Raw genomic sequence first — 57,197 nt, forward strand, 5'->3', positions numbered from 1 at the left:
ACTGGACAAGGTCGAACACCACGACCGCGCCCTGGCGCAGGACCTGGCCTTCGGCGCCGCACGCTGGCAGCCGCGCCTGCAACTGCTGGCGGACAAGCTGCTGGAAAAGCCCTTCAAGGCCGCCGACAAGGATGTCGAGGCGCTGCTGCTGATCGGTCTCTACCAGTTGCTGCACAGCCGCATCCCCGAGCATGCCGCCATCGGCGAAACGGTCGGCTGCGCCGGCGCGCTGAAAAAGCCCTGGGCCAAGGGCCTGCTCAACGCCGTGTTGCGCCGCGCCCAACGCGAGCACGAAGCCCTTTTCGCAGCGCTGGATCGCGACCCGGTGCTGCACACCGCGCATCCACGCTGGCTACAGAAGACGCTCAAGGCGCACTGGCCCGAACACTGGCAGGCCATCTGCGCCGCCAATAACGCGCACCCGCCGCTGATCCTGCGGGTCAATCGCCGCCATGGCAGCCGCGACGCCTACCTCGAGGAGCTGCGCGGCGCCGGCTTTGCTGCCGAGCCCTGCACCTTCAGCCGCGACGGCGTGCGCCTGCTGCAGCCCTGCGACGTGACCGCATTGCCCGGCTTCAAGGAAGGCCGCGTCAGCGTGCAGGACGAGGCCGCGCAACTGGCCGCTGATCTGCTCGAGCTGGCACCCGGTCAACGGGTGCTGGACGCCTGCGCGGCGCCCGGTGGCAAAACCTGCCACCTGCTGGAAGCCGAACCGGCGCTGGCCGAAGTGGTGGCGGTGGATCTGGAAGAAAAGCGCCTGGCCCGTGTACGCGAGAATCTCCAGCGCCTCGGCCTGGAGGCGCGCCTGATCGCCGCCGACGGCCGTGCGACCAAGGTCTGGTGGGACGGCCAGCCGTTCCAGCGCATCCTGCTCGATGCGCCCTGTTCGGCCACCGGCGTGATCCGCCGCCACCCGGATATCAAACTGACGCGCAAGCCCGAGGACATTCCCGCCCTGGCGCAGTTGCAGGGTGAACTGCTCGATGCCCTGTGGCCGACCCTGGCGCCCGGCGGCATCCTGCTCTACGCCACCTGCTCGGTACTGCCGACGGAAAACAGCGACACCATCGCCGCCTTCCTCTCTCGCACCCCGGATGCGCAGGAGGTCGCCATCGACGGCGGCTTCGGCCTGCAACCGGCGCACGGTCGCCAGCTGCTGCCGCAGCTGGACGGCCACGACGGCTTCTACTATGCCAAGCTGATAAAGACCGCTGTGACCAGCCACAGCTAACGGAGCGATCAGTGAAAATCATCATTCTCGGCGCCGGCCAGGTAGGCGGCACCTTGGCGGAACACCTCGCCAGCGAGGCCAACGACATCACCGTGGTCGATACCGACGGCGACCGCCTGCGCGATCTGGGCGACCGCCTGGACATCCGCACCGTGCAGGGCAAGGGCTCCTTTCCCACCGTGCTGCGCCAGGCCGGCGCCGACGATGCCGACATGCTGGTGGCGGTGACCAACAGCGACGAAGTCAACATGATCGCCTGCCAGGTGGCCTACACCCTGTTCCACACCCCGACCAAGATCGCCCGGGTGCGCGAATCGGCCTACCTGACCCGCGAGGCCTTGTTCGACAACGAAGCGATCCCGGTCGACGTGCTGATCAGCCCCGAACAGGTGGTGACCAACTACATCAAGCGCCTGATCGAATATCCCGGCGCCCTGCAGGTGATCGACTTCGCCGAAGGCAAGGCGCAGCTGGTCGCGGTCAAGGCCTACTACGGCGGCCCGCTGGTGGGCCAGCAACTGCGCCAGCTGCGTCAGCACATGCCCAACGTCGACACCCGGGTGGCGGCCATCTTCCGCCGCAACCGGCCGATCATGCCGCAGGGCGACACGGTGATCGAAGCCGACGACGAGGTGTTCTTCATCGCCGCCAAGGCGCACATCCGCGCGGTGATGAGCGAGATGCGTCGTCTGGAAGACAGCTACAAGCGCGTGGTGATCGCTGGCGGCGGCAATATCGGCGAGCGTCTGGCCGAGGCCATCGAAAGCCGCTATCAGGTGAAGATCATCGAGATGAACCCGGCGCGCTGCCGCTACCTCTCGGAAAGTCTCGACAGCACCATCGTGCTGCAGGGCAGCGCCTCCGACCGCGACCTGCTGGTGGAAGAGAACATCAACGACGCCGACATCTTCCTTGCCCTGACCAACGACGACGAAGCCAACATCATGTCGTCCTTGCTGGCCAAGCGTCTCGGCGCGCGCAAGGTGATGACCATCATCAACAACCCGGCCTACGTCGACCTGGTGCAGGGTGGCGAGATCGACATCGCCATCAGCCCGCAGCTGGCCACCATCGGCACCCTGCTGACCCACGTGCGCCGCGGTGACATCGAAAGCGTGCACAGCCTGCGCCGCGGCGCCGCCGAAGCGCTGGAAGTGATCGCTCATGGCGATGCCAAATCGAGCAAGGTCATCGGCCGCATGATCGAGGAGATCGCCCTGCCGCCGAGCACCACCATCGGCGCCATCATCCGCGACGAACAGGTGCTGATCGCCCACGACGACACAGTCATCGAATCCGGCGACCACGTGATCCTGTTCCTGGTGGACAAGAAGTACATCCGCGACGTCGAGCGCCTGTTCCAGGCCGGCCTGACGTTCTTCTGAAGCTGGAGAAGGCGCATCTCGTAGGAGCGAGCTCTGCTCGCGAAGCTTTTAGCGCCTGAGATTCGCGAGCAGAGCTCGCTTCTACAATCGACACGAGAGGCTTCATGAGCAGCGAAGCACTGGAAAAGATGCTGGCCAAGGGCATGGACAACGCCCTGCTGCGCTTCGGCCTGGGCAAGGCCCATCTGGATGCCGGCAATGCTGCGCAGGCGGCCGAACACCTACAACGCTGCATCGAGTTCGACCCCAACTACTCTGCCGCCTGGAAACTGCTGGGCAAGGCGCTGCAGGCCGAAGGCGACACCGAGGCCGCACGCCAGGCCTGGCAGCAGGGCATCGCTGCCGCCCAGGCCAAGGGCGACAAGCAGGCCGAAAAGGAAATGAGCGTGTTTCTGCGCAAGCTGGACAAGCCGACGAGCAATCGCGGCTAAAGCCCCTCCCACACACTCAGCACTGCCCCCCGTGGGAGGCGCTTCAGCGGCGAGCTCTTTGCGGCCGACTCAGCAGCGTAGCCCGGATGCAATCCGGGAAAGTTTCTGCAGTCTGCCCCCGGATTACATCCGGGCTACGCATGTGCGATGCGACTCAGGCGGTGGCAGTACGCTGCGGCAACGCCCGCACGATGGCACTGAGCAGCATCCCGTACAGCGGCACGAAGAGCATCAGGCTGATGGCCAGCTTGATCACGTAGTCCACCGTGGCGATCTCCACCCAGTTGGCCGCCATGAACGGGTCGTCGCTGCGCCAGAACGCCACCGAGAAGAACAGGAAGGTATCGAGCAGGTTGCCGAAAATGGTCGAAGCGGTTGGCGCGACCCACCACTGACGCATCTTGCGCAGGCGGTCGAACACCTGGATATCGAGCATCTGGCCGAAGGCGTAAGCGAGGAAGCTGGCCACGGCGATGCGGAAGACGAACAGGTTGAATTCGCCCAACGCCGTCAGGCCGCCAAAGACGCCCTCGTGGAACAGCACCGACACCACATACGAGGCCACCAACGCCGGCAGCATGACGCGGGCGATCACCACCCGCGCGGCATGCTTGCCGATCAGACGGACGGTGAGGTCGGTGGCCAGGAAGATGAACGGGAAACTGAATGCGCCCCAGGTGGTATGCCAGCCGAACAGGGTGATCGGCAGCTGCACCAGGTAGTTGCTGGCGATGATGATGAGGATGTGAAAGGCGATCAGGCCGGCCAGCACGGGCCGACTGACCGACGCGGGAATCAGGGTCATGTCTGTGTCCTTTTTCATGAAGTGGGGTGAGGGAACCCACTGCCGCCGCCGACGTGGCCACGAGCGGCGCGCATTCTAGCGCTTTGTTGACCCGCGGGATAGTTTTTGTCGCAGCCCGCCCAGGCCGCCCGGATAAAAGGTCGCGCCTTCAGGTACTACCGTCGCGGACTGCGTTTGTCTGATCAGCTGGCGCTCGGAGGGGCTCGGCCTCAGGCCTCCGACACCACTCGCTTGGCCAGCTGGAAATGACGCTGCCAGTACGCGTCGTTGAGGCGATCGATACGCACCGTGGTGCCGCGGCGCGGCGCGTGAATGAAGCGCCCTTCGCCGATATAGATGGCGACGTGATCCACCGAACGGCTGCGGATGCGGAAGAACAGCAGATCGCCTGGCTGCAGCTCGCTGCGCTTCACCGAAGGCGCGTCCAGACGCGACAGCGCGCGGGAGGTGCGCGGTAGCTCGAGATCATCCTGGGTCTTGAAGGCATACTGCACCAGCCCGCTGCAGTCGAAGCCATGCCGCGGGCTGGAGCCGCCCCAGCGGTAGGGCGTGCCCAACGCGTTCATGGCACGATCGATCACTTCGCGAGCCGGCTCCGGCTGGTTTGCCTGCGCGGCAGCAGGAACGCTGTGGATACGGAAAGTGGCGGAGGCTTGGGTACAGATGCCCAGTAAAAGAGCGCCTCCCAGGCAACATGACATGAAAAACTTGTTCAAACCCACTGACCCTGGTCACTGGCCTTGGTGCGGAAACCGTTCCGAATCAAGGCATTGCATCGAAAACGAGCCTCCTGCCCGTCCCGGTGACGGACCGACGGGGAAAGGCTTTGGTTCATTTTGATGCACTGCGAGCCGACGAACGGTTTAGCCCTGATCGCAGCGGATAGGCGCCAGATAGCCTCCGTTTCCTCTCATAACGCTGCTCAGATAGCTGCCAAGGCAACCTTGCGCAGGAACCGCCTCCTCATACGCGGCCTCACCGCTCAACCGGCGGGCATGGCCTCCGCGTCCCGCTTCGTAGGAGCGGCTTTAGCCGCGATCTTTCGCGGATGACTCCGCTCCTACAAGAACGTGCGCTTAAGGCTGCTGCCGCGCCTTGATCGCTGCCAGCATCTTCTGCGCCAGCGCTGCGTAATCACCATCGAAGTGATGGCCGCCCTCGATCATCAGCTTCTCACCCGGCGCGCCGGCTTCGGTACAGCCGCTCTCGGCCACTTCCTCGCTGCCGTAGATGCAGTACACCTTGGCTGCCGGCACCTTGCGCAGTTCCGGTCCGGTCGGCGCCTCCGCGCCATCCTGGCCAAGCCAGCCACTGACGGCGATCTCGAAACTGCCGCTGCGGGCAAAGGCCAGCAGCAACATCGCGTCGACCTGCTGCTGATCACTGGCCGGCAGGCGATTGTAGATCGCCGGCAGCACATCGGCGCCGAAGGAGTAGCCGGCGAGCACGAAGCGTTGCACCTGCCACTTGTCGCGGTACTGCTGCATCAGCCGCGACAGATCGGCGGCGCTCTGCTCCGGGCTCTTGTGCTGCCAGTAGTAGCGCAGGGTGTCGATGCCCACCACCGGATAGCCGGCAGCGACCATGTACTCGGCCGAGGCGCGGTCGAGATCGCGCCAGCCACCATCGCCGGAATAGAACAGCGTCAGGGTTTCGGCCGGTTGCGCCGAGGGGTGTTCGATCACCGGCATCGCCGCGCCCTGGCCGGCAAGCAGGTGCTGCAGCTGATCGGCCAGCAGCGTTGGCAGCGGCGTGCCCAACGCGCCGATGCGCGGCTCGCCGTTTTGCTGCTCACGCAGGAAGCGGGCATTGTCATCACCCGGGTTGTCGTTCCACAGGGCGATCCAGTGACCGTGCTCTGCCTTTTGCGGCAGTGGCTCGGCGCAGTCCGGTGTTGCCAGGTCGAAGCCGACCGAAAGTGCCTGTGCCTGGTCATCCTGCTGCGCCGCCAGCCAGCGCCAGGCCGAGGTGGCTGCCGGGCCGATGCCGGCGACCAGGGTCGGCGCGCCGCCCAGCGCCTCGCTGGCCTGACTGATCAGTTGCCGCTGCGCCTTGCAGTCGCCAGGCGAGAAGGGCAGTTGCAACAGGCGCAGATCGCCAGCTTCGGCGAGACGGTGCAGCGTGGCTTCATCCAGCGCCTGCTCGGTCGGTGCGATCAGCAGCACACGCTGACGCGCCTCGCCCTGGCTGAGCAACTGCGCCGATTTACCCTGGATCTGCACTCTCTGCAAATGCACGACCGCGCCCATCGACCACCACCAGCCCGCCGCCCCCGCGGCCAGTGCCACGACCAGCAACAGCGCGCCCAGCCTCCTTGTCATCCTGCTCATCTCAGCGCCTCACCAGTCCACCCAGGCCACCGGCGATCAGCGCGGCGGTATCGGCCAATGCCACCCAGGGATCGAGCCCGGCCGGCACGGCCAGGTAGCGCGGCTCCCACTGCGGCAGGAACTTGTCCTTGAAGCGGCGCAGGCCCTGGAAGTTGTAGAAATTCTCGCCGCGGTCGAACACCAGCGCACCGAGGCGCAGGGGCAGCGGCGCCCCCTTGCGCGTCTGCAGGCCGGCCAGGGGAACCATGCCGAGGCTGAAGCGCGCGTAGCCCTCGCCCTGGAACTGCTGGATCAGGCCGAGCATGAGGAACTCCATGGTCGACTTCGGCGCATCCGGCAGCACGCGCATCAGGTCGAGGCTGGCCACGGCGCGCGTCTCGCATTCCAGCAGGTTGGCGAAGGCCACCGCACGACCTTCGAAACGCACCACCACGACGCGGAAGTGCGCCAGGTATTCGGGGCTGAAACGGCCCAGGGAAAAGCCCTTCTCGCGTACGTTCTTGCCCTGCAGCCAGGCATCGGAAATCGCCTGCAGCTCTTCCATCGGCACCTGGCCAGGGGCATGGAATTCCAGGCTCAGGCCGTCGCGCTGGCCACGATTCCAGGTGTAGCGCAGCGCCTTCATCTCCTTGCCGTTGCTGGCCAGGTCGAAGGTTTTCAGGTCCACCAGCGCCTCTTCGCCGAGCTTCAGCGCGGTCAGGCCGATGTCGATATAGCCGGGCAGATTCTCCGCGCGCACCTGATAGAAAACCGGCCGCGCATGGTGGCGGTCGCACAGGTCGCGAAACTGCCAGATCAGCTCGGCACGAGCAGTCGCCGGACCGATAGGGTCGAACAGCGCCACCAGGCTGCGCCCGCGACGGGCGTACATGAGGAAGGCTTCACCATCAGGGTGGAACAGCAGCGCCTTGTCGCCACTCAGTGCCAGGCCGCCCTCAGGCTGACGCGAGGCCTGGACGATGGCTCGCGCGCGCAGCAACGCGTCCCGGTCCGGCAGGCTGATACTCGGCGGTGTGGCGCGCAGCAGCCAGGTCAGGCCGACCGCCAGCAACACCAGGGCACTGCCCAGTGCCGCGCGCAGGCCACGCGGGGCATTAGCATCCAGTTCGAACTGCCACCACAGCTGATGGCTGTAGGCGACATCCTGATAGGCGAACAGCAGCAACCACACCGAAGCCGCGAGCACCCCGATCGTGGCCGCCAGCGCCAGGCCGGAGGCCGGCACCTCCATCAGCCGGCTGCGCCGATAGAACTCGCGGCGAAACAGCGCCAGCAGCCCGGCGACAATCGCCAGTGCCAGCGACTCCGGCCAGTCGAAGCCCTTGAGCAATGACAGCACCACCCCCAGGCAAAGCAGCACCAGCGTCAGTGCCCAGGCCGCCGACAGACGCCGGCGCAGCCCTTGCGCCAATAGCAGACAGAGCGTGCCCACCAGGCTGGCCGCCAGGTGCGAGGCGGCGATCAGTTGCGGTGGCATGAGAAAGCCAAGCGCCTGCAGATGCTCGTCCACTGTCGGCGTCACCCCGGAGAACAGCAGCACCGCGCCGGCGCAGAACACCAACAACGCCAGCAGCGGCGCCGCCATGCCGCTGGCCATGCGCGCCACCTGGCGCGGAAACCACAGGCGACGCGCTTCGGCAGCCAGCAGCAGGAGCCCGGCCGCCACCAGCGGCAGGATCACATAGAGCAGGCGGTAGAGCAGCATGGCGGCGACCAGCCCGGCCGGGTCGATACGCGAGGAAAAGGCCGCCAGCAACACCGCCTCGAACACCCCGACACCGCCCGGTACATGGCTCAGCACGCCGGCCGCCAGGGCCAGCATGTAGATCAGCACGAAGGACGAAAAAGGCGGCGCGTCGGGCAGCAGCAGATAGAGCACGCTGGCGGCGATCAGCACGTCGAGGCTGCTGATCAGCAGTTGCGTCAGGCTCATGCGCAGGCCCGGCAGACGCAGGCTGAAACGTCCCAGATCCACCTGCCAGCAGCCGGGCGCGGGGCGCTCGGCCAGGCGCTTGCGGCTGACCAGCAGCGCTACGCTCAGCGCCGTGGCCAACACGGCAACGGCCAGCCCTGCCAGCACGGGTTCGGACAAACGCAGCGCGGCCGAGGCATCTTCAAGGTCGAACAGTGCTGCCAATGCTGCGAGAATCGGCAGGCTGACGCCCAGCGACAGGCTGGCGAACAGGCTCATGCGCGCCACATCGCCCGCACCGAGGCCATTGCGCCCATACAGCCGATAGCGCACCGAACCGCCGGACAGCGCCGACAGGCCCACGGCATTGCCGATGGCGAACGCACAGAAGCCGCCCAGCGCCAGGGTCGGCGGCGGCAGCTGGACATTGGCGTAGCGGCTGGCCGACCACTCGTAGGCGAGCATCACCACGAAGCCCAGCACGGTGGCCAGCAGGGCGCCGAGCAGCGCCTGCGGCGGCACGGCCGCCAGGGATTCACGGACCTGATCCGGGTTGATCTCGCGCACCAGGTGCCAGCAGGCCACCAGGGCCAGACCGAACAGCAGCAGCGAGAGGCCAAGGCCGATCAGATGACGGTTGCGTTGCAGCCAGCCGGGTTGAGGAGAAGAAGGAAGATCTGGCGCGTCTGCGCCTTCAGCGGGAAGTTCGGGTACCGCTCGACTCATGTCGAAAACGCCTCTGATGGACGCCACCTCGGAGTGAGGTCTTGATCAGAGCACAGATGTAACAAAATGTTCCATGGATCCGAAACATTTATTGGCGAAGGTTGAACCGAGGCGAATCGCTCAGGCCTCGCCGAGAAACCGCAGGCCGGCGCCTTCGGCGTCCACGCGCATCACTTCCATCTTCAACACCGGGGCGGGGAAGGGCAGGTCCTGCACCTGGCCGGTGACCTCGGTGCCGACCGCCAGGGCGGTGATGTCCGGGTGCTTCACATAGACACCGCTATCGGACAGGTCACGGGTCTGTGCCAGCAGCTCACCAAAGCTGGGGTGGCTGATCTTGATCCGACACTTCATCGGGGTACGCACCTGCTGACGCTGGTTGGACATGACGGCTCCATGATTGGGCGAGCAATGTCGCCTTTAATAGCCTATTCGCGCGTTGGCGCCCAGCAGGTGGCAGAAAAAAGGCGCCATCGCGGCGCCTTACTTACATCTTGCTCAGTGACGGTAGGTCAGTACCACTTGGCCTCGCCGTCCGGGCGCTTCTTGAAGCGCTTCATGCTCCACATGTACTGGCTCGGGTAGTTACGCACGTAGCGCGACACCACCTCGCTCATCGCCGCCACGCCTTCTTCGACGTTCTCGCTGTACATGCCTTCGGGCGCCGCTTCGAGGATCACCTTGTAGCCGCTGCCATCCGGCAGACGCAGCGCATGCAGGAACACGCCGATCGCCTTGCCACCGGTAAGCATGCCGGGGACGAACTTGCTGGTCAGCGCGGTGGTGCCGAGGAAGGGTACGAATACGCCGGACGAACGGCTCGGTTCCGGGTCAGCCGGAATACCCACGGCGCCGCCCTTGCGCACTTCCTTGATGACGCTGAGGATGCCTTCCTTGGTCGACGGCGCGACGCGATTGCCCATCTGCACGCGCTGTTGCTGCAGCAGCTCGTCGACCGCCTTGAGCTTGGGCGGGCGATAGAAAATGATCGGTTTGCACTGGTTGCAGTAGAAGTGGTTGAGCACTTCCCAGTTGCCCAGGTGGCTGGTGATGCCGACCACGCCCTTGCCCGAGGCCAGGGCCTGCTGCAGCACCTCCAGGCCTTCCACCTCGCGAATCAGCTTGAGCGATTTCTGCGCCGGCCAGATCCAGGCGCACGCGCTCTCTGTCAGGGTCTTGCCGATGTCCTTGAGGCTCTGCCCGACCAGTTTGTCCAGCTCGGCCTGGTTAAGCTCGGGGAAACACTTGCTCAGGTTGATACGCACCACGTCGCGCGAGCCATTCGGCAGCTTCCACATCAGCCAGCCGATGGCATTGCCCACGGCCTGCACGGCGCGCCAGGGCAGCAGTGCGAACAGGCGCAGGAAACCCACCACCAGGGCGCCCTTGAGTTTTTCCACGACAGACTCCAACCGCTCACAAAAGCGCCAATTGTACCGTTGGGCGACCGCGCAGTCAGTAAAGGCTCGTCCGAAGCCGCTGTTGCAGGTCATGCTCGTAGGCTTCGACATCGAACTCGTCGTAGATGTGGCGAAAAATATCGCCGGCACTCGGCAGGCTGGCGCGTTCGACCTGACGCGAGACATCCCACAGCTCTGCGCGCAGCGCCGCCTTGGAGCACTGGAAGTAGCAGGTCTCTATATGGATGCGCAGCGCGCTGCGCGGCAGCTTGCCCTGGGCACGACCCAGCTCCAGCCACTCGGGATCGAGGGTGATTTCCGCCCGGCCATTGACTCGCAGGCTTTCGCCGACGCCCGGAATCAGAAACAACAATGCCACCTGCGGGTTCAGCACGATGTTGCGCAGGCTGTCGATGCGGTTGTTGCCGGGGCGATCCGGCAACAACAGGGTCTGGTCGTCGAGGATGTGCACGAAGCCCGGCGCATCACCCCGCGGCGAGCAGTCCAGGCCATCCGGGCCGGCGCTGGCCAGCACCACGAAGGGCGAAGCCTGGATCAGCGCGCGGTAGGGTTCGATCAGCCGCGGCAGTTCCTTGCGCCGCGAGCGCTCGTGGCTGTCGCCGTAAACGGCCTGCAGTTCCTCCAGGGTGGTGATGGCAGTCATGAGCCCTTCAGTTGCGCGTAGCGGTCGCAGTCGGTGGTGTGGTCCATCACCATACCCGTGGCCTGCATGAAGGCATAGCAGATGGTCGGCCCGACGAAGTTGAAGCCGGCCTTGCGCAACGCCTTGCTCATCGCCTCGGCCTCGGGCGTCACCGCCAGCATCTGGCTGCGGTCGCTGAAATGGTTGATCTTCGGCGCGCCACCCACAAACGACCAGAGCCAGGCTACCGGGTCTTCCAGCTTCAGCCAGGCCTGGGCGTTCTGGCGCACGGCCTTGAGCTTGAGGCGGTTGCGGATGATGCCGGGGTCCTGCATCAGCAATTCGATTTCTTCGTCAGTGAGGCGGGCCAGTCGCTGCGGATCGAAGCCGTGCAACACCTGCCGATAACGCTCGCGCTTTTTCAGCACGGTAATCCACGACAGGCCGGCCTGTGCGCCTTCGAGCAGCAGCATCTCGAATAGTTGCCGGGCATCGCGCTGCGGCACGCCCCATTCTTCGTCGTGGTAGGCCTGATACAGCGGATCGTCGGTACACCAGAAGCAACGGGGCATGTTGGAAAGCCTCGGTCAGGGGGCGAAGCGCTGACTATAGCGGCAAAGTAACTGTATATAAACACAGTTATTATCGGCGATGGACGATGCCTATGCGCCGTACCCTGCGGCCTGCGCCGAGTTTCGATATACTCCCCGGCTTTCCCTCGCAAGCCTCCACAGGTGATTTTTTCGTGAGCCAGAACAAGCCTGCCGTGCGCACCTTCCAGGACCTGATCCTGGCCCTGCAGAACTACTGGGCCGAGCAGGGCTGCGTGGTGCTGCAACCCTACGACATGGAAGTGGGCGCCGGTACCTTCCACACCGCGACCTTCCTGCGCGCCGTCGGCCCCGAGACCTGGAACGCCGCCTACGTGCAGCCTTCGCGCCGCCCGACCGACGGACGCTACGGCGAAAACCCCAACCGCCTGCAGCACTATTACCAGTTTCAGGTTGTCCTGAAGCCCAACCCGGAGAACTTCCAGGAGCTGTACCTGGGTTCGCTGAAGGCCATCGGCCTCGATCCGGAAGTGCACGACATTCGCTTCGTCGAGGACAACTGGGAATCGCCGACCCTCGGCGCCTGGGGCCTGGGCTGGGAAATCTGGCTCAACGGCATGGAAGTCACCCAGTTCACCTACTTCCAGCAGGTCGGCGGCATCGAGTGTTACCCGGTGACCGGCGAAATCACCTACGGCCTGGAGCGCCTGGCCATGTACCTGCAGGGCGTCGACTCGGTCTACGACCTGATCTGGACCGACGGCCCGTTCGGCACCGTGACCTACGGCGACGTGTTCCACCAGAACGAGGTGGAGCAGTCCACCTACAACTTCGAGCACGCCAACGTCGAGAAGCTGTTCGAGCTGTTCGATTTCTACGAGAGCGAAGCCAACCGCCTGATCGAACTGGAGCTGCCGCTGCCGACCTATGAGATGGTGCTCAAGGCCTCGCACACCTTCAACCTGCTCGACGCCCGCCGCGCCATCTCGGTGACCGCGCGCCAGCAGTACATCCTGCGCGTGCGTACCCTGGCCCGCGCGGTGGCGCAGAGCTACCTGCAGGCGCGCGCCAAGCTCGGCTTCCCCATGGCCACCCCCGAACTGCGTGACGAAGTACTGGCCAAGCTCAAGGATGCAGGCCTCCTGAAAGACGAAGTACTGGGCAACACCCTGGAGGCACAAGCATGAGTGCGAAAGATTTCCTGGTCGAACTGGGCACAGAAGAGCTGCCACCCAAAGCCCTGAAGAGCCTCGGTGACGCCTTCCTCGCCGGTATCGAGAAAGGCCTCAAGGCCGCCGGTCTGAACTACGCCAGCGCCCGCGCCTATGCCGCGCCCCGGCGCCTGGCCGTGCTGGTCGAGCAGCTCGAGGAGCAGCAGGCCGACCGCAGCATGAACCTCGACGGCCCGCCCATCCAGGCCGCCTTCGACGCCGACGGCAATCCGACTCAGGCCGCCCTCGGCTTCGCCCGCAAGTGCGGTGTGGACATCGCCGAGATCGACCGCAGCGGCGCGAAACTGCGCTTCGCCCAGCACATCCCCGGCCAGCCGGCGGTGAACCTGCTGCCGACCATCGTGCAGGACTCGCTGAACGACCTGCCGATTCCCAAGCGCATGCGCTGGGCCGCCCGTCGCGACGAGTTCGTGCGTCCGACCCAGTGGCTGGTGATGCTGTTCGGCGACGCCGTCGTCGACTGCGAAATCCTCACCCAGAAGGCCGGCCGCGTGTCCCGTGGTCACCGCTTCCACGCCAACCGCGACGTGCGCATCAGCAGCCCGGCCAGCTATGCCGAGGATCTGCGCAGCGCCTATGTGCTGGCCGACTTCGCCGAACGTCGCGCGATCATCAGCCGCCGCGTCGACGAGCTGGCTGCCGCCGAGCAGGGCTCGGCCATCGTGCCGCCGGCGCTGCTGGATGAAGTTACCGCCCTGGTCGAATGGCCGGTGCCGCTGGTCTGCTCGTTCGAGGAGCGCTTCCTCGAGGTGCCGCAGGAGGCGCTGATCAGCACCATGCAGGACAACCAGAAGTACTTCTGCCTGCTCGATGCCAACGGCAAGCTGCTGCCGCGCTTCATCACCGTGGCGAACATCGAAAGCAAGGACCCGGCGCAGATCGTCTCGGGTAACGAGAAAGTGGTGCGCCCGCGCCTGACCGATGCCGAGTTCTTCTTCAAGCAGGACAAGAAGCAGAAGCTTGAAGGCTTCAACCAGCGCCTGGCCAACGTGGTGTTCCAGGCCCAGCTCGGTTCGGTATTCGACAAGGCCCAACGGGTGTCGGCGCTCGCCGGCTTCATCGCCCGCGAAGTCGGTGGCGACGCCCAGCGCGCGGCCCGCGCCGGTCTGCTGTCCAAGTGCGACCTGGCCACCGAGATGGTCGGCGAATTCCCCGAGATGCAGGGCATCGCCGGTTACTACTACGCGCTCAACGATGGTGAGCCGGAAGATGTCGCCCTGGCCCTGAACGAGCAGTACATGCCGCGCGGTGCCGGCGCCGAACTGCCAAGCACCCTGACCGGTGCCGCCGTGGCCGTGGCCGACAAGCTCGACACCCTGGTCGGCATCTTCGGCATCGGCATGCTGCCGACCGGCTCGAAGGACCCCTACGCCCTGCGCCGCGCCGCCCTCGGCGTGCTGCGCATCCTGATCGAGAAGGGCCTGGATCTGGACCTGGCCGCCGCGGTCGACTTCGCCGTCGCCCAGTACGCTGGCAAGATCAAGGCCGCAGGTCTGTCCGCCCAGGTGCTGGAGTTCATCTTCGACCGCCTGCGCGCACGCTACGAGGACGAAGGCATCGAAGTGGCCGTGTACCAGGCCGTGCGCGCGGTCAATCCGACCTCGCCACTGGACTTCGACCAGCGCGTTCAGGCCGTGCAGACCTTCCGCAAGCTGCCGCAGGCCGAAGCCCTGGCCGCCGCCAACAAGCGCGTGTCGAACCTGCTGAGCAAGGCCGAAGGCGGTGTCGCCGCCCAGGTCGAAGCGCACTACTTCGACAACCCCAGCGAGTTCGCCCTGCACGCTGCCATCCAGCAGGCCGACCACGCGGTGCAGCCGCTAGCCGCTGCGCGTCAGTACAGCGAGGCCCTGGCCAAGCTGGCCAGCCTGCGCGAGCCGGTGGACGCCTTCTTCGAGGCGGTGCTGGTCAACGCCGAGGACGCGCGCGTGCGCGCCAACCGTTACGCCCTGCTGGCCCGTCTGCGCGGGCTGTTCCTCGGCGTGGCGGATATCTCGGTGCTGGGCTGATGGAAAATAGGTAGGAGCGAGCTCTGCTCGCGAACCAAGCACATAAAAGCTTCGCGAGCAGAGCTCGCTCCTACCCCCAGTATCTGAAACGGCTCCCATGAATCTGATCATTCTCGACCGCGACGGTGTCATCAACCAAGACTCCGACGCCTATATCAAGACGCTCGACGAGTGGATTCCGATCCCGTCGTCGATCGCCGCCATCGCACGCCTGTCCAAGGCCGGCTGGACAGTGGCCGTGGCCACCAACCAGTCCGGCATCGCCCGTGGCTATTACGACCTGGCGACCCTGGAGTCGATGCACGCGCGTCTGCGCGAGCTGGTGGCCGAGCAGGGCGGCGAAGTCGGGCTGATCGTTCACTGCCCGCACGGGCCGGACGACGGCTGTGACTGCCGCAAGCCGAAACCGGGCATGCTCAAACAGATCGCCGCGCATTACGCCACGGATCTGACAGGAATCTGGTTCGTCGGCGATACCAGCGGTGACCTGCAGGCCGCGCTGGCCGTCGATTGTCAGCCTGTGCTGGTGAAAACCGGCAAGGGCGAACGTACCCTGGCCAAGCCATTGCCGCCAGGAACCCTGGTATTCGACGATCTGGCGGCCGTCGCCGATCGACTGCTCTCATAAGGTGCGAAGCTTCATGGCGATCCTGCAGGCTTTCAGAGTCACGCTTTTCTACCTGCTGTTGTCGTCCAGCTCGTTCTTCTGGTGCCTGATCAGCCTGGTGGTCGCGCCTTTTCTGCCGTTTCGCCAACGCTACCGCTTCGTCGTTCAGGCCTGGTGCAGCTGCGCCGTGTGGCTGGCCCGGGTTATCGTCGGCATCCGCTATGAGGTGCGCGGCGTGGAGAACATCCCCGAGCGCCCCTGCGTGATTCTCGCCAACCATCAGAGCACCTGGGAAACCTTCTTCCTTTCCTCCTACTTCGAGCCGCTCAGCCAGGTGGTCAAGCGCGAGCTGCTGCGCGTGCCGTTCTTCGGCTGGGGCATGGCGTTGCTCAAGCCCATCGCCATCGACCGCAGTAATCCCAAGGCGGCGCTCAAGCAACTGGCCAAGCAGGGCGACGAACGCCTCAAGCAGGGCGCCTGGGTGCTGGTATTCCCCGAAGGCACGCGCATTCCGCCGGGGCAGATCGGCAAGTTCTCCCGCGGCGGTACGTCCCTGGCAGTGAATGCCGGCCTGCCGGTGCTGCCCATTGCGCACAATGCCGGCGAGTTCTGGCCGAAGGCGGGCTGGGGCAAGCGCTCGGGCACCATTCAGGTAATCATCGGCGCGCCGATGTATGCCGAAGGCGAGGGCCCACGCGCCATCGCCGAACTCAACGAGCGCGCCTTCCAGTGGGTCTGCCAGCAGCAGACCGAACTGCGCGGTGAAGAGCCGCAGCTGAGCCGCCTGGGTGAGCCAGCCTGATCTGTGGATAAGCTGTGCAGGAAATACCGTCAATATGCCATTATTCATCCTAGACGTCTGATTTCTCTGGGTAATCGACGACACTAGGAAAATCGCCCGACTGGGTATAAGTTGCACGGACGCAGGTGGTATCGCACTAGCCTCGAAAGGCGCACAACCGCGTGCGCCGCAATGGCTGAAGATTCGATCAAGAAAGGGATTTCGCTGCCATGCCTTCGATCTACCAGCTCAAACCGGCCTTCCAGAACCTGCTGCGCCCCGGCGTCGAACGTCTTTACGCGCGCGGCGTCACTGCCAACCAGGTGACCCTGGCCGCCGCAGCCATCTCCGTTCTGCTCGGCGTTCTGCTCGCAGTCTTCAGCCACATTACCTGGCTGTTTGCCCTGATACCCCTATGGATGCTGTTGCGCATGGCGCTCAACGCCGTCGATGGCATGCTCGCGCGCGAGTTCGGCCAGCAGTCGAAGCTCGGCGCCTACCTCAACGAGCTGTGCGACGTGATCGCCGACAGCGCCCTGTATCTGCCCTTCGCCCTGCTGCCCGGCGTCTCGCCGCTGCTGGTGGTGACCCTGGTGCTGCTGGCGGTGATCAGCGAATACGCCGGAGTGCTCGGCCCCATGGTCGGCGCCTCGCGGCGTTATGACGGGCCCATGGGCAAGAGCGACCGTGCCTTCTGCTTCGGCGTGCTGGGCGCCGGTGTCGCCACGGGCCTGCTGCCTGGCTTGTGGATCAACCTCCTGCTCGGCCTGGTCCTCGCCCTGCTGCTCTATACCCTCTACAACCGCGTTCGCCAGGGGCTGGCCGAAACAGCCTGAGCTCTGCAACGGAATAGGGAGATTCCATGCGCCTCGTACGGTTTCACGCCTTTGGCAGCCAGGACAGCCTCGAGCCGAGCCCGCCCCCCGTGCTTCACGGCCTTGCGCGATGGCTGGGTAGGGCCGCCGATCCGGCGGGCAGATTCGCTGCGCGGCGCGCGGTAACGGACGCCCGTCTGAGCGAGGCTGGCGACTGGCTCGACAGCCAGGCGTGGCAACATCCAACGGCAACGGCTGGCACGTCCCGGGCGAAGCTGCCGTGCGGCGCCGACGTGCGCTGTTCCTGCTGTAAATCACCATCGTTGTGCTCGGAATCCTCATCGTCCTCGCTCAAGGAGTCGCCATGCTCGCCGCATTGACCGCTTTCGCCATCACCTCGGCGGCTCGTCTGCTGACCGGTGCCCGAGCCCTTTGGCTCGGCAGTACCGCGCAGGCGACGCAACGTCTGTACTACGCCAACCACAGCAGCCATGGCGACTTCGTCCTGCTCTGGGCGTCGCTGCCGCCACAGCTGCGCAAGCGCACCCGGCCCGTGGCCGGTGCCGACTACTGGCAGAAGCCCGGGGTGCGCAGCTTCCTGATCAACAGGGTGTTCAACGGTGTGCTGGTCGACCGTGAACGCAAGGAGGCAGGCATCAATCCACTGCAGGCGATGCTCGATGCGCTGGATGGCGGCGATTCGCTGATCATCTTCCCCGAGGGCACACGCAACCTGAGCGACGAGCCACTGCTGCCATTCAAGAGCGGCCTCTATCACCTGGCCCACGCGCGACCGGAAGTCGAGCTGGTGCCGGTGTGGATCGCCAACCTCAACCGCGTGATGCCCAAGGGCAGGGCGCTGCCGCTGCCCCTGCTGTGCACCCTGAGCTTCGGCACGGCGCTGGAGCGCATCGAAGGGGAGGGCAAGGAAGCCTTCCTGGAACGTGCACGTAACGCCCTGCTGGCACTGGCACCCGAGGAGGCCTGAGATGGATCGCAATACTCTGCTGCTGTTCGCCGGTATCGGTGCCCTGCTTCTGCTGGCCAGCCTGGTCGGCTTCGTGCTCAAGCGACGCAGCGGCGATCAGCCCAATCCGGTGATCGACAACCTCAACGCGCGGATCAACGCCTGGTGGGTGATGGTGCTGGTGATCGGCATCGCCTTCCTGTTCGGCAACAACGGCGTGATCCTGCTGTTCTACTTCGTTTCCTTCTATGCCCTGCGCGAGTTCATGACCCTGGCACCGACACGCCGCAGCGACTATCCGGCGCTGGTGGCGGCCTTCTATTTCGCCCTGCCGATGCAGTACCTGCTGATCGCCCTGGACTGGTACGGCCTGTTCGCCATCTTCATCCCGGTCTACCTGTTCCTGTTGCTGCCGATTCTCGCTTCGCTGGGCGGCGATACCACGCGTTATCTGGAGCGTGCGGCCAAGGTACAGTGGGGGCTGATGATCGCCGTGTATTGCATCTCCTCGGTACCGGCGCTGCTGACCCTGGATATTCCCGGCTACGAAGGTCGCAACCTGCTGCTGATCGCCTGGCTGATCATCGTCGTACAGCTCTCCGACGTGCTGCAGTACGTATGCGGCAAGCTGTTCGGCAAGCACAAGATCGCACCCAGGCTGTCGCCGTCGAAGACGGTGGAAGGCTTCGTCGGCGGCGTCGCCCTGGCCACGCTGATCGGCGCCCTGCTGTGCTGGATCACGCCGTTCGCCTTCTGGCAGGCGGCGCTGTTCGCCCTGCTGGTATGCCTGCTTGGCTTTGCCGGTGGTCTGGTGATGTCGGCGATCAAACGCGACCGCGGGGTGAAGGACTGGGGCCACATGATCGAAGGCCACGGCGGTATGCTCGACCGCCTGGACTCCGTGTGTTTCGCCGCACCGGTGTTCTTCCATATGGTGCGCTACTGGTGGGCCTGACGTCAGGCGGAGAATTCGTAGGAGCGGCGCCCCGCCGCGAACAAGGGCGATACGCAATTGAACAGCTTCGCCCCGGGGCGGGGCTCCTGCGAAAGGCCGCTTTGGCAGCCTTATCTGATCGGCAATAGCCCGACGGCCCGCTTTTTCTGAGCCAACAAAAAACCCGCCGAGGCGGGTTTTTTAATGACCTTCCGACATCCTGTCGTTTGCCTTCCTGGCGCGGTCCGTCTTCCTTGACTCGGGATATCCATCTCCCGGTAGGTGTGCTCAGAGTAACCAAGCTTCGAAGAAGAGGGCAGAAGCCCTTTGCGCCTCGTCTTGTAAGCCTTTTGCCATAGGGCAGAAAAACAGAACCCCGGCACAGGCCGGGGTTCGCTTTTGTACCGCCAGTGAATCAGAAGTCCAGGTTCGACACCGCCAGGGCGTTGGACTCGATGAAGTCGCGGCGCGGCTCCACGGCGTCGCCCATCAGGGTGTTGAAGATCTGGTCCGCCGCGATGGCGTCTTCGATGGTCACCTTCAGCATGCGGCGCACTTCCGGGTCCATGGTGGTTTCCCACAGCTGATCCGGGTTCATCTCGCCAAGCCCCTTGTATCGCTGGATGCTGTGGCGCTTGGTGCTTTCGTTCATCAGCCACTCCAGCGCTTCCTTGAAGCTGCTGACCGGCTTTTTGCGCTCGCCACGCTGCACGTAGGCCCCTTCTTCCAGCAGGTTGTTCAGCTGGTCGCCAAGGGCAGTGACGGTCTTGTAGTCATTGCTGGCGAAGAAGTCGCGGTTGAAGGTGGTGTAGCTGGACAGACCATGCGCCTTGACCTCCACCTCAGGCAGCCAGATGTGACGCTCACGGTCCTCGCGCAAGCTGGCGGTGTAGGTCTGGCCGGACTTCTCCATCACCTTCAGACGTGCGCTGAAGCGCTCCAGCCAGGCCTGCATGCCGGCATGGTCAGCCAGTTGCTCGAGGCCGATACGCGGCAGGTAGACGAAATGCTCGGTGATGCCCTTGGGGTAGACGCGCGACAGGCGGTCCAGGGTCTTCATCACACCACGGTATTCGCCGACCAGCTTCTCCAGTGCGCCACCGGACAGACCAGGAGCGTTCTCGTTGACGTGCAGGCTGGCGTCTTCCAGAGCCGACTGGGTCATGTATTCGTCCATGGCCTCGTCGTCCTTGATGTACTGCTCCTGCTTGCCCTTCTTGACCTTGTACAGGGGCGGCTGGGCGATGTAGACGTAGCCACGCTCGATCAGCTCCGGCAGCTGACGGAAGAAGAAGGTCAGCAGCAGGGTACGGATGTGCGAACCGTCAACGTCAGCATCGGTCATGATGATGATGTTGTGGTAGCGCAGCTTGTCGATGTTGTACTCCTCGCGACCGATACCGCAGCCCAGTGCGGTGATCAGGGTGCCGACTTCGGCAGAGGAGAGCATCTTGTCGAAGCGTGCCTTCTCGACGTTGAGGATCTTGCCCTTGAGCGGCAGGATCGCCTGGGTCTTGCGGTTACGGCCCTGCTTGGCAGAACCGCCCGCGGAGTCACCCTCCACTATGTAGAGTTCGGACAGCGCCGGGTCTTTTTCCTGGCAGTCGGCCAGTTTGCCGGGCAGGCCGGCAATGTCCAGAGCGCCCTTGCGGCGGGTCATCTCACGCGCCTTGCGCGCTGCTTCACGGGCGCGGGCGGCATCGATCATCTTGCCGACCACAGCCTTGGCTTCGTTGGGGTTCTCCAGCAGGAAGTCCGCGAAGTATTTGCCCATCTCCTGCTCGACGGCGGTTTTCACTTCGCTGGAAACCAGCTTGTCCTTGGTCTGCGAGCTGAATTTCGGGTCCGGCACCTTGACCGAGATGATCGCGGTCAGGCCTTCGCGGGCGTCATCGCCGGTGGTGGCGACCTTGAACTTCTTCGCCAGGCCTTCCTGCTCGATGTAGTTGTTCAGGTGACGGGTGAGGGCAGAGCGGAAGCCTGCCAGGTGGGTACCGCCGTCACGCTGCGGGATGTTGTTGGTGAAGCAGAGAATGTTCTCGTTGAAGCTGTCGTTCCACTGCAGGGCCACTTCGACACCAACGCCATCTTCCTCGCGCTGGATGTTGAAGTGGAATACCTGGTTCACCACGTTCTTGTTGGTGTTGAGGTACTCGACGAAGGCCTTCAGACCACCCTCGTACTTGAACAGCTCTTCCTTGCCGGAACGCTCATCACGCAGCAGGATGCCCACGCCGGAGTTGAGGAACGACAGCTCGCGCAGGCGCTTGGCCAGAATGTCCCAGCTGAAATGGATGTTGCTGAAGGTCTCGGCGGATGCCTTGAAGTGAATCTCGGTGCCGGTGCCTTCGGTATCACCGACAGCAGCCAGCGGCGCTTGCGGCACGCCGTGGTGATAGACCTGCTCCCACACCTTGCCAGCGCGGCGAATGGTCAGGCGCAGCTCTTCGGACAGCGCGTTAACCACCGATACACCCACACCGTGCAGGCCGCCGGAAACCTTGTAGGTGTTGTCGTCGAACTTACCGCCGGCATGCAGCACGGTCATGATGACCTCGGCCGCGGAAACGCCTTCTTCCTTGTGGATGTCCACCGGAATGCCGCGACCGTTGTCGCGTACGCTGATCGATTCGTCAGGGTGGATAGTGATGACGATCTCGCTGCAATAGCCTGCCAGCGCTTCGTCGATCGAGTTATCGACCACCTCGAACACCATGTGGTGCAGACCACTGCCATCGTCCGTGTCACCGATGTACATCCCGGGACGTTTGCGTACGGCGTCCAGTCCTTTCAGCACCTTGATGCTGGAGGAGTCGTACGTTTGGTTCTCGCTCATGCCTTCACTCCCGATGGTCTTGGGTCTGGGTGATACGACCATGTTCCACGTGGAACATGGATACCGGCGTATCCATCTGCCAGCCTTCCCTCAACAATTCATTATCCACACAGGTGATGAACACCTGGCAGTGCAAATCTTCCAGCAACCGGCACAGTGCCTGACGATGCTGTTCATCCAGTTCCGACGGTAGGTCGTCCACCAGATAGATACATTGGCCACGCTTGGCTTCGTTGACCAGGTGACCCTGGGCGATGCGCAATGCGCACACCACCAGTTTTTGCTGTCCGCGCGACAGGATTTCCGCCGCGTTATGCCCCGCAAGCCGCAGACGCAAATCGGCGCGTTGCGGGCCAGCCTGGGTATGCCCGAGTTGTTGATCGCGAAACAGGGATGAGGCGAGTACTTCGCTCAGCTCACGATCCTTGTCCCACCCGCGGTAATAACTCAGGGTCAGGCCTTCCAACTGCAGCAACTCTGCAAGGGTACGTTCGAACACCGGCTTCAGCGCCTGGATGTAGGCTCGTCGATAGGTATCGATTTCGTCACTTGCGCTGCACAACTCGCGGTCCCATGCGGCCTGCGAAGCACCGTCAAGTGTACCATGGCGCAGCCACGAGTTCCGCTGCCGCAGGGCTTTCTGCAGACGCTGCCATGCACCGAGAAAGCGATGTTCCACGTGGAACACACCCCAGTCGAGGAACTGCCTGCGAATCTTCGGCGCACCTTCCAGCAAGCGAAAGCTGTCCGGGTTGATCAGCTGCAACGGCAGCAGATCGGCCAACTGAGCAGCACTGCGCGCGTTCTGTCCGTCGATACGAATCTGCAGTTCGCCCTGACGATCACGCGAAATACCGAGATTGCTGGAACCGCCCTCGGCAAGCTGTACCTGGCCGAAAACGGTACAGGCCGGCTGCTCGTAATGGATGACGGGTTGCAGGCGGGTGCTGCGGAAGGAGCGGGCGAGGCCGAGTAGATGAATTGCCTCGAGCACGCTGGTCTTGCCGCTGCCGTTGGCGCCGTGGAGGATGTTGATGCGGGGGGAGGGAGAGAGGGTCACCGGGTGCAGGTTGCGCACCGCGGTGACTGTGATACGGCTGAGGGACATTAAAGGCTTATAGCCTCATCGGCATGACGACGTAGGCCGAATCGTCGTTATCGGCTTCCTGCAACAGAGCACTGCTGTTGGAATCGGAGAGGATCAGGCGAACCTGTTCGGTGCCCATCACGCCCAGCACATCCAGCAGGTAGCTGACGTTGAAGCCGATCTCCAGACCGCCGCCGTTATAGTCGACCACGATCTCTTCCTCGGCCTCTTCCTGCTCCGGGTTGTTGGCCTGGATCTTCAGCAGACCGGCAGCCAGGGTCAGGCGAATACCGCGATATTTCTCGTTGGATAGAATCGCAGTACGGCTGAAGGCCTCGCGCAGGCCCTGACGATCGGCCAGCACCAGCTTGTCGCCGCCGCGCGGCAGCACGCGCTCGTAATCCGGGAATTTGCCATCCACCAGCTTGGAGGTGAAGGTGAACTCGCCGGTGTTGGCGCGAATGTGGTGTTGGCCCAGCACGATGGCGACTTCAGCATCCTGCTCGGTAAGCAGGCGAGCCAGCTCGAGAATACCCTTGCGCGGCACGATCACCTGATGCTTGCCGTCCTGCTGGATGGCCGCTTCCATGGAACACATCGCCAGGCGATGACCGTCGGTAGCGACAGCGCGCAGCATGCCGCTCTGCACTTCCAGCAGCATGCCGTTGAGGTAGTAGCGCACGTCCTGCTGAGCCATGGCGAAGCTGGTGCGCTCGATCAGGCGACGCAGCTTGGCTTGCGGCAGGTTGAAGGTCAGCGAACCCGGGCCTTCTTCCACGGTGGGGAAGTCGTTGGCAGGCAAAGTGGAGAGGGTGAAGCGACTGCGACCAGCCTTGACCAGCAGCTTCTGATCATCGACGCGGATGTCGATCAGCGCATCGGACGGCAGGCTCTTGCAGATATCCATCAGCTTGCGCGCCGGCACGGTGATCTCGCCCGGTTCGGCAGCATCTTCCAGTGCGACACGACCAACCAGCTCGACCTCGAGGTCAGTGCCGGTCAGCGACAGCTGCTGGCCTTCGACCACCAGCAGCACATTGGACAATACCGGCAGCGTCTGGCGTCGTTCCACGACACCGGCGACCAGTTGCAGAGGTTTCAACAGGGCTTCGCGTTGAATGGTGAAATGCATGGTCTAGTCCCTTGCCTCGTGGAGCTGCGATCAGGTTGTAAGCGTACGCAGCAGGTTCTTGTAGTCCTCGCGGATGTCCGCGTCGGATCCCCTAAGTTCAGCAATCTTACGGCAAGCGTGCAACACAGTGGTGTGATCACGACCGCCGAAGGCCACACCGATTTCCGGCAGGCTGTGATTGGTCAATTCCTTGGACAACGCCATGGCCACCTGGCGCGGCCGGGCAATCGAGCGCGACCGCCGCTTGGAAAGCAGATCGGTGATCTTGATCTTGTAGTACTCGGCCGTGGTGCGCTGAATGTTGTCGATGCTGACCAGCTTGTCCTGCAGGGCCAGCAGATCCTTGAGCGACTCGCGGATCAGCTCGATGGTGATATCGCGGCCCATGAAATGCGAGTGGGCGATGACCCGCTTCAGCGCACCTTCCAGCTCACGTACGTTGGAACGAATACGCTGGGCGATGAAGAAGGCCGCATCGTGCGGTAGATCGACCTTGGCTTGGTCGGCCTTCTTCATCAGGATCGCCACGCGCGTTTCCAGCTCCGGCGGTTCCACCGCCACGGTCAGGCCCCAGCCGAAGCGCGATTTCAGGCGCTCTTCCAGACCTTCGATTTCCTTCGGGTAGCGGTCGCTGGTGAGAATCACCTGCTGACCACCTTCGAGCAACGCGTTGAAGGTATGGAAGAACTCCTCCTGGGAGCGCTCCTTCTTGGCGAAGAACTGGATGTCGTCGATCAGCAGCGCATCCACCGAACGATAGAAGCGCTTGAATTCGTTGATGGCATTGAGCTGCAGCGCCTTGACCATGTCGGCGACGAAGCGCTCGGAGTGCAGGTACACCACCTTGGCGTTGGGATTCTTCGCCAGCAGATGGTTGCCAACGGCATGCATCAGGTGAGTCTTGCCCAGGCCCACACCGCCATAGAGGAACAGCGGGTTGTACCCATGCTTGGGGTTGTCAGCCACCTGCCAGGCCGCTGCACGCGCCAACTGGTTCGACTTGCCCTCGACGAAGTTGTCGAAGGTGAAGGTGCGATTGAGGTAGCTGGTGTGCTTGAGGCCGCCTTCGACCTGCACCGTGCGTTCGGTACGCGGCGCTACGGCAGGTGTCGGCGGTTGCGGTGCCGATCCGGCCATGGAGTCGAAGCTGGCCCGCGAGGGCTCTTCTTGCACAGGCGGCGGAGCCGGCTTGTTCACCGCGGCAGCCGCCTGAACCTGAGCGGCTCGCGCAGCAGCCGGCAGCGGCGCAGTAGGCGCTACACGAGCAGTGGCCGCACGCTTGCTGCCTATTAATAAGGAAAGCGCAGGGACCAGGCCGCCAGCACGCTCACCGAGTAGTTCGAGCAGACGGCTCAGGTACTTCTCGTTGACCCAGTCGAGCACGAAACGATTGGGTGCATACACGCGCAGCTCGTCGCCTTCGGCTTCGACCTGCAGAGGACGGATCCAGGTGTTGAATTGCTGGGCCGGCAACTCATCGCGCAGAAGCTCGACGCATTGCTGCCATAGTTCCACTGACACTGACTATCCCCTATCAGGCGACGATGCAAAAAACAGCTGCCATTGTAGCGGCCTGCGACCGAGTTATCCACACAACCGATGGTAGATGGCCAAGTAAAATCAAAGCCTTAGTTCCATTCATCAGACTTATCAGCGATCCCGGCAACCTTGTGGATAAGCGCCCGGCAAGCTTCTGCAAAAGCCTGTGGACGGACACACGCAAAACCCGGCTGTGGGTAAACCGGCGATTCATCCTCAGCTTGCAGACAGCCCGCTCACAACCAGAGCACGGCTTCTGGACAGGCTTGTCATTCTGGCCAGCGCCCAGCTCACGGGGCGGGCAGCAGGTTGTCCACAGCACAGGGCGGGACCAATCTACACAAACATGAAAAAAGAGCTTTAAACCCTTTTCCTTCTTTCTATTTCTATCTGGCGAATAAGGTTGGTTGGAAATTGACCTACCGCGCGGCTTTCTCTAGAATTGCCGGTCTCTTTAAACCAGGGTCATTCCGACCCTAGTCGATCACCCAGGTAACGCACCATGAAACGCACTTTCCAACCCAGCACCATCAAGCGCGCTCGTACCCACGGTTTCCGTGCCCGCATGGCCACCAAGAACGGCCGTGCCGTCCTGTCGCGTCGTCGCGCCAAGGGCCGCAAGCGTCTGACTGTCTAATTCATCCGGACAGGTGGTGAGTCGAGGCTTCGGCCGGGAAAAGCGACTGCTGACTCCCCGGCAATTCAAGGCAGTCTTCGACTCCCCAAGCGGCAAGGCTCCGGGCAAAAGTGTCCTGTTGCTGGCGCGCGATAACCAGCTTGATCATCCCCGCCTAGGTCTGGTGATCGGCAAGAAGAGCGTCAAGCTCGCCGTCGAGCGCAACCGCATCAAGCGTCAAATTCGCGAATCCTTTCGCCTCAATCAGGACAACCTGACAGGCTGGGACATCGTGGTGGTCGCCCGCAAGGGGTTAGGCGATCTGGAGAACGGCGAACTCTCTCAGCAGTTCGGCAAACTCTGGAAACGCCTGGCCCGGAGCCGGCCCAGTCGCGACGCAGATTTCTCCCCCGGGACAAGCGACAATCCCCATGCGTAAAGCGGCTCTTGCCTGTATCCAGGTTTATCGCTACGCCATCAGCCCACTGATGGCCAGCCACTGCCGTTTCTACCCCAGCTGCTCCTGCTATGCCTACGAAGCCATCGAGCAACATGGCTTCCTGCGTGGTGGCTGGCTGGCAGCCCGCCGTCTCGGTCGCTGCCATCCCTGGAATCCCGGCGGTTTCGATCCGGTTCCACCCGTAAAAACATCCCGTTCCCCTTCGATGGCCGAATAATCATGGATATCCAACGTTCGATCCTGATCGTCGCCCTGGCAGTCGTGTCCTACCTCATGGTCCTGCAATGGAACGAGGACTACGGCCAGGCTGCCCTGCCAGCCGAGGTTAGCACCTCGACCGCTGCGACGCCCGCCTTGCCCGATACGCCTGCAGCTACCGCCAGCACTGGCGGCGACGACATCCCCACTGCCGTGGCCGAGCCTACCGCAGCTGCCGTTGCCCCGACTGCAGCGGCCAGCGATGAGCTGATCCGCGTCAAGACCGATGTGCTCGACCTGGCCATCGACCCGCGCGGCGGCGATATCGTGCAACTGCGCCTGCCGCAGTATCCGCGTCGTCAGGACCGCCCGGATGTGCCGTTCCAGCTGTTTGACAACGGCAACGAGCGCACCTACCTGGCGCAAAGCGGCCTGATCGGCCAGAACGCGCCGGACAAGTCCAGCGGCCGGGCCCTGTGGTCCAGCGAGAAGCAGAGCTACGAAATGGCCGCAGGCCAGGACAGCCTGGTGGTCGATCTCACCTATAGCGAGAACGGCGTCAACTACATCAAGCGCTACAGCTTCAAGCGCGGCCTCAACCCGCAGTGCTCGGCGCGCGAGCAACAGCTGAAGAAACCTGGCTGCATCGATCCGTCCGCCTACCAGGTCGACGTGCGTTACCTGATCGACAACCAGAGCGATCAGGCCTGGAGCGGCAACCTGTTCGCCCAGCTCAAGCGTGACAACAGCGGCGACCCGTCCTCCACCACCGCGACCGGCACCGCCACCTACCTGGGCGCCGCGCTGTGGACCAGCGAAGAGCCGTACAAGAAGGTGTCGATGAAGGACATCGACAAGCAGTCCTTCAAGGAAACCGTGCAGGGTGGCTGGGTGGCCTGGCTGCAGCACTACTTCGTCACCGCCTGGGTGCCGAGCAAGGACAGCACCAACCTGGTGCAGACCCGCAAGGACAGCCAGGGCAACTACATCGTCGGCTTCACCGGCCCGTCCGTGCAGGTCGCTGCCGGCGCGCAGGGCGAAACCGGCGCGATCCTCTATGCCGGTCCCAAGCTGCAGGAACACCTGGGCACCCTGTCCCCTGGCCTGGAGCTGACCGTCGACTACGGTTTCCTGTGGTTCCTGGCGCAGCCGATCTTCTGGCTGCTGGAAGTGATCCATGGCCTGCTCGGCAACTGGGGCTGGTCGATCATCTTCCTGACCATCATCATCAAGCTGATCTTCTTCCCGCTGTCGGCGGCCAGCTACCGCTCGATGGCGCGCATGCGCGCCGTGTCGCCGAAACTGCAGGCGCTGAAGGAGCAGTACGGTGACGATCGCCAGAAGATGTCCCAGGCGATGATGGAGCTGTACAAGAAAGAGAAGATCAACCCGCTGGGCGGCTGCCTGCCGATCCTGGTGCAGATGCCGGTGTTCCTCGCCCTCTACTGGGTACTCCTGGAATCCGTGGAGATGCGTCAGGCGCCGTGGCTGCTGTGGATCACCGACCTGTCGATCAAGGATCCGTTCTTCATCCTGCCGATCATCATGGGCGCCACCATGTTCATCCAGCAGCAGCTCAACCCGACGCCGCCGGACCCCATGCAGGCCCGCGTGCTGAAGCTGATGCCGATCATCTTCACCTTCTTCTTCCTGTGGTTCCCGGCGGGTCTGGTGCTGTACTGGGTGGTCAACAACATCCTGTCCATCGGTCAGCAGTGGTACATTACGCGCAAGATCGAAGCCGCAGCGAAACCGGCCAAGGCCTGATTCGCCAAAGCTTCCAAGCAACACGCAAACGCCCCATGATTGGGGCGTTTTGCTATCCAAGCATTTGTCGTAGGAGCGAGCTCTGCTCGCGAATCGCTGTTATTCACAGCTATCCACCCTCGTTTCTACAGCCACCCGTACGCATCGAGTAAGTCGCCATGAACCACGCCCGAGACACCATCGCCGCCGTCGCCACTGCCCAGGGTCGTGGCGGCGTGGGTATAGTGCGTGTATCCGGACCGCTGGCCGGGCAGTTGGCTCAGGCCATCTGCCGACGTGAACTGAAACCGCGCTTCGCCCATCACGGACCGTTCTATGGTGAGAAAGAGCAGACCCTGGACGAAGGCCTGGCCATCTACTTCCCCGGCCCGAACTCCTTCACCGGTGAAGACGTGCTCGAGCTGCAGGGCCATGGCGGCCCGGTGGTGCTCGACCTGCTGCTGCGCCGCTGCCTGGAGCTGGGGGCGCGTCTGGCACGCCCGGGCGAGTTCAGCGAGCGCGCCTTCCTCAACGACAAGCTCGACCTGGCCCAGGCCGAAGCCATTGCCGACCTGATCGAGGCCAGCTCCGAACAGGCCGCGCGCAATGCGCTGCGATCACTGCAGGGCGAATTCTCCAGACGCGTGCACGCGCTGACCGAATCCCTGATCCAGCTGCGCATCTACGTAGAAGCCGCGATCGATTTTCCCGAGGAAGAGATCGACTTTCTCGCCGATGGCCATGTGCTGAGCCAGCTCGACGGCGTGCGCGCCGACTTATCCACAGTGCTGCGCGAAGCCGGCCAGGGTGCCCTGCTGCGCGACGGCATGACCGTCGTCATCGCCGGCCGGCCCAATGCCGGCAAATCCAGCCTGCTCAATGCATTGGCGGGGCGCGAAGCGGCCATCGTCACCGATATCGCCGGCACCACCCGCGATGTGCTGCGTGAACATATCCACATCGACGGCATGCCGCTGCACGTGGTCGACACCGCCGGCCTGCGCGACACCGACGACCAGGTCGAGCGCATCGGCGTGGAGCGCGCGCTCAAGGCCATTGGCGAGGCCGACCGCGTGCTGCTGGTGGTGGACTCCACCGCGCCGGAAGCGGCCAATCCCTTTGCCCTCTGGCCGGAGTTTCTGGAGCAGCGCCCGGACCCGGCGCGGGTCACCCTGATCCGCAACAAGGCCGATCTGTCCGGCGAAGCGGTGACACTGGAAACCAGTGCCGATGGCCATGTCACGCTGAGCCTGTCGGCCAAGTCCGCCGAGGGCCTGGAACTGCTGCGCGAACATCTGAAAGCCTGCATGGGTTATCAACAGACCGCCGAGAGCGGTTTCAGCGCTCGCCGCCGCCACCTCGAAGCGCTGCATCAGGCCGAGCAGTACCTCGAACACGGCCGCAACCAGCTCACCCTGATGGGCGCCGGCGAGCTGCTGGCCGAGGACCTGCGCATGGCCCAGCAGGCCCTGGGCGAGATCACCGGCGCCTTCAGCAGCGACGATCTGCTGGGGCGCATCTTCTCCAGCTTCTGCATCGGCAAGTGAGCCCCACCTCCGTAGCGCTTATGTAGGAGCGGATTTATCCGCGAAAGAGCGCACCGGTTCCACCACCAATCCTCCCCTCCTTGGCATAACCCTGATTTCATCCGGGTTATGAACAGCTGCCCGCCGTCTTGATTCTCGGCGGGGCGCCGCTCCTACACTCAACTGACCGGTTTTACGCGCCGGAAGAATCCCCAGAACGAGCTTGGTGGATCAGCAGTAGATGGGCTGCTGCACATTGCTGAGTTATTCAGGACAAAAATAAACCCTGTGGAAAACCTCCCTTGAACCCTGCCCATAAGCCTATGGCAAAGCTGGTCGTAACCACGCCTGTGGGTAACCAGCACTTCCATTCACAGTGGTTCAGCAGCTTTCTCAATGGAACCGAGCAGGAACGACACAGCTTTATCATTCTCTGTACAGCACATATGACAAGGCCTGTAGCATCTTATCCACAGAAAAGCCTGGCTCTATACATAAACATAAAGAACAAGCTTTATAAAAATTCTCTCTTTCTATTCTTTACAAGCCTGAGCGTATTTCACACGGCTAGAGGGCGATCAGGTAAGGAGGTCGGAGGGGCAAGCCAGGGCCAACCTATTGGCTATTTTTTGTGCAGAAGGCTTCATTCAGCAGGCTTAAGTCCCTATACTTGCCGCCTTTCTTTCAGACCCCTTCTCAACAGGCACGAGGTGCGTGGTGGATTTCCCTTCCCGTTTTGACGTGATCGTGATCGGCGGCGGTCATGCCGGTACCGAGGCAGCCCTGGCTGCAGCACGCATGGGCGTGAAGACCCTGCTGCTCACCCACAATGTCGAGACCCTCGGCCAGATGAGCTGCAACCCGGCCATCGGCGGTATCGGCAAGAGCCATCTGGTCAAGGAAATCGATGCCCTCGGCGGCGCCATGGCCACTGCCACCGACAAGGGTGGTATCCAGTTCCGCATTCTCAACAGCCGCAAAGGCCCGGCCGTTCGCGCTACTCGTGCGCAGGCTGATCGCGTGCTCTACAAAGCAGCTGTTCGCCAGATTCTGGAAAACCAGGCCAACCTGTGGATTTTTCAACAGGCGGCCGATGACCTGATTGTGGAAAACGCCCAGGTCAAGGGCGTCGTCACCCAGATGGGACTCAGGTTCCATGCGGATTCCGTGGTGTTGACCACAGGCACCTTCCTCGGCGGACTTATCCACATCGGTCTGCAGAACTTCTCCGGCGGCCGTGCTGGTGATCCGCCCTCAATCGCTCTGGCGCATCGCCTGCGTGAACTGCCCCTGCGCGTTGGCCGCCTGAAGACCGGCACACCGCCGCGTATCGACGGCCGCTCCGTGGACTTCTCGGTGATGAACGAGCAGCCAGGTGATACACCAACGCCGCTGATGTCATTCCTCGGCAAGCGTGAGCACCAGCCGCAGCAGATCAGTTGCTGGATCACCCACACCAACGCGCGTACCCACGAGATCATCGCCGCCAACCTCGATCGCTCGCCGATGTACTCCGGTGTGATCGAAGGCGTCGGCCCGCGCTACTGCCCGTCGATCGAAGACAAGATTCATCGCTTCGCCGACAAGGACAGCCACCAGGTATTCATCGAGCCCGAGGGGCTGACCACCCACGAGCTTTATCCCAACGGCATCTCCACCTCGCTGCCGTTCGACGTGCAGCTGCAGATCGTGCGCAGCATCCGCGGCATGGAGAACGCCCATATAGTGCGTCCCGGCTACGCCATCGAATACGACTACTTCGACCCGCGCGACCTCAAGTACAGCCTGGAGACCAAGGTCATCGGCGGCCTGTTCTTCGCCGGGCAGATCAATGGCACTACCGGCTACGAAGAAGCCGGCGCCCAGGGCCTGCTCGCCGGCTGCAATGCGGCATTGCGCGCGCAGGGCAGGGAAGCCTGGTGCCCGCGCCGCGACGAGGCCTACATCGGTGTTCTGGTCGACGACCTGATCACCCTGGGCACCCAGGAGCCCTACCGCATGTTCACCTCGCGCGCCGAATACCGCCTGATCCTGCGCGAGGACAACGCCGACCTGCGCCTGACCGAGAAGGGTCGCGAGCTGGGCCTGGTGGACGATACTCGCTGGGCCGCCTTCGAGGCCAAGCGTGAAGGCATCGTGCAGGAAGAGCAGCGCCTGAAGAGCACCTGGGTGCGTCCGGGCACGCCGCAGGGCGATGCCATCGCCGCACGCTTCGGCACGCCGCTGGCCCACGAATACAACCTGCTCAACCTGCTGGCTCGCCCGGAGATCGATTACGCGGCGCTGGCGGAAATCACCGAGGCCCCGGCTGTGGATAACCAGGTGGCCGAGCAGGTCGAGATCAAGACCAAGTACGCCGGCTACATCGACCGTCAGCAGGACGAGATCGCCAGGCTGCGGGCCAGTGAGGACACCAAGCTGCCGGAAGACCTGGACTACAGCGCCATTTCCGGCTTGTCCAAGGAAATCCAGTTCAAGCTCGGCAATACCCGCCCGGCCACGCTCGGCCAGGCCGGCCGTATCCCCGGGGTCACCCCGGCGGCGATTTCCCTGTTGCTGATTCACCTGAAGAAGCGCAGCGCCGGCCAGAAGCTGGAGCAGAGCGCCTGATGTCGGTCACTCAGCGTCACGCCGAAGAACTGCTGCAGGGCGCTCGCGAGCTGGGCATCGAGCTCAGCGCGCAGCAGCAGGAACAACTGCTCGCCTACCTGGGCCTGCTGATCAAGTGGAACAAGGCCTACAACCTCACCGCGGTGCGCGACCCCGACGAAATGGTCTCGCGCCATCTGCTCGACAGCCTGTCGGTGGTGCCGTTCGTGGCCGAGCGTGGGGATAACTGGCTGGACGTCGGCAGCGGCGGCGGCATGCCCGGTATTCCGCTGGCGATCATGTTTCCCGAGCGGCGTTTCACCCTGCTCGACTCCAACGGCAAGAAGACCCGTTTTCTGGTCCAGGTGAAGCTGGAGCTGAAACTCGCCAACCTCGAGGTTGTCCACAGCCGGGTCGAAGCGTATCGACCCGAGCAGCCGTTCGACGGCATCAGCTCGCGGGCCTTCAGCAGCCTGCAGGACTTCAGCGACTGGACCCGCCATCTGGGCAGTGCCGATACCCACTGGCTGGCGATGAAGGGCGTGCACCCGGACGACGAGCTGCAGGCGCTGCCGGCGGACTTCCGTCTCGATGCCACCCAGGTGCTGCGGGTTCCCGGTTGCCAAGGCCAGCGCCATCTGTTGATACTGCGTCGCTCGGTCTAAGGGGAAAGAAGATGGCCAAGGTATTCGCGATCGCCAACCAGAAAGGCGGCGTGGGCAAAACCACGACGTGCATCAACCTGGCCGCTTCACTGGTGGCGACCAAGCGTCGCGTGCTGCTGATCGACCTCGACCCGCAGGGCAACGCCACCATGGGCAGCGGCGTGGACAAGCACGGGCTGGAGCACTCGATCTACGACGTACTGATCGGCGAATGCGACCTGAGCCAGGCCATGCAGTTCTCCGAGCACGGCGGCTACCAGTTGCTGCCGGCCAACCGCGACCTGACCGCCGCCGAAGTCGCCCTGCTCGAGATGAAGATGAAGGAAAGCCGCCTGCGTTATGCCCTGGCGCCGATCCGCGAGAACTACGACTACATCCTCATCGACTGCCCGCCGTCGCTGAACATGCTGACCATCAACGCCCTGGTCGCCGCCGACGGCGTGATCATCCCCATGCAGTGCGAGTACTACGCACTCGAAGGGCTCTCCGATCTGGTCAACAGCATTCAGCGCATCGCCCAGTTGCTCAACCCCAAGCTGCAGATCGAAGGTCTGCTGCGCACCATGTACGACCCGCGCATCAGCCTGACCAACGACGTCACGGCTCAGCTCAAGGAACACTTTGGCGACAAGCTGTACGACGCCGTGATCCCGCGCAACGTGCGTCTGGCCGAGGCGCCGAGTTTCGGCATGCCGGCGCTGGTCTATGACAAACAATCCCGTGGGGCCATCGCCTACCTGGCCTTGGCCGGCGAGCTGGTGCGCCGTCAGCGTGCCGCCGCGAAAAACGCTACCGCTTAAGGAACAACCGCATGGCTGCGAAGAAACGAGGTCTGGGTCGAGGTCTGGACGCCCTGCTCGGTGGCAACACCGTCAGCGCACTGCAGGAAGAGGCCGCCCAGGTCGATACGCGCGAACTGCAATACGTGCCGCTGGAGCTGATCCAGCGCGGCAAGTACCAGCCGCGTCGTGACATGGACCAGACCGCCCTGGAGGAACTCGCCGCTTCGATCCGCGCCCAGGGTGTGATGCAGCCGATCGTGCTGCGCCCCATCGGCGGTGGCCGTTTCGAGATCGTCGCCGGTGAGCGGCGCTGGCGGGCCAGCCAGCTGGCCGGTCAGGACAGGATTCCGGCCATGGTCCGCGAGCTGCCCGATGAAGCCGCCATCGCCATGGCGCTGATCGAGAACATCCAGCGCGAGGACCTCAATCCGATCGAGGAAGCCTTGGCCCTGCAGCGCCTGCAGCAGGAGTTCGAGCTGACCCAGCAGCAGGTCGCCGATGCCGTCGGCAAGTCGCGCGTCACCATCACCAACCTGCTGCGCCTGATCGCCCTGCCCGAAGAGATCAAGACCCTGCTCGCCCATGGCGACCTGGAGATGGGTCATGCCCGTGCGCTGCTTGGTCTGCCGCTGGAACAGCAGGTGGAAGCGGCGCGACATGTTGTCGCACGCGGCCTGACCGTTCGTCAGACCGAGGCCCTGGTGCGCCAGTGGCTAAGTGCCAAACCGGCGCCGGTTAAGGCCAAGGCCGATCCGGACATCAGTCGCCTGGAACAGAAGCTCGCAGAGCGTCTGGGCTCGCCCGTGCAGATCAAGCATGGCAGCAAGGGAAAAGGGCAGTTGGTGATTCGCTACAGCTCCCTCGATGAACTGCAGGGTGTACTGGCGCACATTCGTTGAAACAATTCAGTCTGTAGTCCTATTCGCCTCCTACTACAGCACGGTTGATCGGGCGCTGGGAGGCCCATATACTCCCCGCGCAATTTTGTCGGCCACGGCAGACCGTTGAAAAACGTAAGCGAGGCAGCCAGTGCAAGGCAAAAACAGGCGAGGACGCGGAGTTTACAAGCTGTTAATGAGCAGTCCGAGCCTGTTTTTAACGCAGCAATGGCAACGCAGGTAGTTTTTCAACAGCCTGACAGGTCGAGATTCGGTGGCTTTTAGGGAGAGGTCGATGGGCATCCCGAGTAAGGCCCCGTTTCATCGTCAGCCAGGTTTTCCGATCCTGATTCTTCAGGCCATCGTGACGGCTGTGATCGCAGTGATTTTTGCCGTCAGTGGCGGATGGGTCGCGGCCTATTCGGCATTGCTGGGAGGGCTGATCGCCCTGCTGGCCAACGCGTATTTTGCATTCAAGGCCTTTCGTTACTTTGGCGCGCGTTCGGCCAAGGCCATCGTCCAGTCGATCTGGTCCGGGGCCATGGGTAAATGGATTATCACGGCAGTGCTGTTTGCACTGACGTTCGTAGGGGTTGAACCACTGGAACCGATGAAGCTGTTCATCGGTTATTTGCTTGCCCTTCTGGCAGCAGCCTGTGCCCCCCTGCTCATGAAAGTTTTCTGAAGCATTGGACCGTTTGAGGCGTTTATGGCTGATACCCCAGCAGAATATATCCAGCATCACCTGCAGAACCTGGTCTACGGCGCTCATCCGGACAAGGGCTGGATCATTGCCCAGACCCCGGAAGAAGTGAAAGCGATGGGCTTCTGGGCCGTCCATGTGGACACTCTGGGCTGGTCGCTGTTCATGGGCCTGATCTTCATCACCCTGTTCCGCATGGCTGCCAAGCGCGCCGTGACCGGTGTACCGACCGGTCTGCAAAACATGGCCGAGATGTGCATCGAGTTCGTCCAGGGCATCGTCAAGGACACCTTCCACGGCAAGAACCCGCTGGTTGCGCCGCTGGCCCTGACCATCTTCGTCTGGGTGTTTTTGATGAACAGCCTGAAGTGGATCCCGGTCGACTACATCCCTGGCCTGGCGCACGCCATGGGCCTGCCATACTTCAAGATCGTCCCCACCGCCGACCCCAACGGTACCTTCGGTATCTCCCTGGGCGTGTTCCTGCTGATCATCTTCTACAGCATCAAGGTCAAGGGCATCGGTGGCTTTACCAAGGAACTGTCGTTCACCCCGTTCAACCACTGGGCGCTGATTCCTTTCAACCTGTTCCTGGAAATCATCGGCCTGCTGACCAAGCCGCTGAGCCTGGCCCTGCGTCTGTTCGGCAACATGTATGCCGGTGAAGTGGTGTTTATCCTGATCGCGCTGCTGCCCTTCTACGTTCAGTGGGGTCTCAACGTGCCATGGGCTATCTTCCACATCCTGGTCATCCCGCTGCAGGCGTTCATTTTCATGGTGCTGACCGTGGTTTATCTGAGTGCTGCGCACGAAGATCACCACTGATCGACATCGAAAACCCGAAAACCCCTAACTCGTAACCTTAACCTCTAAAAACTCTGGAGCTAACTATGGAACTCGTCTACATCGCCGCTGCCATCATGATCGGTCTGGGTGCCCTGGGTACCGGTATCGGCTTCGCCCTGCTGGGCGGCAAGCTGCTGGAATCCACCGCTCGCCAGCCTGAGCTGGGCCCGCAGCTGCAAACCAAGACCTTCCTGATGGCCGGTCTGCTCGACGCCGTTCCGATGATCGGTGTTGGTATCGCGATGTACCTGATCTTCGTTGTCGCGGGTTAAGAGTTCCTGAGTTCGAGGCAGCATGCGTTGCTGCCTCTTCAGGCTTTTCTTCCCCGGAACACGAGATAGCACGAGGTAAATCGCTGTGAACATTAACCTGACCCTGTTCGGTCAAACGATTGCCTTCGCTATTTTCGTCTGGTTCTGCATGAAGTTCGTATGGCCGCCGCTGACGCAGGCCATGCAGGAACGCCAGAAGAAAATCGCAGAAGGTCTGGATGCTGCCGGGCGCGCCGAGCGTGATCTGCAGTTGGCCCAGGAACGCGCTGCCCAGATGCTTCGTGAAACCAAAGAGCAAGCTGCCGAAATTCTCGATCGGGCGAACAAGACCGCCAACGCGATCGTCGAGGAAGCCAAGGCCCAGGCCCGCTCCGAAGGTGAAAAGTTGATCGCAGGCGCCAAAGCCGAAATCGATCTGGAAGTGAACCGTGCCAAGGATCAACTGCGTGCACAGGTAGCAGCTCTGGCTGTCACCGGCGCCGAGCAGATCCTGCAGTCCTCCGTGGACGGCGCTGCGCACAACGATCTGGTCGCAAAACTGGCCTCTCAACTCTAAGCGAGGCTCGCGATGATCAATACCAACACGCTCGCTCGGCCCTACGCGAAAGCCGCGTTTGAGTTTGCCAGTGCTGCACAGCAGGCCGACGCCTGGCTGAACATGCTGTCGCTGTCCGCGGCTGCCGTTCAGACCTCGGCCGTGGCTCAGCAGTTGGTCAACCCGGCGTTGACCGATGAGCAGAAAGTCAATGTACTGGCGCAGATCTGTGCCGGGCACATCGACGCTTCGTTCAGCAACTTCCTGCGCTCGCTGGGTAGCAACGACCGACTGTCGCTGCTGCCGGTGGTACGCGAACAATTCGCCGTGCTGAAGGCTGAAGCCGAACGCGCCCTCGATGTCGAGGTCGAGTCGGCTTTCGAGCTCAATGCCGAACAATTGCAAACTCTGGCTGCCGCCCTTTCCAAGCGGCTCGATCGCACCGTCCAGCCCAAGCCCGTGGTCAATCCCGCCCTGATCGGCGGCGTTGTCATTCGTGCAGGTGACCTGGTCATCGACGGTTCGGTCCGCGGCAAGCTGAACAAGCTGGCCGAAGCGTTGAAATCCTGATTTGAGGGAACTGGCATGCAGCAACTGAATCCTTCCGAAATTAGCGAAATCATCAAGCAGCGCATTGAGTCGCTTGATGTATCCGCTCAAGCCCGTAATGAAGGCACCATCGTCAGCGTTTCCGACGGTATCGTGCGCATCTACGGCCTCGCCGACGTCATGTACGGTGAGATGATCGAATTCCCCGGTGGCGTGTACGGCATGGCCCTGAACCTGGAGCAAGACTCCGTGGGTGCCGTGGTACTGGGTGGCTACCTGACCCTCGCCGAAGGCATGAGCGCCAAGTGCACCGGCCGCATCCTGGAAGTTCCGGTTGGTCCGGAACTGCTGGGCCGCGTCGTCGACGCACTGGGCAACCCGATCGATGGCAAAGGCCCGATCAACGCTCAAGCTACCGACGCTGTCGAGAAAGTGGCGCCGGGTGTGATCTGGCGTAAGTCGGTCGACCAGCCGGTGCAGACCGGCTACAAGTCCGTCGATGCCATGATCCCGGTCGGCCGTGGCCAGCGCGAGCTGATCATCGGTGACCGTCAGATCGGCAAGACCGCTCTGGCCGTCGACGCCATCATCAACCAGAAAGACAGCGGCATCCGCTGCGTCTACGTCGCCGTGGGTCAGAAGCAGTCGACCATCGCCAACGTGGTACGCAAGCTGGAAGAAGCTGGCGCCCTGGCCAACACCATCGTGGTTGCAGCTTCGGCTTCCGAATCCGCTGCGCTGCAGTTCCTGGCTCCGTACGCCGGCTGCACCATGGGTGAATACTTCCGCGACCGCGGTGAAGATGCCCTGATCGTGTACGACGACCTGTCCAAGCAGGCCGTTGCCTACCGTCAGATCTCCCTGCTGCTGCGCCGTCCGCCAGGCCGTGAAGCCTACCCGGGCGACGTGTTCTATCTCCACAGCCGTCTGCTGGAGCGCGCTTCCCGCGTTTCCGAAGAGTATGTCGAGAAGTTCACCAATGGCGCCGTGAAGGGCAAGACCGGCTCGCTGACCGCTCTGCCGATCATCGAAACCCAGGCTGGTGACGTTTCCGCGTTCGTTCCGACCAACGTGATTTCCATCACCGACGGTCAGATCTTCCTGGAATCGGCCATGTTCAACTCGGGTATCCGTCCGGCCGTCAACGCCGGTATCTCGGTATCCCGTGTCGGTGGCGCGGCTCAGACCAAGATCATCAAGAAGCTCTCCGGTGGTATCCGTACCGCTCTGGCTCAGTACCGTGAACTGGCGGCATTCGCCCAGTTCGCTTCTGACCTGGACGAAGCCACCCGCAAGCAGCTCGAGCATGGTCAGCGCGTAACCGAGCTGATGAAGCAGAAGCAGTATGCGCCGATGTCCATTGCCGAAATGTCGGTGTCCCTGTACGCAGCCGAGCGTGGCTTCCTGCAGGACGTCGAAGTCGCCAAGATCATCAGCTTCGAGCAGGCCCTGATCGCCTTCTTCAAGCGTGATCACGCCGACCTGATGGCGAAGATCAACGAGAAGGGTGACTTCAACGACGAAATCGACGCTGGCCTGAAAGCCGGTATCGAGAAGTTCAAGGCCACCCAAACCTGGTAACCGCAGCGGGGGCTTCGGCCCCCGCCTGCTTGAACCAAAAGGTGTGAAATGGCAGGCGCAAAAGAGATTCGCAGCAAGATTGCGAGCATCAAAAGCACGCAAAAGATCACCAGCGCCATGGAAAAAGTGGCGGTCAGCAAAATGCGCAAGGCTCAACAGCGCATGGCTGCCGGTCGCCCTTACGCCGAGCGTATTCGTCAGGTGATCGGTCACCTGGCCAAGGCGAACCCGGAATACCGCCACTCGTTCATGGTGGAGCGTGATGTACAGCGCGTCGGTTATATCGTGGTGACCACGGATCGTGGTCTGTGCGGTGGTTTGAACATCAACCTGTTCAAGGCGCTGCTCAAAAGCCTGAAGGGTTGGCGCGACCAGAAGGTCGATGCCGATTTCTGCGTGGTGGGCAGCAAGGGCGCGAGCTTCTTCCGCAGCAACGGTGGCAACGTGGTTGCCGCCATCAGCAAGCTGGGTGAAGAGCCGTCCATCAACGACCTGATCGGTAGCGTCAAGGTCGTGCTGGATGCCTACGCCGAAGGCCGTATCGACCGCCTGTACCTGGTCTCGAACAAGTTCGTGAACACCATGGTGCAGAAGCCGGAAGTGCAGCAGCTGCTGCCGCTGGCTGCGAGTGAAGAGAAAGGCGTACAGAAAGGTCTGTGGGACTACGTGTACGAGCCGGACGCCCAGCAACTGCTGGATGCGCTGCTGGTGCGCTACGTCGAGTCGCAGGTCTATCAGGCCGTGGTCGAGAACAGCGCGTGCGAACAGGCTGCGCGGATGATCGCGATGAAGAACGCAACCGACAATGCCGGTGAACTCATCAAGGACCTGCAGCTGGTTTACAACAAGGCTCGTCAGGCAGCGATCACCCAGGAAATTTCGGAAATCGTCGGCGGCGCTGCCGCGGTTTAAGAACGGTTCAAATATTCAGAGGAACCAAAGATGAGTAGCGGACGTATCGTTCAAATCATCGGCGCCGTTATCGACGTGGAATTCCCGCGCGATCAGGTACCGAACGTATACGAAGCCCTGAAGGTACAGGGCGCTGAAACCACCCTGGAAGTCCAGCAGCAGCTGGGCGACGGCGTGGTACGTACCATTGCCATGGGTTCGACCGAAGGCCTCAAGCGTGGCCTGGACGTCAACAGCACCGGCAAGGCCATCTCCGTACCGGTCGGTAAAGCGACCCTGGGCCGGATCATGGACGTGCTGGGCAACCCGATCGACGAAGCCGGCCCCATCGGTGAAGAAGAGCAGTGGGAAATCCACCGCCCGGCACCGAGCTACGCCGAGCAAGCCGGCGGCAACGACCTGCTGGAAACCGGTATCAAGGTAATCGACCTGGTCTGCCCGTTCGCCAAGGGCGGTAAGGTCGGCCTGTTCGGTGGTGCCGGTGTGGGCAAGACCGTGAACATGATGGAGCTGATCCGTAACATCGCCATCGAGCACAGCGGTTATTCCGTGTTCGCTGGTGTGGGTGAGCGCACTCGTGAGGGTAACGACTTCTACCACGAGATGAAGGACTCCAACGTTCTCGACAAGGTAGCCCTGGTCTACGGTCAGATGAACGAGCCACCAGGCAACCGTCTGCGCGTCGCGCTGACCGGCCTGACCATGGCCGAGAAGTTCCGTGACGAAGGTCGTGACGTTCTGCTGTTCGTCGACAACATCTACCGTTACACCCTCGCCGGTACCGAAGTATCCGCACTGCTCGGCCGTATGCCGTCGGCAGTAGGTTACCAGCCGACCCTGGCCGAGGAGATGGGCGTTCTGCAGGAGCGTATTACCTCCACCAAGAAAGGTTCGATCACCTCGATCCAGGCCGTCTACGTACCTGCGGACGACCTGACCGACCCGAGCCCGGCGACCACCTTCGCCCACTTGGACGCCACCGTCGTACTGTCCCGTGACATCGCTTCCCTGGGTATCTACCCGGCCGTTGACCCGCTGGACTCCACCAGCCGTCAGCTGGACCCGAACGTGATCGGTCAGGAGCACTACGAGACCGCTCGTGGCGTTCAGTATGTTCTGCAGCGCTACAAGGAGCTGAAGGACATTATCGCGATCCTGGGTATGGACGAACTGTCCGAAGACGACAAGCTGCTGGTAGCGCGCGCTCGTAAGATCCAGCGCTTCCTGTCCCAGCCGTTCTTCGTGGCTGAAGTCTTCACCGGTGCCCCGGGCAAGTACGTGTCCCTGAAGGACACCATTGCCGGCTTCAGCGGCATTCTCAAAGGCGACTACGACCACCTGCCGGAACAAGCGTTCTACATGGTAGGCGGCATCGACGAAGCCATCGAGAAAGCCAAGAAACTGTAAGTAACGGGTGCGCCCTCCAGAGGGCGTCCGGGCCGGATAGGGCAGCTGCCCGATCCGGCCTCTCAACCGAGGCATTTTTATGGCTATGTCAGTCCACTGCGATATCGTCAGTGCGGAAGAAGAGCTGTTCTCGGGGCTGGTGGAAATGGTCATCGCCCACGGTCACCTCGGTGACCTGGGTATCCTGCCGGGCCACACCCCGCTGCTGACCGATCTCAAGCCGGGTCCGGTGCGAGTGATCAAGCAGGGTGGCACCGAGGAGGTGTTCTACATCTCCGGTGGCTTCCTGGAAGTTCAGCCGAGCATGGTGAAGGTGCTTGCCGACACCGCTGTTCGTGCCGGCGACCTGGATGAAGCCGCTGCCATCGAAGCGCGCAAGGCTGCCGAGAAGGCGCTGAGCGAGAAGGGCACCGAGTTCGACTACGGCAGTGCTTCGGCACGCCTGGCCGAGGCTGCTGCCCAGCTGCGCACCATCGAAGAGATGCGCAAGAAGTTCGGCGGCCGCAGCCGCTGATCGCGTATCGCGGTATCACGCAAAGGGGCGACTTAGGTCGCCCCTTTGCGTTTCTGGCAAACTAGCACTTTTTTCGCGGCTCCCTCTGGCCGCGGTCAAATCCTGCCCAGCAAGGAGCCTTCTATGAGTCTGGATATCGTCATTCTTGCCGCCGGCCAGGGCACGCGCATGCGTTCGGCGCTGCCCAAGGTGCTGCACCCGGTCGCCGACAAGCCCATGCTGGGGCATGTCATCGACACCGCGCGGCGCCTGCAGCCGAGCAGCATCCAGGTGGTGATCGGCCACGGCGCCGACAAGGTACGCGAGCGCCTGACCGCCGATGATCTGAATTTCGTCATCCAGGCCGAGCAGCTCGGCACCGGCCATGCCGTGGCCCAGGCCCTGCCGCAGCTCAGCGCCGAGCGTGTGCTGATCCTCTATGGCGACGTGCCGCTGATCGAGACCGCGACTCTCGAGCGTCTGCTGGCCCTGGTCAGCGACAACCAGCTGGGCCTGCTCACCGTCGAGCTGGCCGACCCGACCGGCTATGGCCGCATCGTGCGTGACACCGATGGCGTGGTGCAGGCCATCGTCGAGCACAAGGACGCCAGCGAAGCGCAGCGGCAGATCCGCGAGGGCAATACCGGCATCCTCGCCGTTCCGGGCAAGCGTCTGGCCGACTGGCTGGGTCGCCTGTCCAACAGCAACGCCCAGGGCGAGTACTACCTGACCGACGTGATCGCCATGGCCGTGGCCGATGGCCTGACCGTGGCCACCGAGCGTGCCGCCGACGAGATGGAGGTGCTGGGCGCCAACGACCGCATCCAGCTGGCCCAGCTCGAATGCCACTACCAGCACCGTATCGCCCGCCGCCTGATGGCTCAGGGCGTTACCCTGCGCGATCCGCATCGTTTCGACGTGCGCGGTGAGGTGAGCGTCGGCCGCGACGTGACCATCGACATCAACGTGATCCTCGAAGGCAAGGTGGTGATCGAAGACGATGTGCAGATCGGCCCCAACTGCGTGATCAAGGACTCGGTGCTGCGCAAGGGCGCCATCGTCAAGGCCAACAGCCACCTGGACGGCGCCGAGATGGGCGAGGGCGCCGACTGTGGCCCGTTTGCCCGCCTGCGCCCCGGCACCAAACTGGGCGCCAAGGCCCATGTGGGTAACTTCGTCGAACTGAAGAACGCCGTCATGGGCGAGGGCGCCAAGGCCGGCCACCTGAGCTACCTGGGCGATGCCGAAATCGGCGCGCGAACCAACATCGGTGCCGGCACCATCACCTGCAACTACGACGGTGCCAACAAGTTCCGCACCGTCATGGGCGAGGACGTCTTCATCGGCTCCAACAGCGCGCTGGTGGCACCGGTAACGTTGGGCGACCGCGCCACCACGGGCGCCGGTTCGGTGGTGACCAGCGACGTGCCCGCGGACACGCTGGCAGTCGGCCGGGCCAGGCAGCGCAATATCGAAGGCTGGAAGCGGCCGACCAAGAAGTGAGTGCGGCCTAGCCTGGATAATCAGGCCTGTGGATAACCTGCCGGAGGCAGTCCTGTATGTTCGGTGTGACGGATTACCCCGCCTTCGTGGTGGCCTTCATCATCCTGCTGGCCATTCCCGGGCCGGGTAACCTGGCGCTGATCCTGTCCACCGGCAAGGGCGGGATTCGCGGCGGGCTGGCTTCGACCTTCGGCATCATCTTCGGCGATCAGGTGCTGCTGTGGCTGGCGGTGGCCGGGGTTGCCGCGCTGCTCAAGGCCTATCCGGCGGCCTTCCATGTCGTGCAATGGCTCGGTGCGGCCTACCTGATCTACCTTGGCCTGCGCATGATCCTGGCCAAGCCAGGTGCTGCGCCGACGCTGGACATCAAGCCGCGCCAATACCTGTGGCAAACCCTGGTGATCACCGTCTTCAACCCCAAGGCCATCATCTTCTACATGGCCTTCTTCCCGCTGTTCATCGACCCGCAGCGCCATCAGGGGCTGATTACTTTCGGTTTCATGGCCGTGACCATCATGGTGCTGACTTTCCTCTACGGCCTGCTGATCGTGCTGCTGACGCACTTTCTCGCCGAGCGCATGCGCGCCAGCCCACGTATCGCGCGAGGTCTGGAGAAGCTGGCAGGACTGTGCCTGGTCGGTTTCGGGGTCAAACTGACGCTGAACTGAAAAGGGCAGCTACAGGCTTCAAGCCACAAGCTGCAAGCCAGAGCTTGCCAAGCGATCGAGATTTGCCCAGGTTTTGAAGCCTGAAGCCTGAAGCCTGAAGCCTGAAGCCTGAAGCCTGAGGCCTGAAGCTTGCAGCTTGCAGCTTGCAGCTGCTTATGTTTTGATTCGCGCCATTATCTTTCGAATCGAAACTTAAGCATGTCGAAGCGCAACACGCCGCAACGTCGTCACACTATCCTCGCCTTGCTCGCCGAGCAGGGCGAAGTGAGCGTGGACGCTCTGGCTCAGCACTTCGCCACCAGCGAAGTGACCATTCGCAAGGATCTCGCTGCCCTGGAAAAGAACGGCCTGCTGCTGCGCCGCTATGGCGGCGCAGTGCCGGTGCCGCAGGAGCTGATCAGCGAGCCGACGCAGCCCATTTCTCCCTACAAGCAGGCCATCGCCCGTGCCGGCGTGGCACGCATCCGCGAGCATGCGCGCATCATCATCGACAGCGGCACCACTACGGCGGCCATGATTCCGCAGCTTGGCTACAAGCCTGGTCTGGTGGTGATGACCAACTCGCTCAACGTGGCCAACGCCCTGCGCGATATCGAGCACGAGCCGGTGCTGCTGATGACCGGCGGCACCTGGGATCCGCATTCCGAGTCCTTCCAGGGCCAGGTGGCCGAGCAGGTGCTGCGCTCCTACGACTTCGACCAGCTGTTCATCGGCGCCGATGGCATCGACCTGGAGCGAGGCACCACCACCTTCAACGAGTTGCTCGGGCTTTCGCGGGTTATGGCCGAGGTGGCCCGTGAAGTCATCGTCATGGTCGAGAGCGACAAGATCGGCCGGCGCATTCCCAATCTGGAGCTGCCCTGGAGCAGCGTCCATACCCTGATCACCGACGAGCGCCTGGATGCCCAGGCGGCCGAACAGATACGCGCGCGCGGCATTCAGCTGATCCTCGCGGCGCTGGAAAACTAAAAAAGGAGAGCCCCATGTGTGGAATCGTTGGCGCCATTGCTGAGCGCAACATCACCCCGGTCCTGGTCGAGGGCCTCAAGCGTCTGGAGTATCGCGGCTATGACAGCGCCGGTGTGGCGCTCCTGACCGAGCATGGCGCGCTCGATCGTCGACGCCGCGTCGGCAAGGTCAGCGAACTGCAGGCCGCGCTGGACGCCGAGCCGCTGGCCGGGCGCCTGGGCATTGCCCACACCCGTTGGGCCACCCACGGTGCGCCCAGCGAGCGCAACGCTCACCCACACTTTTCCGGGCACGAGCTGGCTGTGGTGCACAACGGCATCATCGAGAATCACGAAGAACTGCGCGAGCGCCTCAAGGGCCTGGGCTACGTCTTCACCTCCGATACCGACACGGAAACCATCGTCCACCTGCTCGATCACAAGCTGCAGCAGCTCGGCGACCTCAGCGCTGCGCTCAAGGCCGCGATTCCGGAACTGCATGGCGCCTATGGCCTGGCGGTGATCTCGGCCCGCCAGCCGGACCGCCTGCTCGCCGCGCGCAGTGGCAGCCCGCTGGTGATCGGCCTGGGCCTGGGCGAGAACTTCCTCGCCTCCGATCAGTTGGCCCTGCGCCAGGTCACCGACCGCTTCATGTACCTGGAAGAAGGCGACATCGCCGAGATCCGTCGCGACGGCGTGCAGATCTGGGACGCCGCCGGCCAGCCGGTGCAGCGCGAAGCCGTGCAGTACCACGAAGGCGCCGAGGCCGCGGACAAGGGCGAATATCGCCACTTCATGCTCAAGGAAATCCACGAGCAGCCCAAGGTGGTGCAACGCACCCTGGAAGGCCGCCTGGGCAGCGACCACGTGCTGGTGCAGGCCTTCGGTCCGCAGGCGGCCGAGCTGTTCGCCAAAGTGAAGAACGTACAGATCGTCGCCTGCGGCACCAGCTACCACGCCGGCATGGTCGCCCGTTACTGGCTGGAAGAGCTGGCCGGCATTCCCTGCCAGGTCGAGGTGGCCAGCGAGTTCCGCTACCGCAAGGTGGTGGTGCAGCCGGATACCCTGTTCGTCAGCGTGTCGCAGTCCGGCGAGACCGCCGACACCCTGGCTGCGCTGCGCAACGCCAAGGAGAAGGCGCCAGGACAGGGCGGCTACCTGGCCAGCCTGGTGATCTGCAACGTCGGCACCAGCTCGCTGGTGCGCGAATCCGACCTGTGCCTGCTGACCCAGGCCGGCCCGGAAATCGGCGTGGCCTCGACCAAGGCCTTCACCACCCAGCTGGTCGGCCTGATGCTGCTGACCCTGGCCCTCGGCCAGGTGCATGGCACGCTGGACAAGGCGCTGGCTGCCGAACTGGTGGAAGAGCTGCGTCGCCTGCCGACCCGTCTGGGTGAAGCCCTGGCCATGGACAAGACCGTGGAGAAGATCGCCGAACTGTTCGCCGAGAAGCACCACAGCCTGTTCCTCGGGCGTGGCGCGCAGTACCCGGTGGCCATGGAAGGCGCGCTCAAGCTCAAGGAGATCTCCTACATCCACGCCGAGGCCTACCCGGCCGGCGAGCTCAAGCACGGCCCGCTGGCCCTGGTGGACGCCGACATGCCGGTGGTCACCGTGGCGCCGAACAACGAGCTGCTGGAGAAGCTCAAGTCCAATCTGCAGGAAGTGCGCGCCCGTGGCGGCGAGCTGATCGTCTTCGCCGACCAGCAGGCCGGCATGAGCAACGGCGAGGGCACCCATGTGGTGGCCATGCCGCACATCCACGACCTGCTCGCGCCGATCCTCTACACCGTGCCGCTGCAGCTGCTGTCCTACTACGTGGCCGTGCTCAAGGGCACCGACGTCGACCAGCCGCGCAATCTGGCGAAAAGCGTCACGGTCGAATAAGGCCGCCCGGGAAGAAAAAGCCCGTCCAGATGGACGGGCTTTTGCGTTTCTATCACGCCGAAACGCTGCTCAGGTGCAGCTCTTCCGGGCGCAGCGTAAGCACGCGAACGCCTTCACGGGTGACCGCCACGGTGTGTTCGAACTGCGCCGAGAGCTGGCCATCGCAGGTCACCACCGTCCAGCCGTCGCGCAGGGTACGGACATCCGCCTTGCCCTGGTTGAGCATGGGCTCGATGGTGAAGGTCATGCCTTCGCGCAGCGTCAGGCCGGTGCCGGCTTTGCCCCAGTGCAGCACTTCCGGTGGTTCGTGCATTTCCCGGCCAATACCGTGGCCGCAGTAGTCGCGAACCACCGAATAGCCGTGGGCGCGAGCGTGCCATTCGATGGCATGGCCGATATCGCCGAGGCGGGCGCCTGGCCTCACGGCTGCGATGCCCTGGCACATCGCTTCATAGGTCACTCGGGCGAGCTGACGAGCCTGATCCGTCACCTCGCCGATCAGGTAGGTCTTGCTCGAATCGGCGATGTAGCCGTTCTTTTCCAGGGTGATGTCGAAATTCACCAGATCGCCATCACGCAGAATCTCGTTTGCGCTGGGTACGCCATGGCACACCACTTCGTTGCGCGACGTGTTCATGGCGTAGGCGAAACCATACTGCCCTTTGCTCGCCGGACGTGCCTTAAGTTCCTCCACGATGTACTTATCCACCAGGTCATTGACCTGCAGAGTGGACATGCCGAGCAGATTCAGGCGATCCAGATAGCCGAACACGGACGCGAGCAATCTTCCGGACTCCGCCATCAGGGCGATCTGTTCGGGCGTCTTGCTCATGATGCGTCCGCCATACGTGGCGGTACCGCCACACCGGCCGCGCGCATCTCGGCGGCCATCACCTCATTGAAGCTCAGCGTCGGATTCATTTCGCAGAGCATGCCGATGCGAATCCAGAAGCCTGCCTGGGCATTGATGGAGCGGCCCGAGACGCTGCTCGCCCGGCGGATTTGGTCATGCAGCTCGTCATCGATATTGACGATACCCATATTGGTTTCCTTTATATGTTTCGTATATGAAGCATATATAAGCATGAATCGGTTCAGTTCACCAGCTGGGCAAGTGGGGCCACCTCATCCCTTACACTGTCCGTCCGCCTGCCAGGCTTTTCGGCAGGCGCACCCCTGACAGGCTGGAACAGGAGAGCGGATGAAGCGCGCAGATGTAAAACGCAGAACGGCCGAGGGCGTTCTGTTCGACACCCAGATCATGGTCAACCCGGCCAATACCACGCAGTGGATCGTGTTGTTCAAGAAAGAAGCGGGCCGCAGCTTCTTTCTGGTGGATGAAGACGAGCAGGTGCAGACCTTTGCCAGCCTAGATGCACTAATGCCGGAACTGCGGACTCTGGGTATCAAGCGGGTCGAGGTGCAGCTGTGAGCAGTTGCTCACAGATGACGTGGATCACCCTGTGGGTATCCTCGTGATACCTCGCTAAGGCCTTGATAGTCAGGGCCTTTCAGCGACTTGTACAGAAACTGTTCGCCTACTTGTTCGCTATCCACAGAGCATCTGGATAACAGGCTTTCTATCCTGTTGATAAGCATCTGTAAGCCACCTATTAAGAGGCTTTCAGCGGTTTGTATAGTTTCTCGCCAGGCTATCAGGGGTTCAGTCGCTGCTCGCTTCTGTTGCCCTGCGAGCATTTTTTTGCAGCGGACAGAACAGGTAGCATGTCAGGGAACGCTCTGGAATAGTCACCAGCCCTCGAGAGTGTGGGAGCGTAGGAGATTGTGCGCTCCCCTTGATGCAATGCGATGGTAAATGGCTTTTCAGAGCTATCTAAGAGGGGCTTGTTTTGCCTCTCTTGGAGTCAGTGAGCTAAGGAGATAATCAAGGATGAGATTTCTACCGCTAGCATTGCGCTGGCTTGGCATCGTTGCTGTTGTGCTCTCAAGTCCAGCGTTGCAGGCAACACCTGCGCATGGCTTGGAAATCCCAGGCTTTGGCCGCGCCATATCGATAAGTGAGGTCAATGAATTTCTGGATCGGGGCCGGCGGTTTTCCTATAAGGGGAATTCGCTTCAACCGGTCGGGGACTGGTACCAGAGCAACAGCCGCTATTATCTGCTAGGAGATGACAGGACACTGCTGGCGGTGGGTACGGGCAAGGAGATTCTGTCATTTGAGCACTTCAAGACAGGTGCACAGCTGATTCGCATCCATGAGACGGGTGTACCACTGGCAGTCCCGCTCAGCACGTTCACCATGCTTGGGTGGCCGCAGAGCAATCCCGATCTGCGGGTGTTTCCTCAATTCAGTTTGGCTCTGTCCGCATCGACAGGCGAGCTACGCAAGTACTCAGTTGCGCCATATGGCGGTGACGGTCTGTTGCTGGTTGCTCCAGACCTCAGTCGTGCTGTCTCGCGCAATGCTAATGGCCCTGTTGTCCTGATGGAGCCAGGTAGCGGGCTGATCGGCATGATCTGGCCCGACGAGAGGACATTGGAAAAAGCCCGCCAGGAAGTCCGCTTTGAGGGGCAGCGCCTAGGCGCTACAGGCAGATATGATCATGGTTCGCAGTTTGGTCTGTTTGAGCCCTATGCAAAGTATCAATGGGCGAATAAAAACTTCCACTGGTATTACGCGGATGGGCGATGGCCCTCTTCGAGGGCTCGGTAAAACCACGGAGCCAGAGCCACTTTCGACGGATTTCTATAAATTCCTCCAGAGCTATTACCACAGTCTGGTTAAAACCGGAAAGCCATTGCCCTGGCGTAACTTTCGTGCAGGTCACCTTGGTACTAAAGCTCTGCCTGTCGATGACCCAAGATTAATGTCGCCCTGTAATTGTGGTGTGAATTATTATGCTGGTAATCAATTGCCATTGGCTTTTTCCTTGGAACAACCACTTAATTTATTAGGTATTAACGTCGAGGCTTTCGGGCTTTCAGGTGAGAGGCTTATGCCGCGTCTTTACTCGCGCATGAAGCTGGACTCGATATTATCGGCCATGACTCGCCACTTCGCTTCGCAGGGGCTGCGTATGGAGCGCCTCAACGAGGATCATCATGTCATCAGAGGTGGGGCGGTGAAGCTCTTCGTACGAGTTTATCGGACTGCTGATCCCACTACCCTGGCTATCGATCTAGCCAATCATGGGGCGTCTGATTGTGTGGAGTGTTACGGTGACTGAATCAAAACTTCTTTCTTGTCGGATGTTGGTTGTTCTGCGGGTGCTCGTTCTGGCTGGCTGTCGCACGTATGAATACACACCAACCGTACCGAGTGCAGAGTTTGAAGAAAGTAAAAGCTTGGGCAGTATCGAAGTACGATACGCACATGGCAAAGATGATTCTCCTACTTTACATAGCGCATTTCGCCGTAATGTAATCGAGCCAGATCTGGGCTTTGTGGGGACGTATGTCTTTGGCATGGTCTATCCCACGATGAAGATAGATGAAAACTATTCTTCAGTTAAATTGAAAGGGGAAGCGTTGGGAGAGGGGCATTGGCGATTCCTTATTCCCCGTAAGTCGGGCTGGAATGGACCACAGGATCTGAACCTGTATTTCGCCAATAGAGATCTGTTTCTATTTCGCTTTCTCGAGGGGCAGAGTTGTTTGAGTGAGTACTCACTCGATACCCCGGGAAGGGAAGCGCTTCAGATTAAAATAAGTTTCAAAGAGCCGGGCTGCCTGCTGCCGTGTTCGCCTTCGCAAAATGATCCTAACAGATGTTCTCATCTCTGGCGCTGAGCGCTCAGGTTTCCGGTTCTGCTGCGAGAATCCGGAGATTTTTTACAGTCTTTAACTTTTAGAGACTTATGGCCTGTATAGGTGACGATGCCTGGCGTCATATAGCGCCGACTCGGCAAAGGAGCCCGGATCGAGCACCCGCCCTACGAGGATCAATGCCGTGCGACGAAAGCCCTTGGCAGCCACTTTCTCCTCGATATCGGCCAGGGTGCCCAGTACCCAGTCCTGATCCGGCCAACTGGCCCTGTGGATAACGGCAATGGGGCAGTCGGCGCCATAGTGCGGCAGCAGTTCGCTGACGATAGCCGGCAGTTGGCGCACACCAAGGTGGATGGCCATGGTTGCGCGGTGCCTGGCCAGATCCTCTAGCTGTTCGCCCTCGGGCATTGGCGAGGTGGTGCCATAGCGGGTAAGGATCACCGTCTGGGCGATACCCGGCAGCGTCAGCTCGGATTCCAGCAGCGCCGCGCAGGCGGCGGTGGCGGTGACGCCCGGGACGATCTCGAACGGAATGCCCAGAGCACGCAGTTCGCGAATCTGCTCGCCGATGGCGCCGTACAGCGAAGGGTCACCGGAATGCACCCGGGCCACGTCCTGGCCGCGCTTATGGGCCTGATGCAGCAGGGTGACGATTTCCCCAAGATTCAGCTCGGCCGTGTTCACCACCTGATTGGCGCTGTGGCCCTGCAGCACCGCTTCGGGCACCAGCGAGCCGGCATAGAGGATCACCGGGCACGAACGGATCAGGCGCTGGCCCTTGACGGTGATCAGCTCGGGGTCGCCGGGGCCGGCGCCGATAAAGTAGACGGTCATGCGGGTTCTCTATCGAATATGGCCAGCGCACAGGTGGCGCTGGCGCTGCGGTCTTTCTCGCCAAATAGGCGGGCGGAGGCTCCCATGCGCGCTGCCAAGGCCAATGCGCAAGGCTCGGCTACGGCGGGGCTGCCGGTGGTGGCTTGGCTAAGGGCGCTGGCGACTGTCGGCGTCTGATAGCCAGCCAGTTGCTCAGGCGAAAAGAACACCAGCTCCAGGCCCAGATATTCGGCCAGGTCGTGCAAGCCGGCTTCCTCGCGCTTGTGGGCGATGCTGGCCAGGCCGGCCAGATTGTTCAGCGTCAGCTCATGTCGAACCAGGCTGTGGATAAGCAGTTCGAGGAGCTCGTCCCGGCTGCAGCCGCGGCGGCAACCCAGCCCGGCGACGACCTGTGTCGGTGAGGCGGATGGGGGGGTGGAGGCAGTCGGCAACATGAGCGGTATTCGGGCTGAGCGGTGGCGTAGCTCATCATGGCACCTGCCAGCGGTCAACCGCGATTGACCGGCCGCCGCGGCCTGCGTAGCCTTCTCGCTTTCGAGGTTCTTCGCCGCCGAAGCGCGGCGAAGCTAAGAGGGAACAGGGTCGATGCCCTGGCTGCCCCCGCAACTGTGAACGGTTATGCCCTTCGTTAGACCACTGCCAACCGGCGGGAAGGTGAAGGGATGCGCGCCGCGCAAGCCGTGAGCCAGGAGACCTGCCTCGATTGACCAGCCACTTGCTCGGACGGGGTGATCCGATGCGGCCAGCATGCCTCTGCGTGCCTGTCTGCCCGTACCCGTCCGCCGAATTGACCGACGCCACGGGGCCACCATGAAAACCCTCGCCAAACTGCCTGTCACCATCGTCACCGGTTTTCTCGGTGCCGGCAAAACCACCTTGCTGCGCCACCTGCTGGCCCATGCCGAAGGACGCCGTATCGCGGTGATCGTCAACGAGTTCGGCGAGCTGGGTATCGATGGCGAGATCCTCAAGCAGTGCTCCATCGGCTGCAGCGAGGAAGAAGCGAACGGCCGCGTCTTTGAGCTGGCCAACGGCTGCCTGTGCTGCACCGTCCAGGAAGAGTTCTTCCCGGTGATGCGCGAGCTGGTGGCGCGTCGTGGCGATCTTGACCACATCCTGATCGAGACCAGTGGCCTCGCCCTGCCCAAGCCGCTGGTGCAGGCCTTCAACTGGCCGGAAATCCGCAACGCCTGCACGGTCGATGCGGTGATCACCGTGGTCGACAGCCCGGCAGTGGCCGCCGGCACCTTCGCCGCCTTCCCCGATCAGGTGGACGAGCAGCGCAAGCTTGATCCCAACCTCGACCACGAGTCGCCGCTGCACGAGCTGTTCGCCGACCAGTTGGCCAGCGCCGACCTGGTGATCCTCAACAAGTCCGACCTGCTCGATGCCGAGGCACTGGCCGCGGTGCGCGCCGAGGTGGCCGAAGAGCTGCCGCCAGCGGTCAAGGTGATCGAGGCGCACGGCGGCGAGCTGCCGCTGGATGTGCTGCTGGGCCTGAACAGCGAAACCGAGCTGCATATCGACAGCCGCCGCACCCATCACGACGATGAAGACGACGACCACGATCACGAGGAATTCGACTCGTTCCACGTGGAACTACCCGAAGCGGAGGAGGCACGCCTGCTGACCGCCCTGAAGGATGCGGTGGCCAAGCACGGCATCCTGCGGGTGAAAGGCTTCGCTGCCATCCCTGGCAAGCCCATGCGCCTGCTGGTGCAGGGCGTCGGCCAGCGCTTCGACCGCCACTTCGACCGCGCCTGGCAGGCCGACGAGCCGCGTGTGAGCCGCCTGGTGCTGATCGGCCAGCAGCTCGACCGCGCGGCTATCGAAGCCGAGCTGAAGGCAGCACTGAAATGAAGCTTCAGGCTTCAGGCTTCAGGCCGCAGGCGGATGCGGTTCATGCGATCTGCCTGCAGCCTGTGGCTTGCAGCCTGCGGCCCTAGTCATGCATCTCCTGCGCACCCAACCCGGCGCCCAATTGCCGGCCGACAGCATCGCCGACCTCGGCCAGACCCCGGCCGAGCTGGTGATCCTGTGCACGGGTGATTCGCACCTGTCTCTGCTGGCCGAAGCGGCGCGGCAGTTGCCGGAGGACTACCCCAGCCTGCGCCTGGCCAGCCCGGCGCAGCTGAGCAACAACGCCTCGGTGGACTACTACGTCGAGCAGGTGCTGCAGCATGCCAAGGTCATCCTAATCTCGGTGCATGGTGGCGTCAGCTACTGGCGCTACGGCGTCGAACGCCTGGTTGAGCTGGGAGCGCGTGGAGCCACAGTGATCATGGTGCCGGGTGACGACAAGCCCGACCCGGAGCTGAGCGCGCTCGGCAACGTCGCTGAGGAAGACAGCCAGCGCCTCTGGCAATACCTGCGTCAGGGCGGGCTGGACAATGCCCGCCAGCTGTTTCGCTGCATCGGCAACCGCTGGCTGGGGCGTGACGAGGCCTGGCAAGAGCCGCAAGCGCTGCCGCGTGTCGGCCTCTATCACCCGCAGCACAGTCCGGCCACGCTAGCCGACTGGCAGGCGCAGTGGCAACCGGATGCACCTGTGGTGGCGCTGCTGTTCTACCGCAACCATGTGCAGTCGGCGAACACCGCCTTCGTCGATACCTTCTGCCAGCACCTGTTCGGCCAGGGCCTTAACCCGCTGCCGATTGCGGTGGCCAGCCTCAAGGAACCCGCCTGCCTGGATCAGGTGCAGGCCTGGCTGGATGACACTGACGCCGCACTGATCATCAACACCACCGGCTTCGCCCTGTCCAACCCCGAGGCGCCGCAGGTGCAGGTGTTCCGCCGGGATATTCCGGTGCTGCAAGCCATCTGCTCGCTGGACAACCAGGCGCAGTGGCAGGCCAGCACCCAGGGCCTGGGCTCGCGTGACCTGGCCATGCACGTGGTGCTGCCTGAGCTGGATGGCCGGCTGATCGGCACCGCCATCAGCTTCAAGGGCCTGGCCTGGCGCAGCGAGCGTAGCCAGAGCGACGTGGTGTGCTACCAGGCACACGAATCGGGTATGGCCTTCGTCGCTGAACTGGCGCGTAACTGGTGTCAGTTGGCGCTTAAAAGCAACGATCAGAAGCGAGTCGGCCTGATCCTGGCCAACTACCCGACCCGCGATGGCCGCATCGGCAACGGCGTGGGTCTAGATACGCCGGCTGCCGCGCTGAATATCCTGCAGGCGCTGCAACAGCAGGGCTATCCGGTGGATAACCTGCCGGAGAGCGGCACCGCACTTGTCCACAGCCTGCTCGGTGGCGTCACCAATGATCTGGATGGGCTGGATACACGGCCCTGTGCGCAGAGCCTGGCGTTGGACGACTACCTGGCGTTCTTCCACAGCCTGCCGCAGGCCAACCAGCAGGCGGTGCGGGAGCGCTGGGGCGAGCCGCAGGATGATCCGATGTTCCGCAGTGGGCGAATGATGGTCGCCGGCCTGCGCTTCGGCTTGACCTTCGTAGGTATCCAGCCGGCGCGGGGCTACCAGCTCGACCCGGCGGCGGTGTATCACGACCCCGATCTGGTGCCGCCGCATGGCTATATCGCCTTCTATGCCTGGCTGCGCACGGCCTTCGCCGCCGATGCGCTGATCCACGTCGGCAAGCACGGCAATCTGGAATGGCTGCCGGGCAAGAGCGTCGGCCTCTCCGAGGGCTGCTGGCCGCAGACGCTGATCGGCCCGCTGCCGAATATCTATCCCTTTATCGTCAACGATCCGGGCGAGGGCGCGCAGGCCAAGCGCCGCACCCAGGCGGTGATCATCGACCACCTGATGCCGCCGCTGACCCGCGCCGAAAGCTACGGCCCGCTGCGTGATCTGGAGCGCCTGGCCGATGAGTATTACGACGCCAGCCAGCTCGACCAGCGCCGCGCGGTGGAGCTGCGTGGCGAGATCCTGGCCAAGGTGCGCGAGGCCAGCCTCGACCGCGAACTGGGTCTGCAACTCAACGACGACGGCGATAGCTGGCTGCCGCAGCTCGACGCCTACCTGTGCGACCTCAAGGAATCGCAGATCCGCGATGGCCTGCATGTGTTCGGTGAGTCGCCCGCCGGGCAACTGCGCCGCGACACCCTGCTGGCGCTGCTGCGCATCCCCCGTGGTGATGGCCAGGGCGCCAACGCCAGCCTGTTGCGTGCGCTGGCCCGTGGCTTGGAGCTGGGCCTCGATCCGCTCGACTGCGATATGGGCCAGCCCTGGGAGGGGCTGCGTCCACAGGCGTTGCAGGCTGTGGATAACAGCCTGTGGCGCACTGTTGGTGACACCCGCGAACGCCTGGAGCTGCTGGCGCTGCGGCTGATCGAGCAGCGCCTGGCAGGGGAGCGCAGCGCAGCCTTTGGCGCCGAGGTGGCGCTGATTCTCGATGGCCTGGCCGAGCATATCGCGCCGTTGCTCGATGCCTGCGGCGACTCCGAGATGGGCGGCCTATTGGCGGCTTTGGAAGGGCGTTTCGTACCCGCCGGGCCGAGCGGTGCGCCGAGTCGCGGGCGCCTAGACGTGCTGCCTACCGGGCGCAACTTCTTCACCGTCGACGTGCGTCATCTGCCCACACCGACCGCCTGGCGCCTCGGCGTGCAGGCGGCGGATCGCCTGCTGGAGCGCCATCTGCAGGACGAGGGCGACCATCTGCGCCAGCTCGGCCTGTCGGTATGGGGCACGGCAACCATGCGCACCGGCGGCGACGATATCGCCCAGGCCCTGGCGCTGATGGGCGTGCGCCCGGTTTGGCAGCCCGGCAGCCAGCGCGTCGAGCGTTTCGAGGTGTTGCCGTTGGAGCAGTTGGGCCGTCCGCGAGTGGACGTCACCCTGCGCGTGTCGGGCTTCTTCCGCGATGCCTTCAGCAACCTGATTCGCCTGTTCGACGAGGCCGTGCAGGCGGTGATCGAGCTGGACGAGCCGGAAGACATGAACCCGCTGTCGGCGCGGGTCTGGCGCGAGTCGCTGGCGCTGGAGGACAGCGGCCTGGATGAAGCCGAAGCGCGTCGCCAGGCCGGCTGGCGGGTGTTCGGCGCCAAGCCGGGAGCCTATGGCGCCGGGGTGCAGAACGCCATCGAGGAGCGCCTGTGGCAGAGCCGCGCGGATCTGGCCGAGGTGTATCTGAACTGGGGCGGCTACGCCTACGGCAGCGGCGCCGAGGGCGCACCCGCGCGGCAGCGCTTCGTCGAACGCCTGGAGCAGATGCAGGCGGTGCTGCACAACCAGGACAACCGCGAGCACGACATTCTCGATTCCAACGACTACTACCAGTTCCAGGGCGGCATGCTGGCGGCGGTGGAAACCCTGCGTGGGCTCAAGGTGGCCAGCTACTTCGGCGACAACAGCCAGCCGGATACGCCACGCATTCGCACCCTCAAGGAAGAGCTCAACCGTGTGGTGCGCGCCCGCGCCGCCAATCCCAAGTGGATCTCGGGCATGAAGCGCCACGGTTACAAGGGCGCCTTCGAGCTGGCCGCGACCATCGACTACCTGTTCGCCTTCGACGCCACCAGCGAGCTGGTCGATGACCACCAGTACGCGCTGCTGACC

Annotated in this window: 53 protein-coding genes and 1 riboswitch (2 of these 54 running past the window's edge); of the genes, 37 read left to right on the forward strand and 16 right to left on the reverse strand. The window is 62.9% G+C overall.

From position 1 onward, the window contains the following. From rsmB to BLS61_RS13365, 3 genes are all read left to right on the forward strand, one after another. Positions 1-1,231, forward strand: the 3' portion of a protein-coding gene (rsmB, locus tag BLS61_RS13355; RefSeq protein WP_090431579.1) for a 16S rRNA (cytosine(967)-C(5))-methyltransferase RsmB. It extends 83 nt beyond the left edge of the window; 1,231 of the gene's 1,314 nt are visible here — the last part of the coding sequence; its start codon lies beyond the left edge, outside the window; its stop codon occupies positions 1,229-1,231. 11 nt (positions 1,232-1,242) lie between these two features. Then, positions 1,243-2,616: a Trk system potassium transporter TrkA gene (gene trkA, locus BLS61_RS13360; RefSeq protein WP_024306187.1), complete on the forward strand. Its 1,374-nt coding sequence runs from the start codon at positions 1,243-1,245 to the stop codon at positions 2,614-2,616. Positions 2,617-2,720: 104 nt separating this feature from the next. Beyond that, a complete protein-coding gene (locus tag BLS61_RS13365; RefSeq protein ID WP_090431580.1) occupies positions 2,721-3,047 on the forward strand; it encodes a tetratricopeptide repeat protein in 327 nt (108 codons plus the stop codon). A 154-nt stretch (positions 3,048-3,201) separates the two neighbouring features. Here BLS61_RS13365 and BLS61_RS13370 read toward each other — a convergent pair whose 3' ends face one another. From BLS61_RS13370 to BLS61_RS13405, 8 genes are all read right to left on the reverse strand, one after another. Then, positions 3,202-3,852: a 7-cyano-7-deazaguanine/7-aminomethyl-7-deazaguanine transporter gene (locus BLS61_RS13370; RefSeq protein WP_090431582.1), complete on the reverse strand. Its 651-nt coding sequence runs from the start codon at positions 3,850-3,852 to the stop codon at positions 3,202-3,204. Positions 3,853-4,061: 209 nt separating this feature from the next. Next, a complete protein-coding gene (locus BLS61_RS13375) occupies positions 4,062-4,553 on the reverse strand; it encodes a C40 family peptidase (RefSeq protein WP_394328143.1) in 492 nt (163 codons plus the stop codon). 375 nt (positions 4,554-4,928) lie between these two features. Further along, positions 4,929-6,182 carry a virulence factor family protein gene (locus BLS61_RS13380; RefSeq protein WP_394328144.1) on the reverse strand — a complete coding sequence of 418 codons (1,254 nt, stop codon included), beginning with the start codon at positions 6,180-6,182 and terminating at the stop codon, positions 4,929-4,931. A 1-nt stretch (position 6,183) separates the two neighbouring features. Then, positions 6,184-8,820: a bifunctional lysylphosphatidylglycerol flippase/synthetase MprF gene (mprF, locus tag BLS61_RS13385; RefSeq protein WP_090431586.1), complete on the reverse strand. Its 2,637-nt coding sequence runs from the start codon at positions 8,818-8,820 to the stop codon at positions 6,184-6,186. Positions 8,821-8,940: 120 nt separating this feature from the next. After that, complete coding sequence (locus BLS61_RS13390) at positions 8,941-9,207, reverse strand: PilZ domain-containing protein (protein WP_090431588.1); 267 nt, start codon at positions 9,205-9,207, stop codon at positions 8,941-8,943. Between the two features lie 125 nt (positions 9,208-9,332). Continuing rightward, positions 9,333-10,220 carry a lysophospholipid acyltransferase gene (locus tag BLS61_RS13395; RefSeq protein ID WP_090431590.1) on the reverse strand — a complete coding sequence of 296 codons (888 nt, stop codon included), beginning with the start codon at positions 10,218-10,220 and terminating at the stop codon, positions 9,333-9,335. Positions 10,221-10,275: 55 nt separating this feature from the next. After that, positions 10,276-10,884 (reverse strand): pyridoxamine 5'-phosphate oxidase family protein, encoded by a 609-nt coding sequence (locus BLS61_RS13400; RefSeq protein WP_090431592.1) that lies wholly within the window; start codon positions 10,882-10,884, stop codon positions 10,276-10,278. After that, positions 10,881-11,435, reverse strand: a complete 555-nt coding sequence (locus BLS61_RS13405) for a DNA-3-methyladenine glycosylase I (RefSeq protein ID WP_024306179.1) — start codon at positions 11,433-11,435, stop codon at positions 10,881-10,883. Before BLS61_RS13405 ends, BLS61_RS13400 begins: the two co-directional genes overlap by 4 nt. A 173-nt stretch (positions 11,436-11,608) precedes the next feature. On the opposite strand from BLS61_RS13405, the gene glyQ reads away from it, so the two are divergent. The 7 genes from glyQ to BLS61_RS13440 all read left to right on the forward strand — a co-directional run bounded on the left by glyQ (position 11,609) and on the right by BLS61_RS13440 (position 18,777). Beyond that, the gene (glyQ, locus tag BLS61_RS13410) at positions 11,609-12,601 is read left to right on the forward strand and encodes a glycine--tRNA ligase subunit alpha (RefSeq protein ID WP_090431594.1); all 993 of its coding nucleotides are present in this window, start codon (positions 11,609-11,611) and stop codon (positions 12,599-12,601) included. Next, positions 12,598-14,652, forward strand: coding sequence for a glycine--tRNA ligase subunit beta (gene glyS / locus BLS61_RS13415; RefSeq protein ID WP_090431596.1), 2,055 nt, complete (start codon positions 12,598-12,600; stop codon positions 14,650-14,652). The genes glyQ and glyS overlap by 4 nt, the downstream gene beginning before the upstream one ends. A gap of 97 nt (positions 14,653-14,749) precedes the next feature. After that, positions 14,750-15,280 (forward strand): D-glycero-beta-D-manno-heptose 1,7-bisphosphate 7-phosphatase, encoded by a 531-nt coding sequence (gmhB, locus tag BLS61_RS13420; RefSeq protein WP_090431599.1) that lies wholly within the window; start codon positions 14,750-14,752, stop codon positions 15,278-15,280. Between the two features lie 13 nt (positions 15,281-15,293). Then, complete coding sequence (locus BLS61_RS13425; protein ID WP_090431601.1) at positions 15,294-16,061, forward strand: lysophospholipid acyltransferase family protein; 768 nt, start codon at positions 15,294-15,296, stop codon at positions 16,059-16,061. 209 nt (positions 16,062-16,270) lie between these two features. Next, on the forward strand, positions 16,271-16,876 hold the full coding sequence (locus BLS61_RS13430) for a CDP-alcohol phosphatidyltransferase family protein (RefSeq protein ID WP_090431603.1): 606 nt from the start codon (positions 16,271-16,273) through the stop codon (positions 16,874-16,876). Between the two features lie 343 nt (positions 16,877-17,219). After that, positions 17,220-17,843: a lysophospholipid acyltransferase family protein gene (locus tag BLS61_RS13435; RefSeq protein WP_090431605.1), complete on the forward strand. Its 624-nt coding sequence runs from the start codon at positions 17,220-17,222 to the stop codon at positions 17,841-17,843. A 1-nt stretch (position 17,844) separates the two neighbouring features. Further along, positions 17,845-18,777: a phosphatidate cytidylyltransferase gene (locus tag BLS61_RS13440; RefSeq protein WP_090431607.1), complete on the forward strand. Its 933-nt coding sequence runs from the start codon at positions 17,845-17,847 to the stop codon at positions 18,775-18,777. 394 nt (positions 18,778-19,171) lie between these two features. Here BLS61_RS13440 and gyrB read toward each other — a convergent pair whose 3' ends face one another. Genes gyrB through dnaA form a run of 4 tightly spaced genes read right to left on the reverse strand, consistent with a single transcriptional unit; the run spans position 19,172 to position 25,332 of the window. Beyond that, positions 19,172-21,592, reverse strand: a complete 2,421-nt coding sequence (gene gyrB, locus BLS61_RS13445; protein WP_090431609.1) for a DNA topoisomerase (ATP-hydrolyzing) subunit B — start codon at positions 21,590-21,592, stop codon at positions 19,172-19,174. Between the two features lie 4 nt (positions 21,593-21,596). Further along, entirely contained in the window at positions 21,597-22,700 is a 1,104-nt protein-coding gene (gene recF, locus BLS61_RS13450; protein WP_090431611.1) for a DNA replication/repair protein RecF, read from the reverse strand. Between the two features lie 7 nt (positions 22,701-22,707). Then, the gene (gene dnaN, locus BLS61_RS13455; protein ID WP_090431613.1) at positions 22,708-23,811 is read right to left on the reverse strand and encodes a DNA polymerase III subunit beta; all 1,104 of its coding nucleotides are present in this window, start codon (positions 23,809-23,811) and stop codon (positions 22,708-22,710) included. Between the two features lie 30 nt (positions 23,812-23,841). Then, positions 23,842-25,332: a chromosomal replication initiator protein DnaA gene (gene dnaA, locus BLS61_RS13460; protein WP_090431615.1), complete on the reverse strand. Its 1,491-nt coding sequence runs from the start codon at positions 25,330-25,332 to the stop codon at positions 23,842-23,844. Positions 25,333-25,852: 520 nt separating this feature from the next. On the opposite strand from dnaA, the gene rpmH reads away from it, so the two are divergent. The 22 genes from rpmH to glmS all read left to right on the forward strand — a co-directional run bounded on the left by rpmH (position 25,853) and on the right by glmS (position 47,113). Beyond that, positions 25,853-25,987 carry a 50S ribosomal protein L34 gene (gene rpmH / locus BLS61_RS13465; RefSeq protein ID WP_003246698.1) on the forward strand — a complete coding sequence of 45 codons (135 nt, stop codon included), beginning with the start codon at positions 25,853-25,855 and terminating at the stop codon, positions 25,985-25,987. A gap of 13 nt (positions 25,988-26,000) precedes the next feature. Then, entirely contained in the window at positions 26,001-26,405 is a 405-nt protein-coding gene (gene rnpA / locus BLS61_RS13470) for a ribonuclease P protein component (RefSeq protein ID WP_167358726.1), read from the forward strand. Beyond that, complete coding sequence (gene yidD, locus BLS61_RS13475) at positions 26,398-26,643, forward strand: membrane protein insertion efficiency factor YidD (RefSeq protein WP_090431618.1); 246 nt, start codon at positions 26,398-26,400, stop codon at positions 26,641-26,643. Before rnpA ends, yidD begins: the two co-directional genes overlap by 8 nt. Positions 26,644-26,645: 2 nt before the next feature. Continuing rightward, a complete protein-coding gene (gene yidC / locus BLS61_RS13480; protein ID WP_090431620.1) occupies positions 26,646-28,391 on the forward strand; it encodes a membrane protein insertase YidC in 1,746 nt (581 codons plus the stop codon). A 158-nt stretch (positions 28,392-28,549) separates the two neighbouring features. Next, positions 28,550-29,917: a tRNA uridine-5-carboxymethylaminomethyl(34) synthesis GTPase MnmE gene (gene mnmE, locus BLS61_RS13485; protein WP_090431622.1), complete on the forward strand. Its 1,368-nt coding sequence runs from the start codon at positions 28,550-28,552 to the stop codon at positions 29,915-29,917. 696 nt (positions 29,918-30,613) lie between these two features. Further along, complete coding sequence (gene mnmG, locus BLS61_RS13490; protein ID WP_090431624.1) at positions 30,614-32,506, forward strand: tRNA uridine-5-carboxymethylaminomethyl(34) synthesis enzyme MnmG; 1,893 nt, start codon at positions 30,614-30,616, stop codon at positions 32,504-32,506. Then, a complete protein-coding gene (rsmG, locus tag BLS61_RS13495) occupies positions 32,503-33,150 on the forward strand; it encodes a 16S rRNA (guanine(527)-N(7))-methyltransferase RsmG (protein ID WP_167358733.1) in 648 nt (215 codons plus the stop codon). The genes mnmG and rsmG overlap by 4 nt, the downstream gene beginning before the upstream one ends. 11 nt (positions 33,151-33,161) lie before the next feature. Next, positions 33,162-33,950 carry a ParA family protein gene (locus BLS61_RS13500; protein ID WP_090431628.1) on the forward strand — a complete coding sequence of 263 codons (789 nt, stop codon included), beginning with the start codon at positions 33,162-33,164 and terminating at the stop codon, positions 33,948-33,950. 11 nt (positions 33,951-33,961) lie between these two features. After that, positions 33,962-34,831, forward strand: coding sequence for a ParB/RepB/Spo0J family partition protein (locus BLS61_RS13505; protein WP_090431630.1), 870 nt, complete (start codon positions 33,962-33,964; stop codon positions 34,829-34,831). Between the two features lie 274 nt (positions 34,832-35,105). Then, positions 35,106-35,495, forward strand: coding sequence for a F0F1 ATP synthase subunit I (locus tag BLS61_RS13510; protein WP_090431632.1), 390 nt, complete (start codon positions 35,106-35,108; stop codon positions 35,493-35,495). A gap of 24 nt (positions 35,496-35,519) precedes the next feature. After that, positions 35,520-36,338 (forward strand): F0F1 ATP synthase subunit A, encoded by an 819-nt coding sequence (gene atpB / locus BLS61_RS13515; RefSeq protein WP_090431634.1) that lies wholly within the window; start codon positions 35,520-35,522, stop codon positions 36,336-36,338. Between the two features lie 65 nt (positions 36,339-36,403). Further along, entirely contained in the window at positions 36,404-36,631 is a 228-nt protein-coding gene (gene atpE / locus BLS61_RS13520) for a F0F1 ATP synthase subunit C (RefSeq protein WP_003241387.1), read from the forward strand. 85 nt (positions 36,632-36,716) lie between these two features. Next, a complete protein-coding gene (locus tag BLS61_RS13525) occupies positions 36,717-37,187 on the forward strand; it encodes a F0F1 ATP synthase subunit B (protein WP_090431636.1) in 471 nt (156 codons plus the stop codon). Positions 37,188-37,199: 12 nt separating this feature from the next. Beyond that, positions 37,200-37,736 carry a F0F1 ATP synthase subunit delta gene (locus tag BLS61_RS13530; RefSeq protein ID WP_003241383.1) on the forward strand — a complete coding sequence of 179 codons (537 nt, stop codon included), beginning with the start codon at positions 37,200-37,202 and terminating at the stop codon, positions 37,734-37,736. Positions 37,737-37,751: 15 nt separating this feature from the next. Then, the gene (gene atpA, locus BLS61_RS13535; RefSeq protein WP_090431638.1) at positions 37,752-39,296 is read left to right on the forward strand and encodes a F0F1 ATP synthase subunit alpha; all 1,545 of its coding nucleotides are present in this window, start codon (positions 37,752-37,754) and stop codon (positions 39,294-39,296) included. Positions 39,297-39,344: 48 nt separating this feature from the next. Next, complete coding sequence (gene atpG, locus BLS61_RS13540) at positions 39,345-40,208, forward strand: F0F1 ATP synthase subunit gamma (RefSeq protein WP_090431640.1); 864 nt, start codon at positions 39,345-39,347, stop codon at positions 40,206-40,208. Between the two features lie 30 nt (positions 40,209-40,238). Next, positions 40,239-41,615: a F0F1 ATP synthase subunit beta gene (atpD, locus tag BLS61_RS13545; protein WP_024306119.1), complete on the forward strand. Its 1,377-nt coding sequence runs from the start codon at positions 40,239-40,241 to the stop codon at positions 41,613-41,615. A gap of 79 nt (positions 41,616-41,694) precedes the next feature. Continuing rightward, entirely contained in the window at positions 41,695-42,129 is a 435-nt protein-coding gene (locus BLS61_RS13550) for a F0F1 ATP synthase subunit epsilon (protein WP_017676260.1), read from the forward strand. Between the two features lie 123 nt (positions 42,130-42,252). After that, positions 42,253-43,611, forward strand: a complete 1,359-nt coding sequence (glmU, locus tag BLS61_RS13555) for a bifunctional UDP-N-acetylglucosamine diphosphorylase/glucosamine-1-phosphate N-acetyltransferase GlmU (protein WP_090431643.1) — start codon at positions 42,253-42,255, stop codon at positions 43,609-43,611. A gap of 56 nt (positions 43,612-43,667) precedes the next feature. Further along, on the forward strand, positions 43,668-44,279 hold the full coding sequence (locus tag BLS61_RS13560; protein WP_090431645.1) for a LysE family transporter: 612 nt from the start codon (positions 43,668-43,670) through the stop codon (positions 44,277-44,279). 198 nt (positions 44,280-44,477) lie between these two features. Beyond that, entirely contained in the window at positions 44,478-45,248 is a 771-nt protein-coding gene (locus tag BLS61_RS13565) for a DeoR/GlpR family DNA-binding transcription regulator (RefSeq protein WP_090431647.1), read from the forward strand. Between the two features lie 14 nt (positions 45,249-45,262). After that, positions 45,263-47,113: a glutamine--fructose-6-phosphate transaminase (isomerizing) gene (gene glmS / locus BLS61_RS13570; RefSeq protein ID WP_090431649.1), complete on the forward strand. Its 1,851-nt coding sequence runs from the start codon at positions 45,263-45,265 to the stop codon at positions 47,111-47,113. A gap of 52 nt (positions 47,114-47,165) precedes the next feature. On the opposite strand, the gene map is transcribed toward glmS, so the two are convergent. Beyond that, entirely contained in the window at positions 47,166-47,945 is a 780-nt protein-coding gene (gene map, locus BLS61_RS13575) for a type I methionyl aminopeptidase (protein WP_090431651.1), read from the reverse strand. Continuing rightward, complete coding sequence (locus BLS61_RS13580) at positions 47,942-48,154, reverse strand: ParD-like family protein (RefSeq protein WP_090431653.1); 213 nt, start codon at positions 48,152-48,154, stop codon at positions 47,942-47,944. Before BLS61_RS13580 ends, map begins: the two co-directional genes overlap by 4 nt. A gap of 160 nt (positions 48,155-48,314) precedes the next feature. Here BLS61_RS13580 and BLS61_RS13585 point away from each other — a divergent pair, with 160 nt between their 5' ends. The 3 genes from BLS61_RS13585 (at position 48,315) to BLS61_RS23475 (ending at position 50,863) form a co-directional block, all read left to right on the forward strand. Further along, positions 48,315-48,545, forward strand: a complete 231-nt coding sequence (locus tag BLS61_RS13585; protein WP_090431655.1) for a hypothetical protein — start codon at positions 48,315-48,317, stop codon at positions 48,543-48,545. Between the two features lie 459 nt (positions 48,546-49,004). After that, positions 49,005-49,787: a hypothetical protein gene (locus BLS61_RS13590; RefSeq protein ID WP_090431657.1), complete on the forward strand. Its 783-nt coding sequence runs from the start codon at positions 49,005-49,007 to the stop codon at positions 49,785-49,787. A 476-nt stretch (positions 49,788-50,263) separates the two neighbouring features. Further along, positions 50,264-50,863 (forward strand): hypothetical protein, encoded by a 600-nt coding sequence (locus BLS61_RS23475; RefSeq protein ID WP_167358727.1) that lies wholly within the window; start codon positions 50,264-50,266, stop codon positions 50,861-50,863. A 66-nt stretch (positions 50,864-50,929) separates the two neighbouring features. Here the strand turns inward: BLS61_RS23475 and cobM are convergent, their stop codons facing one another. After that, positions 50,930-51,676, reverse strand: a complete 747-nt coding sequence (gene cobM / locus BLS61_RS13600) for a precorrin-4 C(11)-methyltransferase (RefSeq protein WP_090431661.1) — start codon at positions 51,674-51,676, stop codon at positions 50,930-50,932. Then, positions 51,673-52,110, reverse strand: a complete 438-nt coding sequence (locus BLS61_RS13605; RefSeq protein WP_090431663.1) for a cobalamin biosynthesis protein — start codon at positions 52,108-52,110, stop codon at positions 51,673-51,675. The genes cobM and BLS61_RS13605 overlap by 4 nt, the downstream gene beginning before the upstream one ends. Before the next feature lie 86 nt (positions 52,111-52,196). Next, positions 52,197-52,392, forward strand: a riboswitch (cobalamin riboswitch). Between the two features lie 94 nt (positions 52,393-52,486). Here BLS61_RS13605 and cobW point away from each other — a divergent pair. Together cobW and cobN are read left to right on the forward strand one after the other, a co-directional pair. Beyond that, the gene (gene cobW, locus BLS61_RS13610) at positions 52,487-53,536 is read left to right on the forward strand and encodes a cobalamin biosynthesis protein CobW (RefSeq protein WP_090431665.1); all 1,050 of its coding nucleotides are present in this window, start codon (positions 52,487-52,489) and stop codon (positions 53,534-53,536) included. 88 nt (positions 53,537-53,624) lie between these two features. Continuing rightward, positions 53,625-57,197: the 5' portion of a cobaltochelatase subunit CobN gene (gene cobN, locus BLS61_RS13615; protein ID WP_090431667.1), read on the forward strand. It continues 174 nt past the right edge of the window; the window shows 3,573 of its 3,747 coding nt (coding positions 1-3,573); the start codon lies at positions 53,625-53,627; the stop codon falls past the right edge of the window.

This window comes from Ectopseudomonas guguanensis (assembly GCF_900104265.1).
Classification (GTDB): Bacteria; Pseudomonadota; Gammaproteobacteria; order Pseudomonadales; family Pseudomonadaceae; genus Aquipseudomonas; species Aquipseudomonas guguanensis.

Bases quoted from the DNA above. Each gene is read 5' to 3' on its own strand.
- BLS61_RS13365 (WP_090431580.1), top strand. From the start codon at position 2,721: ATGAGCAGCGAAGCACTGGAAAAGATGCTGGCCAAGGGCATGGACAAC.
- BLS61_RS13370 (WP_090431582.1), bottom strand. From the start codon at position 3,852: ATGACCCTGATTCCCGCGTCGGTCAGTCGGCCCGTGCTGGCCGGCCTG.
- BLS61_RS13375 (WP_394328143.1), bottom strand. From the start codon at position 4,553: ATGTCATGTTGCCTGGGAGGCGCTCTTTTACTGGGCATCTGTACCCAA.
- BLS61_RS13380 (WP_394328144.1), bottom strand. From the start codon at position 6,182: ATGAGCAGGATGACAAGGAGGCTGGGCGCGCTGTTGCTGGTCGTGGCA.
- mprF (WP_090431586.1), bottom strand. From the start codon at position 8,820: ATGAGTCGAGCGGTACCCGAACTTCCCGCTGAAGGCGCAGACGCGCCA.
- BLS61_RS13390 (WP_090431588.1), bottom strand. From the start codon at position 9,207: ATGTCCAACCAGCGTCAGCAGGTGCGTACCCCGATGAAGTGTCGGATC.
- BLS61_RS13400 (WP_090431592.1), bottom strand. From the start codon at position 10,884: ATGACTGCCATCACCACCCTGGAGGAACTGCAGGCCGTTTACGGCGAC.
- BLS61_RS13405 (WP_024306179.1), bottom strand. From the start codon at position 11,435: ATGCCCCGTTGCTTCTGGTGTACCGACGATCCGCTGTATCAGGCCTAC.
- glyS (WP_090431596.1), top strand. From the start codon at position 12,598: ATGAGTGCGAAAGATTTCCTGGTCGAACTGGGCACAGAAGAGCTGCCA.
- gmhB (WP_090431599.1), top strand. From the start codon at position 14,750: ATGAATCTGATCATTCTCGACCGCGACGGTGTCATCAACCAAGACTCC.
- BLS61_RS13425 (WP_090431601.1), top strand. From the start codon at position 15,294: ATGGCGATCCTGCAGGCTTTCAGAGTCACGCTTTTCTACCTGCTGTTG.
- BLS61_RS13430 (WP_090431603.1), top strand. From the start codon at position 16,271: ATGCCTTCGATCTACCAGCTCAAACCGGCCTTCCAGAACCTGCTGCGC.
- BLS61_RS13435 (WP_090431605.1), top strand. From the start codon at position 17,220: ATGCTCGCCGCATTGACCGCTTTCGCCATCACCTCGGCGGCTCGTCTG.
- BLS61_RS13440 (WP_090431607.1), top strand. From the start codon at position 17,845: ATGGATCGCAATACTCTGCTGCTGTTCGCCGGTATCGGTGCCCTGCTT.
- gyrB (WP_090431609.1), bottom strand. From the start codon at position 21,592: ATGAGCGAGAACCAAACGTACGACTCCTCCAGCATCAAGGTGCTGAAA.
- recF (WP_090431611.1), bottom strand. From the start codon at position 22,700: ATGTCCCTCAGCCGTATCACAGTCACCGCGGTGCGCAACCTGCACCCG.
- dnaN (WP_090431613.1), bottom strand. From the start codon at position 23,811: ATGCATTTCACCATTCAACGCGAAGCCCTGTTGAAACCTCTGCAACTG.
- rpmH (WP_003246698.1), top strand. From the start codon at position 25,853: ATGAAACGCACTTTCCAACCCAGCACCATCAAGCGCGCTCGTACCCAC.
- yidD (WP_090431618.1), top strand. From the start codon at position 26,398: ATGCGTAAAGCGGCTCTTGCCTGTATCCAGGTTTATCGCTACGCCATC.
- yidC (WP_090431620.1), top strand. From the start codon at position 26,646: ATGGATATCCAACGTTCGATCCTGATCGTCGCCCTGGCAGTCGTGTCC.
- mnmE (WP_090431622.1), top strand. From the start codon at position 28,550: ATGAACCACGCCCGAGACACCATCGCCGCCGTCGCCACTGCCCAGGGT.
- BLS61_RS13500 (WP_090431628.1), top strand. From the start codon at position 33,162: ATGGCCAAGGTATTCGCGATCGCCAACCAGAAAGGCGGCGTGGGCAAA.
- BLS61_RS13505 (WP_090431630.1), top strand. From the start codon at position 33,962: ATGGCTGCGAAGAAACGAGGTCTGGGTCGAGGTCTGGACGCCCTGCTC.
- BLS61_RS13510 (WP_090431632.1), top strand. From the start codon at position 35,106: ATGGGCATCCCGAGTAAGGCCCCGTTTCATCGTCAGCCAGGTTTTCCG.
- atpB (WP_090431634.1), top strand. From the start codon at position 35,520: ATGGCTGATACCCCAGCAGAATATATCCAGCATCACCTGCAGAACCTG.
- atpE (WP_003241387.1), top strand. From the start codon at position 36,404: ATGGAACTCGTCTACATCGCCGCTGCCATCATGATCGGTCTGGGTGCC.
- BLS61_RS13530 (WP_003241383.1), top strand. From the start codon at position 37,200: ATGATCAATACCAACACGCTCGCTCGGCCCTACGCGAAAGCCGCGTTT.
- atpA (WP_090431638.1), top strand. From the start codon at position 37,752: ATGCAGCAACTGAATCCTTCCGAAATTAGCGAAATCATCAAGCAGCGC.
- atpG (WP_090431640.1), top strand. From the start codon at position 39,345: ATGGCAGGCGCAAAAGAGATTCGCAGCAAGATTGCGAGCATCAAAAGC.
- atpD (WP_024306119.1), top strand. From the start codon at position 40,239: ATGAGTAGCGGACGTATCGTTCAAATCATCGGCGCCGTTATCGACGTG.
- BLS61_RS13550 (WP_017676260.1), top strand. From the start codon at position 41,695: ATGGCTATGTCAGTCCACTGCGATATCGTCAGTGCGGAAGAAGAGCTG.
- glmU (WP_090431643.1), top strand. From the start codon at position 42,253: ATGAGTCTGGATATCGTCATTCTTGCCGCCGGCCAGGGCACGCGCATG.
- BLS61_RS13560 (WP_090431645.1), top strand. From the start codon at position 43,668: ATGTTCGGTGTGACGGATTACCCCGCCTTCGTGGTGGCCTTCATCATC.
- BLS61_RS13565 (WP_090431647.1), top strand. From the start codon at position 44,478: ATGTCGAAGCGCAACACGCCGCAACGTCGTCACACTATCCTCGCCTTG.
- glmS (WP_090431649.1), top strand. From the start codon at position 45,263: ATGTGTGGAATCGTTGGCGCCATTGCTGAGCGCAACATCACCCCGGTC.
- map (WP_090431651.1), bottom strand. From the start codon at position 47,945: ATGAGCAAGACGCCCGAACAGATCGCCCTGATGGCGGAGTCCGGAAGA.
- BLS61_RS13580 (WP_090431653.1), bottom strand. From the start codon at position 48,154: ATGGGTATCGTCAATATCGATGACGAGCTGCATGACCAAATCCGCCGG.
- BLS61_RS13585 (WP_090431655.1), top strand. From the start codon at position 48,315: ATGAAGCGCGCAGATGTAAAACGCAGAACGGCCGAGGGCGTTCTGTTC.
- BLS61_RS13590 (WP_090431657.1), top strand. From the start codon at position 49,005: ATGAGATTTCTACCGCTAGCATTGCGCTGGCTTGGCATCGTTGCTGTT.
- BLS61_RS23475 (WP_167358727.1), top strand. From the start codon at position 50,264: ATGGGGCGTCTGATTGTGTGGAGTGTTACGGTGACTGAATCAAAACTT.
- cobM (WP_090431661.1), bottom strand. From the start codon at position 51,676: ATGACCGTCTACTTTATCGGCGCCGGCCCCGGCGACCCCGAGCTGATC.
- BLS61_RS13605 (WP_090431663.1), bottom strand. From the start codon at position 52,110: ATGTTGCCGACTGCCTCCACCCCCCCATCCGCCTCACCGACACAGGTC.
- cobW (WP_090431665.1), top strand. From the start codon at position 52,487: ATGAAAACCCTCGCCAAACTGCCTGTCACCATCGTCACCGGTTTTCTC.